The 56,956-nt window shown below is 64.2% G+C and carries 47 protein-coding genes (1 of these 47 cut by a window edge); 30 read left to right on the forward strand and 17 right to left on the reverse strand.

The features are described 5' to 3' along the window. Positions 1-17: 17 nt before the first annotated feature. Both HWE17_RS10365 and HWE17_RS10370 read right to left on the reverse strand, forming a co-directional pair. A complete protein-coding gene (locus tag HWE17_RS10365; RefSeq protein WP_176388723.1) occupies positions 18-1,055 on the reverse strand; it encodes a ParB/Srx family N-terminal domain-containing protein in 1,038 nt (345 codons plus the stop codon). A gap of 89 nt (positions 1,056-1,144) precedes the next feature. After that, a complete protein-coding gene (locus HWE17_RS10370) occupies positions 1,145-1,780 on the reverse strand; it encodes a TetR/AcrR family transcriptional regulator (RefSeq protein ID WP_255206189.1) in 636 nt (211 codons plus the stop codon). Positions 1,781-1,903: 123 nt separating this feature from the next. On the opposite strand from HWE17_RS10370, the gene HWE17_RS10375 reads away from it, so the two are divergent. Beyond that, positions 1,904-3,277, forward strand: coding sequence for an MFS transporter (locus tag HWE17_RS10375; protein WP_176388724.1), 1,374 nt, complete (start codon positions 1,904-1,906; stop codon positions 3,275-3,277). Here the strand turns inward: HWE17_RS10375 and HWE17_RS10380 are convergent. Then, the gene (locus HWE17_RS10380; RefSeq protein WP_176388725.1) at positions 3,274-4,491 is read right to left on the reverse strand and encodes a hypothetical protein; all 1,218 of its coding nucleotides are present in this window, start codon (positions 4,489-4,491) and stop codon (positions 3,274-3,276) included. The two genes, HWE17_RS10375 and HWE17_RS10380, sit on opposite strands and share 4 nt — an antisense overlap. A gap of 236 nt (positions 4,492-4,727) precedes the next feature. Between HWE17_RS10380 and HWE17_RS10385 the strand changes: the two genes are divergently transcribed. Both HWE17_RS10385 and HWE17_RS10390 read left to right on the forward strand, forming a co-directional pair. Beyond that, positions 4,728-5,102, forward strand: a complete 375-nt coding sequence (locus tag HWE17_RS10385) for a type II toxin-antitoxin system RelE/ParE family toxin (RefSeq protein ID WP_081922771.1) — start codon at positions 4,728-4,730, stop codon at positions 5,100-5,102. Next, the gene (locus HWE17_RS10390) at positions 5,071-5,406 is read left to right on the forward strand and encodes a DNA-binding protein (protein WP_035826871.1); all 336 of its coding nucleotides are present in this window, start codon (positions 5,071-5,073) and stop codon (positions 5,404-5,406) included. The genes HWE17_RS10385 and HWE17_RS10390 overlap by 32 nt, the downstream gene beginning before the upstream one ends. Before the next feature lie 15 nt (positions 5,407-5,421). Here the strand turns inward: HWE17_RS10390 and HWE17_RS10395 are convergent, their stop codons facing one another. From HWE17_RS10395 to HWE17_RS10405, 3 genes are read right to left on the reverse strand one after another with little or no spacing between them, the layout of a single operon-like run. Beyond that, positions 5,422-6,444, reverse strand: a complete 1,023-nt coding sequence (locus tag HWE17_RS10395) for a Gfo/Idh/MocA family oxidoreductase (protein ID WP_176388726.1) — start codon at positions 6,442-6,444, stop codon at positions 5,422-5,424. Positions 6,445-6,472: 28 nt separating this feature from the next. Continuing rightward, positions 6,473-7,459 (reverse strand): inositol 2-dehydrogenase, encoded by a 987-nt coding sequence (gene iolG / locus HWE17_RS10400; protein ID WP_176388787.1) that lies wholly within the window; start codon positions 7,457-7,459, stop codon positions 6,473-6,475. Next, positions 7,452-8,318, reverse strand: coding sequence for a MurR/RpiR family transcriptional regulator (locus tag HWE17_RS10405; protein WP_034757651.1), 867 nt, complete (start codon positions 8,316-8,318; stop codon positions 7,452-7,454). Before HWE17_RS10405 ends, iolG begins: the two co-directional genes overlap by 8 nt. A 286-nt stretch (positions 8,319-8,604) precedes the next feature. On the opposite strand from HWE17_RS10405, the gene HWE17_RS10410 reads away from it, so the two are divergent. From HWE17_RS10410 to recD, 15 genes are all read left to right on the forward strand, one after another. Next, positions 8,605-9,627 carry a sugar ABC transporter substrate-binding protein gene (locus HWE17_RS10410; protein ID WP_235211826.1) on the forward strand — a complete coding sequence of 341 codons (1,023 nt, stop codon included), beginning with the start codon at positions 8,605-8,607 and terminating at the stop codon, positions 9,625-9,627. A 173-nt stretch (positions 9,628-9,800) separates the two neighbouring features. After that, complete coding sequence (locus HWE17_RS10415; protein WP_051959538.1) at positions 9,801-10,934, forward strand: ABC transporter permease; 1,134 nt, start codon at positions 9,801-9,803, stop codon at positions 10,932-10,934. 3 nt (positions 10,935-10,937) lie between these two features. After that, positions 10,938-11,723: an ATP-binding cassette domain-containing protein gene (locus HWE17_RS10420; RefSeq protein ID WP_035817902.1), complete on the forward strand. Its 786-nt coding sequence runs from the start codon at positions 10,938-10,940 to the stop codon at positions 11,721-11,723. Between the two features lie 8 nt (positions 11,724-11,731). Next, positions 11,732-13,678 (forward strand): 5-dehydro-2-deoxygluconokinase, encoded by a 1,947-nt coding sequence (iolC, locus tag HWE17_RS10425; RefSeq protein WP_176388727.1) that lies wholly within the window; start codon positions 11,732-11,734, stop codon positions 13,676-13,678. After that, entirely contained in the window at positions 13,675-15,507 is a 1,833-nt protein-coding gene (gene iolD, locus HWE17_RS10430) for a 3D-(3,5/4)-trihydroxycyclohexane-1,2-dione acylhydrolase (decyclizing) (RefSeq protein ID WP_176388728.1), read from the forward strand. Before iolC ends, iolD begins: the two co-directional genes overlap by 4 nt. Beyond that, a complete protein-coding gene (iolE, locus tag HWE17_RS10435; protein WP_176388729.1) occupies positions 15,504-16,424 on the forward strand; it encodes a myo-inosose-2 dehydratase in 921 nt (306 codons plus the stop codon). Before iolD ends, iolE begins: the two co-directional genes overlap by 4 nt. Further along, on the forward strand, positions 16,421-17,221 hold the full coding sequence (gene iolB / locus HWE17_RS10440; RefSeq protein WP_176388730.1) for a 5-deoxy-glucuronate isomerase: 801 nt from the start codon (positions 16,421-16,423) through the stop codon (positions 17,219-17,221). The genes iolE and iolB overlap by 4 nt, the downstream gene beginning before the upstream one ends. A gap of 10 nt (positions 17,222-17,231) precedes the next feature. Beyond that, positions 17,232-18,731, forward strand: coding sequence for a CoA-acylating methylmalonate-semialdehyde dehydrogenase (locus HWE17_RS10445; RefSeq protein WP_035817914.1), 1,500 nt, complete (start codon positions 17,232-17,234; stop codon positions 18,729-18,731). Positions 18,732-18,805: 74 nt separating this feature from the next. After that, the gene (locus HWE17_RS10450; protein WP_035817917.1) at positions 18,806-19,444 is read left to right on the forward strand and encodes an ANTAR domain-containing response regulator; all 639 of its coding nucleotides are present in this window, start codon (positions 18,806-18,808) and stop codon (positions 19,442-19,444) included. A gap of 100 nt (positions 19,445-19,544) precedes the next feature. Further along, positions 19,545-20,735, forward strand: a complete 1,191-nt coding sequence (locus tag HWE17_RS10455) for a CmpA/NrtA family ABC transporter substrate-binding protein (RefSeq protein ID WP_176388731.1) — start codon at positions 19,545-19,547, stop codon at positions 20,733-20,735. A 14-nt stretch (positions 20,736-20,749) separates the two neighbouring features. Next, complete coding sequence (gene cobA / locus HWE17_RS10460) at positions 20,750-21,529, forward strand: uroporphyrinogen-III C-methyltransferase (protein WP_176388732.1); 780 nt, start codon at positions 20,750-20,752, stop codon at positions 21,527-21,529. A 143-nt stretch (positions 21,530-21,672) separates the two neighbouring features. Continuing rightward, on the forward strand, positions 21,673-24,708 hold the full coding sequence (locus HWE17_RS10465; protein WP_176388733.1) for a CHASE domain-containing protein: 3,036 nt from the start codon (positions 21,673-21,675) through the stop codon (positions 24,706-24,708). A 75-nt stretch (positions 24,709-24,783) separates the two neighbouring features. Then, positions 24,784-28,203: an exodeoxyribonuclease V subunit gamma gene (gene recC, locus HWE17_RS10470; protein WP_176388734.1), complete on the forward strand. Its 3,420-nt coding sequence runs from the start codon at positions 24,784-24,786 to the stop codon at positions 28,201-28,203. Next, positions 28,200-31,868 (forward strand): exodeoxyribonuclease V subunit beta, encoded by a 3,669-nt coding sequence (gene recB, locus HWE17_RS10475; RefSeq protein ID WP_176388735.1) that lies wholly within the window; start codon positions 28,200-28,202, stop codon positions 31,866-31,868. Before recC ends, recB begins: the two co-directional genes overlap by 4 nt. Continuing rightward, positions 31,865-33,823 (forward strand): exodeoxyribonuclease V subunit alpha, encoded by a 1,959-nt coding sequence (gene recD, locus HWE17_RS10480; RefSeq protein ID WP_176388736.1) that lies wholly within the window; start codon positions 31,865-31,867, stop codon positions 33,821-33,823. The genes recB and recD overlap by 4 nt, the downstream gene beginning before the upstream one ends. A 1-nt stretch (position 33,824) precedes the next feature. Here the strand turns inward: recD and HWE17_RS10485 are convergent, their stop codons facing one another. After that, positions 33,825-34,487, reverse strand: a complete 663-nt coding sequence (locus HWE17_RS10485) for a thiol:disulfide interchange protein DsbA/DsbL (RefSeq protein ID WP_176388737.1) — start codon at positions 34,485-34,487, stop codon at positions 33,825-33,827. 198 nt (positions 34,488-34,685) lie between these two features. Between HWE17_RS10485 and HWE17_RS10490 the strand changes: the two genes are divergently transcribed. Then, a complete protein-coding gene (locus HWE17_RS10490; RefSeq protein ID WP_176388738.1) occupies positions 34,686-36,605 on the forward strand; it encodes a methyl-accepting chemotaxis protein in 1,920 nt (639 codons plus the stop codon). A gap of 6 nt (positions 36,606-36,611) precedes the next feature. On the opposite strand, the gene HWE17_RS10495 is transcribed toward HWE17_RS10490, so the two are convergent. Next, positions 36,612-37,511: a LysR family transcriptional regulator gene (locus tag HWE17_RS10495; protein WP_176388739.1), complete on the reverse strand. Its 900-nt coding sequence runs from the start codon at positions 37,509-37,511 to the stop codon at positions 36,612-36,614. 109 nt (positions 37,512-37,620) lie between these two features. Here HWE17_RS10495 and HWE17_RS10500 point away from each other — a divergent pair, with 109 nt between their 5' ends. After that, entirely contained in the window at positions 37,621-38,553 is a 933-nt protein-coding gene (locus HWE17_RS10500; protein WP_176388740.1) for a DMT family transporter, read from the forward strand. Here HWE17_RS10500 and HWE17_RS10505 read toward each other — a convergent pair whose 3' ends face one another. Next, positions 38,554-39,432: a serine hydrolase gene (locus HWE17_RS10505; protein ID WP_176388741.1), complete on the reverse strand. Its 879-nt coding sequence runs from the start codon at positions 39,430-39,432 to the stop codon at positions 38,554-38,556. Positions 39,433-39,848: 416 nt separating this feature from the next. On the opposite strand from HWE17_RS10505, the gene HWE17_RS10510 reads away from it, so the two are divergent. Continuing rightward, the gene (locus HWE17_RS10510; protein ID WP_176388742.1) at positions 39,849-41,093 is read left to right on the forward strand and encodes a sensor histidine kinase; all 1,245 of its coding nucleotides are present in this window, start codon (positions 39,849-39,851) and stop codon (positions 41,091-41,093) included. After that, positions 41,090-41,839 (forward strand): LytTR family DNA-binding domain-containing protein, encoded by a 750-nt coding sequence (locus HWE17_RS10515; RefSeq protein WP_176388743.1) that lies wholly within the window; start codon positions 41,090-41,092, stop codon positions 41,837-41,839. Before HWE17_RS10510 ends, HWE17_RS10515 begins: the two co-directional genes overlap by 4 nt. Before the next feature lie 21 nt (positions 41,840-41,860). On the opposite strand, the gene HWE17_RS10520 is transcribed toward HWE17_RS10515, so the two are convergent. Then, on the reverse strand, positions 41,861-42,079 hold the full coding sequence (locus HWE17_RS10520; RefSeq protein WP_034757699.1) for a molybdopterin-binding protein: 219 nt from the start codon (positions 42,077-42,079) through the stop codon (positions 41,861-41,863). Between the two features lie 125 nt (positions 42,080-42,204). Beyond that, positions 42,205-43,377, reverse strand: coding sequence for a hypothetical protein (locus HWE17_RS10525; protein ID WP_176388744.1), 1,173 nt, complete (start codon positions 43,375-43,377; stop codon positions 42,205-42,207). Positions 43,378-43,536: 159 nt separating this feature from the next. On the opposite strand from HWE17_RS10525, the gene HWE17_RS10530 reads away from it, so the two are divergent. Further along, positions 43,537-44,682, forward strand: a complete 1,146-nt coding sequence (locus HWE17_RS10530) for a helix-turn-helix transcriptional regulator (protein ID WP_176388745.1) — start codon at positions 43,537-43,539, stop codon at positions 44,680-44,682. Positions 44,683-44,724: 42 nt separating this feature from the next. Here HWE17_RS10530 and HWE17_RS10535 read toward each other — a convergent pair whose 3' ends face one another. Further along, positions 44,725-45,780, reverse strand: a complete 1,056-nt coding sequence (locus tag HWE17_RS10535) for a sulfate ABC transporter substrate-binding protein (RefSeq protein WP_303624610.1) — start codon at positions 45,778-45,780, stop codon at positions 44,725-44,727. Positions 45,781-46,081: 301 nt separating this feature from the next. On the opposite strand from HWE17_RS10535, the gene HWE17_RS10540 reads away from it, so the two are divergent. Next, positions 46,082-46,612 carry a GNAT family N-acetyltransferase gene (locus tag HWE17_RS10540; protein ID WP_099402317.1) on the forward strand — a complete coding sequence of 177 codons (531 nt, stop codon included), beginning with the start codon at positions 46,082-46,084 and terminating at the stop codon, positions 46,610-46,612. 65 nt (positions 46,613-46,677) lie between these two features. Here HWE17_RS10540 and HWE17_RS10545 read toward each other — a convergent pair whose 3' ends face one another. Then, entirely contained in the window at positions 46,678-47,502 is an 825-nt protein-coding gene (locus HWE17_RS10545) for a class II glutamine amidotransferase (protein WP_176388746.1), read from the reverse strand. 232 nt (positions 47,503-47,734) lie between these two features. Here HWE17_RS10545 and HWE17_RS10550 point away from each other — a divergent pair, with 232 nt between their 5' ends. Next, positions 47,735-48,571, forward strand: a complete 837-nt coding sequence (locus HWE17_RS10550; RefSeq protein ID WP_176388747.1) for an EAL domain-containing protein — start codon at positions 47,735-47,737, stop codon at positions 48,569-48,571. Positions 48,572-48,703: 132 nt separating this feature from the next. Then, positions 48,704-49,420: a DUF882 domain-containing protein gene (locus HWE17_RS10555; protein ID WP_035817975.1), complete on the forward strand. Its 717-nt coding sequence runs from the start codon at positions 48,704-48,706 to the stop codon at positions 49,418-49,420. A gap of 124 nt (positions 49,421-49,544) precedes the next feature. Here HWE17_RS10555 and HWE17_RS10560 read toward each other — a convergent pair whose 3' ends face one another. Then, the gene (locus HWE17_RS10560) at positions 49,545-49,748 is read right to left on the reverse strand and encodes a DUF3460 family protein (protein WP_176388748.1); all 204 of its coding nucleotides are present in this window, start codon (positions 49,746-49,748) and stop codon (positions 49,545-49,547) included. A gap of 101 nt (positions 49,749-49,849) precedes the next feature. Between HWE17_RS10560 and HWE17_RS10565 the strand changes: the two genes are divergently transcribed. Continuing rightward, positions 49,850-50,731 carry a LysR family transcriptional regulator gene (locus tag HWE17_RS10565; RefSeq protein WP_035826890.1) on the forward strand — a complete coding sequence of 294 codons (882 nt, stop codon included), beginning with the start codon at positions 49,850-49,852 and terminating at the stop codon, positions 50,729-50,731. Here the strand turns inward: HWE17_RS10565 and HWE17_RS10570 are convergent. Further along, positions 50,707-51,174: a PACE efflux transporter gene (locus HWE17_RS10570; RefSeq protein WP_176388749.1), complete on the reverse strand. Its 468-nt coding sequence runs from the start codon at positions 51,172-51,174 to the stop codon at positions 50,707-50,709. The genes HWE17_RS10565 and HWE17_RS10570 overlap by 25 nt on opposite strands. Before the next feature lie 182 nt (positions 51,175-51,356). On the opposite strand from HWE17_RS10570, the gene HWE17_RS10575 reads away from it, so the two are divergent. From HWE17_RS10575 to HWE17_RS10585, 3 genes are all read left to right on the forward strand, one after another. Further along, complete coding sequence (locus HWE17_RS10575) at positions 51,357-51,818, forward strand: hypothetical protein (RefSeq protein ID WP_255206190.1); 462 nt, start codon at positions 51,357-51,359, stop codon at positions 51,816-51,818. A gap of 138 nt (positions 51,819-51,956) precedes the next feature. Further along, entirely contained in the window at positions 51,957-52,802 is an 846-nt protein-coding gene (locus tag HWE17_RS10580; RefSeq protein ID WP_176388750.1) for a DUF5672 family protein, read from the forward strand. Between the two features lie 131 nt (positions 52,803-52,933). Further along, positions 52,934-55,108, forward strand: coding sequence for an EAL domain-containing protein (locus HWE17_RS10585; protein ID WP_176388751.1), 2,175 nt, complete (start codon positions 52,934-52,936; stop codon positions 55,106-55,108). On the opposite strand, the gene HWE17_RS10590 is transcribed toward HWE17_RS10585, so the two are convergent. Both HWE17_RS10590 and flgL read right to left on the reverse strand, forming a co-directional pair. Next, complete coding sequence (locus tag HWE17_RS10590) at positions 55,105-56,148, reverse strand: hypothetical protein (RefSeq protein WP_035817985.1); 1,044 nt, start codon at positions 56,146-56,148, stop codon at positions 55,105-55,107. The two genes, HWE17_RS10585 and HWE17_RS10590, sit on opposite strands and share 4 nt — an antisense overlap. Positions 56,149-56,153: 5 nt before the next feature. Further along, positions 56,154-56,956, reverse strand: partial view of a flagellar hook-associated protein FlgL gene (gene flgL, locus HWE17_RS10595; RefSeq protein ID WP_035817988.1) — the 3' portion only. The gene runs 109 nt beyond the window's last position; 803 of the gene's 912 nt are visible here — the last part of the coding sequence; its start codon lies off the right edge, out of view; it ends in the stop codon at positions 56,154-56,156.

A 56,956-nucleotide genomic window follows, 5' to 3' on the forward strand; every position in this document is an offset into this window, starting at 1 on the left:
GTTGTTTGCGCAGGCGCTTATCGTGCCAGCGATTTCTTGTACATGATGGACTGGCGCAGCTTGCCCTTGTCGTCGATCAGTTCATCGAATTCTTCCCGGTTGACTTCCCGCAGCGCGCCCAGGTCCGCCGCGCGCTTGCCGTCGCTGACGATATCGTCCGCTTGCAGCGCCACCATCGCCTGCGCCGCCAGCAGGATGGCGCTGGCATACGCGGCGGGGTCGCGCAGGTCGACCCGCGCAAGGTCCGGCGCCGGTTTGCGGCGCAGCCAGTCGGCCCAGTAAAATTCGAGAAATTCCGTGGCCTGGCCGGGCGGCTTGTAGCCGATCCCGCGCGTGAAGTAGACGAGCGAGCGGTACGGGTCGTCGCCCAGCGCTGCGAGGCCGATGGCCGATGGTAGTTGCTGCGGCGTGATGGCCTGGTTGCGCCCATCTTTCAGCCACACCTTGTTTTCCGCGCGCATGCGGGTCCAGAAGGCCGCTTCGCCCAGCGCGCTGAAATTGTCGCTGACCTTGACCCACACCTTCAATTGATGATTGCGCCCGCCATCGGCATCCCAGAAGGTGGAAAACGTGTGGTGGCCATCGGTCAGGTAGACGATGCCGCGCGGGCCGATGACGACGGTCTTCATGTCATCCGGACGGCTGCCCACGGCCGCCTTGCAGCGGTAGCCGGCCGGTGGCGCGGCCAGGGTGGCACCTGGCACATTGGCCGTTCCGGGCAGGACGTCGTGCTGGCCATTGGCTTCGCACAGGTCAGCGAATTTCTTGGGTTTGGTGATGTCGGCGAGGTGTTTTTCTTCGGCCGCATAGCGTCCCAGCTTGTAATAGACCTGGTCGTAGCCGATGGCCGGCTGGGTCGGATGCAGTTCATCGAGGCGCACCTGCAGAATGCGCGGATGGGCGGCGTTGCCCACGACGGTGGCCATCAGCGCCTGCTGGCGCGCGCTCAAGGCGGGCAGCGTGGCGGCATCGCGCGGCAGTGCCGGCAGCAGGAATGCCGACTGGCAGCCCAACGCCAGCAGCAGGGCAGGGGAGCGGTGGAAAATCCGGAGCATTGCATCCTCGCTAAAAGACACAGTATCGCTGATGCCATGCACCGCAGCTTGATGCCGCGCAGGCTGGCGTCAATTCATGCGGCCCGCCGTCAGCGGCCCAGCATGCGCAGGCAGGCGTCCGCGACATCGGCGGCAAAGGCGCTGCTGTCCTGCAGTTGCGCGGCGATGGCGTCGTCCGTCACGCCATGCACGGCCGAGTAAATCATCAGGGCCGCCAGGCGCGGCTGCGGCAACGGCCATGCGCCCGCTGCCGCGCCGCCAGCGAGGATGGCGTCCAGCTGGGCCAGGATGGCGTTCTTGTCGGGGTTGTCCGCCGGCTCGATGCCGAGGCTGCGCCGGTGGCTCGTGTAGACGATGTCGTGCAGCCGCCAGGTACGCAGATAGGTAGCGACATTGGCCTGTACCCATGCGCGCAGCCGGCCCTCCCAGTCGTGCGGCATGCACAGGTCAACGGCCGCTTCCAGGCTGGCCAGGAAGCGGCTGGTGTAGCGCGCGGCCAGCGCCGCCAGCATTTCCTGCTTGGACGGAAAGTAATGATAGAACGTGCCTTTCGCCACGCCCGCCAGAGTGGTGATATCGCTGACCGTGGTCGCTTCCACGCCCTTGTCCAGGAACAGCTGCTCGGCGGCGGCCATCAATTCATCAAGGCGAATCTCGGCCGGTTTGGTGCGCGGGCGGGCGGACGCTGGGGCGGCATCGGGCATGGCGGGGCGAAGAGTAGTCATGCGCCCAGTATAAATGAAGCGCCGGCGCAGCCCAAGCACACCGGCGCACGCTGCTTTCATTCAATTGACTGACGGTCAGTCGATATGTATGATGAAGGGGAACTCATGAATTGGAGCATCTCCATGCAACGTTATCGCCGCGCGGCCCTGGTGGCCGCCGCTTACCTGGGCACTTTTCTTGCGTCGCTCGACATCAGCATCGTCAACGTGGCCCTGCCGACCTTGCAGACGGCGCTGGCGACGGACATGGCGGGCTTGCAGTGGGTGGTCAATGCGTACGCGCTCTGCCTGTCGGCCTGCATGCTGTCGGCCGGTCCGCTGGGCGACCGGCATGGCCACAAGCGCATCTGGCTGCTGGGCGTGGCATTGTTTACCGCCGGTTCGCTGCTGTGCGCGCTGGCGGCCAGCCTGCCGCTGCTGCTGGCCGGGCGCGCCGTGCAGGGCGTGGCGGGGGCCTTGTTGATTCCAGGCGCGATGCCGATACTCAGCCATGCTTTTCCGGATCCGCGCGAACGGGCGCATGTGATCGGCGGCTGGTCGGCCTTCAGTGCGCTGGCGCTGATTCTGGGGCCGTTGTTGGGCGGCATGCTGCTGGAGGCCACGGGATGGCAAAGCATCTTCCTGATCAATCTGCCGCTGGGTTTGCTGGCCATGCTGCTGGGCGCCTGGGGCATCACGGAGCGCCATTACCGCGAGCAGGCGGCGCTGGACCGGACCGGGCAGGTGTTGAGCATCGCCTGGCTGGGCGCACTCACGTATGGCTTGATCGCGCTGGGTTCAGGTAGTACGCCGGCCTGGCCGCCACTGGTGTTCGCGCTGCTGGCCTTTATCGCCTTCCTTGCCGTCGAGGCGCGCGCGCCGCGCCCTTTGTTGCCGCTACGAATGTTTCGCGAGCGAAGCTTCGCGCTGGTCAACCTGGCCTCGCTGGTGCTGGGCTTTGCCTGCTACAGCAGCCTGTTCTTTTTCTCGCTGTACTTGCAGCAAATCCAGGGCTGGGCGGCGGGAGCCAGCGGCTGGCGCATGTTGCCGCAGTTTGCCGCCATGGGCATCGTTTCCCTGGGCTTTGGCCGTCTCAGCCGCCACGTGCCTTTGCGCCGCCTGATGTTGGGTGGCTATCTGCTGGCGGGTCTGGTGCTGCTGGCGACTGCGACCTTGGCGCCACAGACGCCGTATGCCATCGTCGGTACCCTGTTCGGCTTGCTGGGCGTGGCCATGGGACTGGCCGTGCCGGCCACCGGCTTGCTGGCCATGGCCAGCGTGGGCAGCGAGCGTGGGGCCATGGCGTCGGCCATCATGAATGCCTTGCGCCAGGCAGGCATGACCCTGGGCGTGGCGGTGCTGGGCAGCGTGATGAGCTTGCGTGCCGCCGCCATGCTGGAGCGGTCGGGACAGGTTGCCGCACTCGCCGCCGGCTTCCAGCTGGCCATGCTGCTGGCGGGGCTGGCATGCCTGGCGGTGGCCTTGCCGCTGTACTGGCTGCCAGCCAGGCAGCCCTAGGCGAGCAAGCCGCTGGGCACGCGCGGCGAAGACATCAAATCGCGGAACGCGGCCCAGTGTTCCGCGCGCGTCGCGCCCTGGCGCTCGACATAGGCTTTCGCCATATCCTGGCCCAGGTTGTAGTTGATGACATAGGCGCCCATGGCGTCGTAGAACTGCAGGCGCTGCGCCGATTTCTCAGCCGGGTACAAACGCACGTTGACCAGCCATTCCAGCGCCTCCTCGCGGCTCAGGCTGCCTTCGAGATACTGGCGCGCGATGTCGTTGTCAGCATAGCCGAGCTTGGCCAACAGCGCATTGAGTTGTGCATAGCGGGGCGCCAGCTTTGGCTCGAGGCCGGCCAGCGGGTACAGCACCTGCTGTTCGAAAGCGAGCCGTTCTTCATCTGTAAAGCTCAGTTCGATGCCGTAATTGGCCGTGCCTTCGGCGATCAGCGATTGCGGCGAGTACAGCGGATAGATGCAGTATTCCATCCAGCCCTTGCCGCGCACCAGGTCGCGTTCCAGCAGCACGTTGTAGACGTGGTGGCCCGGATACGCTTCGTGGCAACCGAGGTCGACGGCGCGATCGATGTACACGGGCAAGTCGGTATTGATCTGGATCACGCTCTGGTAGTTGCCCTTATACCAGTTGTAGCCGCTCCATGGCTTGTCGCTGACAAATTCCAATATAAAATCTTCGCCTTCGGGCAGGGCGATGTACTGCAAGGTACGCTCGCGGCCCGCGCGGATGGCCGCATCTATGACGGCGCGCAGCTTGTCGGCGGGAATGACGAGTTGCGCGCGCAAGGCGTTGACCCTGTCGCTCACCGTGCCTTCGCCGGGCAGCAGCGCGTCGATCTGCGCCACCAGTGCTTCATAGTATGCGCGGCTGTGATGGGGCGAGACGGCGTCGTACAGGCGCGCGCTTTCCGTATCGAAATCGAGGCGTGTGCCTTGCAGCATGTCCGCCTTGGCCAGCACGGCTTGCAACTGCTTGCGCAGGTTGACGGCGCGCAGGCAAGTTTCACCGGCCAGCAGGGCCAGCGTCTTGTCTGTCGCGGCCTGGATATCGCTCAAACTCAGTTGCTGTTCTACCGCTTCCTGTTGCCATGCGGGCGGGCCGTAATACGCGTCCACATACGAGGCATCGTGCTGACCCATGGCCAGGACCAGCTTGACGTAGCGTTCGGCCACGTCGGCGTGAAGGGGGGAGTTGCTGTCGTTGTTCGTCATGGCGGCCTGATTGTGCGGTTGGGCAGGCGCTTATTGTATAGCGCAACAGGCTGGAGTGAAGCACGGACGTGAGGCATCATTTCTCTATAACAATTAGGAAAACGCATCTTGATGTAGCTCAGTGAACCCGGCATTCACGGACTGCGTGCGCGGATTTGGTAGCAAGATGGCGTGGTCGTCTTTTTTGTGGTTACGTGATTTTCTCCTTGATCTTTCTTCGTTTATGGACGAATATGATGTATGAGATCCGGCACTACCTGACATCATCGGGCAGGGATTTATATACGGAATGGCTGAAACGCCAGCGCGACAATACGGCCAGGGTGGCCATCGTGCGACGCGTGCTGCGCATGATGCCAGGCAATTTTGGCGACCATAAATTTTGCCACGACGGCGTGTGGGAATTGCGCATCGATGTGGGGCCCGGCTACCGCGTGTATTACGCCATCGCTGACGGGCAGATCATTTTATTATTGTGCGGTGGAGACAAGCGCACGCAGCCGAAAGATATCGAATACGCCTGTGCCTGCTGGCACGACTGGAAGGAGAGAGGACATGAAAGAGGACGTGAAACAGGTCATGAGCAAACCACCAAGAGACCGCTCGCATGACGAAGCGATGGCCGAACTGTACCGCGATGATCCCGATCTCGCCCTTGAACTGATCAACAATATCCTCGTCGATGGCGACCACGGCGAACTGCTGGCCGTGCTGCGCCAGCTGACGCGCGCCTTTGGCGGCGTGCCTGCCGTGGCGCAGGCGGCCAAGCTCAACCCTACCCAGCTGTACCGCACCCTGTCGCCCGATGGCAATCCGTCCCTGAGCACCTTGACGGCCATCCTCGATGCCATGGGCTTGCGGCTGGCCGTCGAACCCAGGCAGCCCGAACGTTCATTTCCCGCACCGGCTGCCTGAGTTCTTGGCACGCGGCTAGAATTCCACCGGGCGCGCTTCGCGCATCGCTTGCGTCATGGCCAGGCCGATGCGCGTCGCTTCCGTTGCATCGTGCAAGGTCAGCGACAAGGTGCGCCGGCCCAGTGCCGCATCCGTAAACTCCTGCGCCTCGATCAAGAAGGCGTCGGCGAAGCGGGCATAGAAGTCCGGCGTGCACTCATTGCGCACGCCATGCGCATCCGAGATTTCCACCCGGTTCAGACGCGGGTTGCTGCCCACGGCCAGACGGCCGCCCGTGCCGAACACTTCCGTCAGGGTTTCGTGGCCGTGCGCCATGGTGCGCGAGGCCATGAAGCTGGCCATGCTGCCATCGGAAAATTCGACCGTCGCCAGGCCGTTGTCGACATCGCCGAACGCCTGCAATCCCGTGTGGATGGCGTTGGTGCCGCTCGCATACACGCGTTTGGGCACGGGATTGCCCAGCAGCCAGCGCGCCAGGTCGATATCGTGCACGCTGCAATCGAGGAAGATGCCGCCGCTGGTGGGGGCGAAACGCATGAAGGCGCCGCTGGGGTCGTTCTGGTCGCAGGTTTGCGAACGGACAAGGTAAGGCTTGCCGATCAGGCCTTGGGCGATCTTTTGTTGCGCGTCATGGTAGCTGGCGTCGAAACGCCGCACGAAGCCGATCATGATGGTCAGCTGCGGGTGGCGCGCCGCTTCCGCTTCCACCTTCAGGCAATCGGCCAGGTCCAGCGACAGCGGTTTTTCGCAAAACACGTGCTTGCCGGCGCGCAGGGCGGCGATGATCTGGTCCGCATGCAGCGAGGTGGGCGTGACGAGGAAGACGGCGTCCAGGCCAGGATGGGCCAGCAGGGTGTCGTAGTCCGCATAGCCGGTGGTGATGCCGAGCGTGCTGGCGGCCCAGTCCAGTTCGGCCGGTACGGGGCTGCAGGCGGCGACTACTTCGGCGTTGGGCACGCGCTGCGCCAGGTTGATGGCGTGGCGCTGGCCCAGCCGGCCCAGGCCGACGATGCCGACTTTTAATGTTGGGGATGACATGGTGTCTCCAGATATTTTTATTATTGGTTTATAAAGTGACCACGCGCTGTTCGCGCCACGACAAGGTGGCCGCTTCGGCCAGTTCCAGTGCCTTCAAGCCATCGTGCACGGTGGTGCGCAGCGGCGTGCCGTGGCTGAGGGCGTCAAAGAAGTGCGCCATTTCCTGCGCATACGCCACGCGATAACGTTCCAGGAAAAAATCTTCCGGCTTGTCCACGCTGACGTTCACTGAGCCATAGGCCGTCACTTCCGTCGGCTTGTGGTTGCCCGCTTGTAGCATGCCGGCACTACCCAGCACTTCGAAGCGCTGGTCGTAGCCGTAGGCGGCGCGGCGCGAGGCATTGATCTGGCACAAACGTCCTTTTGCCGTGCGGATGGTGACGACGGCCGTATCGAGGTCGCCCGCTTCGCCGATGGCTGGATCGACCAGGCAGCTGCCCGTGGCGTGCACGCTGACGGCTTCATCGTCGAGTATCCAGCGGAAGATGTCGAAATCGTGGATCAGCATATCCTTGAAGATGCCGCCCGAGACCTTGATGTAGCTGACCGGTGGCGGACCCGGATCGCGGCTGGTCACAATGAGCAACTCCGGCGTGCCGATTTCGCCCGCTGCGATGCGTGTCTTGACGGCATTGAATGTCGGGTCGTAGCGGCGCTGGAAGCCCAGCATGCACAGCACCTTGGCTTCCTTGACGGCGGCGGCGCAGGCGCGTGCCCGGTCGAGGGTCAGATCGACGGGCTTTTCGCAAAAGATGGCCTTGCCGGCGGCGGCCGAGCGCAGGATCAGGTCCGCGTGCGTGTCCGTGCTGGAGGCGATGACGACGGCCTTGATGGCCGGGTCGGCCAGCGCCGCCTCGACAGTGGCGCTGCTGCCGCCATGCAGGCCAGCCAGCGCCGCGGCCGCTTCCTGGTTGACGTCGACCACGTACTTGAACTGCACGCCGGGTTGGGCAGCCAGGTTGGCCGCGTGGATTTTGCCGATGCGTCCGGCGCCGAACAACGCTACTTCAATCATCATGTTCTCCTGGGGTGTGGATTTCTTCGATGTCGAGCTCTAATTTGTATGCCAGCGCGATGAATAGCGCCTGGCACAGGCAGATGGTGCTGGTCAGCGAGCGGAAGGCGAAGGCGCTGCCCTCGGTGACGGTGAGCAGCGCGTCGGCGGCCCGCGCGAGCGGGGCCAGCTTGCTGTCGGTAATCACCAGGACCTTGGCGCCCTTGTCTTGCGCCGCCTTGATGCACTGCTGGGTTTCCTTGCCGTAAGGCGAGAAACTGATGGCGATCGCCACATCGCGTTCGCGCACACTGCGCATCTGTTCGCGGTGCATGCCGCCCAGTCCGCTGATCAGGTGCACGCGCTTGTCCGTGTGTTCCAGCGCGTAGGCGATGTAAGAGGCGATCGGGAAGGACCGGCGCACGCCGATCACATAGATGTTTTCCGCTTTCAGCAGCAGATTGACGGCCGCTTCCAGCTGGGCGTCGTCGAGGCCTGCGGCCAGGTCGTCGAGGCCGGCGCGGCTGGCGCCGACGAATTCGCGCGTCAGGTCGCCCGCGCTCAGCGCCGCGTCGCGCGTGGAAATGAGCTTGCGGATGCGCTGCTGATAGTCAGGTGTGGCGCCGGCCTGGTCAGTATAAGCCTGGCGGAAGACATCCTGCATTTCACTGAAACCCGTGTAGCCGAAGCGCTGCGCGAAACGCACGATGGCCGACGGCTGCACGTCGCAGGCGGCAGCGATGTCGCTGATGCGCTCGAGCATCAGGCTGGCCCGGTGCTTTTCAATGTATTGGGCGATGACTTTCAGCTGGCGCGACAGGTTGTCGTACTCGGCGGCAATGTGCTGCATCAGCTGTTCGATGGGGGCGGTGGCTGCCATGGTTTTTTTCCTCTGTGTACTTGCTGGGCCGCGATGGTGTATCAATTCCGTGCGGCTGGTTCTGGCGAGAATTATAGGAGTGAATTCAGAAAATAGAAATGATTTTCTATTTAAATTTATTTTGAAAATTTTATTGCATTTGTCTTTTTTGTGGCCTAAGCTGTGCGCAGTGCATCGGTTCGTGTGCCGCAAGGCCAGGCCGGTGACACCCTTCATAAAAGCTCGCAACTATAAAAATTAATCCGTCTAGGAGACATTCATGCATAGCAATAAAAGCAAGGGTTTGATGAAGTGCCTGGCCATCGCCAGCCTGGGCCTGAGCCTGGGTTTGAGCACGGGCGCCAGCCATGCTGCCGGCGAGAAATTCGTCATGGTCAGCCACGCGCCGGACTCCGATTCCTGGTGGAACACCATCAAGAACGCCATCAAGCAAGCCGGTGAAGACTTCAACGTGTCCGTCGACTACCGCAATCCGCCGAATGGCGACCTGGCCGACATGGCGCGCCTGATAGAGCAGTCGGCCGCGCGCAATTACGATGGCTTGATCGCCGATATCGCCGACTTCAGCGTGCTGCAAAAACCGCTGGGCACGGTAGTGGCCAAGAAAATCATGCTCGTGACCATCAATTCGGGCACCATCGCACAAAGCGAACAGTTGAAAGCCATCATGCACGTGGGCCAGCCCGAGTATGACGCGGGCCTGGGCGCCGGCAAGCGCGCCAAGGAAGCGGGCATCAAGTCCTTCGTGTGCGTGAATCACTATGCGATGAATGCCTCGTCGTTCGAACGCTGCCGCGGTTTTGCCGATGCGCTCGGCGTTGACTTCAAATCGTCCACGCTCGATACCAATGGCGTCGACCCTGGCGTGATCGAAAGCAAGGTCAGCGCTTATCTGCGCAGCAATCCGAAGACCCAGGCCGTGCTGGCGCTGGGACCGGATTCGGCGCCAGCCGCCATGCGCGCCGTCGAGAAGCTGGGGCTGAAAGGCAAGATGTACTTCGCCAGCTTCGACTTGTCGGAAGAAATCGCCAAGGGCATCAAGGATGGCAGCATCCAGTTCGCCATCGACCAGCAGCCCTACCTGCAAGGCTACATTCCTGTCGCTGTGATGGCCATCATGAAACAGCAAAAGATCACTGACCTGGCCAAGGTCAAGGAAATCCTGATCGCCAATCCGAAATACCAGGCGCGCCTGGCGGAATACGGCCTGACGCCCATCTATGGCCCGCGCCACATCAGCTCCGGCCCCGGTTTCGTGACCAAGGACAACATCGCCAAGGTCGAAAAATACGCCGGCCAATACCGCTAATCCACACAGTCGCCACCGGGTTTGCCCAGCGCCGCACCGCCTCCCGCGGGCGGCGCATGGGAGGAACACGCCTGGCGCCAGCGATGCTGGCAGGAAAGTAATTGAAATTGGTACAAGTATCACTGAAAGGACTTTGTATGACTGCGCTCAAATCCAGCCTGGCTAGCCCCGGCATGAATCCTCCTCCGCCTCCCGGCGCCGCCAGCAAGCCAGTTGCCGCTGCCGACGAGCGCGTGGGCACGACCAGCTGGGTCAAACGGGTTTTTGGCCGCCCCGAGTTCGCCTCGATTTCCGGCGCGGTGCTCGTATTTGCCTTCTTCGTCATCACGGCCGGCGATTCCGGCATGTTCAACCTCGATGGCGTCGTCAACTGGATGCAAGTGGCGTCCTACCTGGGCATCATCGCCATCGGCGCCTGCCTGTTGATGATCGCCGGTGAATTCGACCTGTCGATCGGTTCCATGATCGGCTTTGCCGGCATGATGATCGCCATTCCGACGATCTATTTCCAATGGCCATTGTGGGCCGCCATCCTGTTCGCCTTCGCCGGTTCCATGGCGCTCGGTTGGCTCAACGGCTACATCGTCATCAAGACGCGCTTGCCATCGTTCATCGTTACCCTGGCATTCCTGTTCATCCTGCGCGGCCTGACATTGGCCCTGTCGATCATGTTCGCCAACCGCACCATCGTCAGCGGCGTGGGCGACCTGGCGGCGCAGGACTGGCTGGCCAGCCTGCTGTTCCACGGCAATGTGGCCACTGGCCTGTTCCAGTGGATGGGCGCGCATGGCTGGATTGCCGTGCTCGACGACGGCTCGCCGCTGGTGAAAGGCATTCCGAAAGTCATCGCCTGGTGGCTGGTGCTGGCCGCCGGTGCCGCTTTTGTTCTGTCGCGTACCCGCTTCGGCAACTGGATGTTCGCCGTGGGCGGCGACGCCAACGCGGCCAAGAATGTGGGCGTGCCGGTGCGCAAGGTGAAAATTTCCCTGTTCGTCTTCACGGCCTTCTGCGCCTGCCTGTTTGCCACCTTGCAAGTATGCGACGTAGGTTCGGCCGCCGCCGACCGCGGCATGCAAAAGGAATTTGAAGCCATCATCGCGGCCGTCATCGGTGGCGCCTTGTTGACGGGCGGCTACGGTTCCGTCGTCGGTGCCTGCTTCGGCGCGCTGATCTTCGGCGTGGTTCAGATCGGCATCACCTACACCAACATCAATTCGGACTGGTTCCGCGTGTTCCTCGGCGTGATGCTGCTGATCGCGGTGCTGTTCAATAACTTTGTACGCTCACGCGTCACGGAAGCGAGATAAATCATGAGCGAGCATATTCTTGCCCTGGAAAATGTCAGCAAGCGTTTCGGCTCCGTGCTGGCCCTGCAAAACATCACCATGCGCTTGCGCGAGGGGGAGGTTCATTGTTTGCTGGGCGACAACGGCGCCGGCAAGTCGACGTTGATCAAGACCCTGGCCGGCGTGCACAAGCCGACCGATGGCCAATACCTGGTCGATGGCAAGCCAGTCGTCTTCAATTCGCCCAGCGAAGCGCTGGACATGGGCGTGGCCACCGTCTACCAGGACCTGGCGCTGGTGCCATTGCTGTCCGTGGCGCGCAATTTCTTCATGGGCCGCGAGCCGATGAAAAAGCTGCTGGGCCTGGTGCCCGTGATGGATATCGATTATGCGGCTGACACGGCGCGCGCCAAGCTGGCAGAAATGGGCATCATGGTGCGCGACCCGCACCAGGCCATCGGCACCATGTCGGGCGGAGAGAAGCAGTGCCTGGCCATCGCCCGCGCCATCCACTTCGGCGCCCGCGTGCTGATCCTCGACGAGCCGACGGCGGCCCTGGGCGTCAAGCAATCGTTCAATGTATTGAAACTGATTTACAAGGCGCGCGAACGGGGCATTTCCGTGATCTTTATCACGCACAATGTGCACCATGCGTATCCGGTCGGCGACTCGTTTACCTTGCTGAACCGGGGCAAGTCGCTGGGCACCTTCACCAAGGAAACGGTGACCAAGGAAGCCTTGCTGGACATGATGGCGGGCGGTGCGGAAATGCAAACGCTGATGAGTGAACTCGACGGTGTCACGATTTAAGGATAGCCATGAATAATTCCACACAATTTGCCCAGGGCCGCGCGCTGGACGTCATCTGCCTGGGTCGCCTGGCGGTGGACCTGTACGCGCAGCAGATCGGCAGCGCCTTGGAAGACGCGACCAGTTTCGCCAAATACCTGGGCGGTTCGTCGGCGAACATCGCCTTCGGCACGGCGCGCCTGGGCCTCAAGTCCGCCATGCTGTCGAAAGTGGGCGACGACCACATGGGCCGTTTCCTCACTGACACCTTGTCGAAGGAGGGTTGCGACGTCAGCCACGTGGGCATCGACCGCGACCGCCTGACGGCTTTAGTCATGCTGGGTATTAAGGATAAAAACACCTTTCCCCTGATTTTCTACCGTGAAAATTGCGCCGACATGGCCATCGAAGCTTCTTCGGTGGATGCGGCCTTCATTGCATCCAGCAAGGCGTTGTTGATCACCGGCACGCATTTCTCCACGTCTGCCATGCACGCCATCAGCACGCAAGCCTTGCAACTGGCCCGCGCGAACAATGTGCGCACCGTGCTCGACATCGATTACCGGCCCGTGCTGTGGGGCTTGTCCGGCAAGGCCGATGGCGAAACGCGCTTCGTTTCGAACGAAGGCGTGACCAAACACTTGCAGGCGATCCTGCCTCATTTTGATTTGATCGTCGGCACGGAAGAGGAATTCATGATCGCCGGCGGCGGCGCCGACATCATGGCCTCCCTGCGCGCCGTGCGGGCCGCCACCCTGGCCACCCTGGTCGTCAAGCGCGGGCCGCTGGGCAGCGCCGTCATCGACAATGTGGTGCCGGCCAGTCTCGACGACGCCTATAATTACCGCGGGGTGCGCGTGGAAGTGCTGAACGTGCTGGGCGCGGGCGACGCTTTTCTGTCCGGCTTCCTGAAAGGCTGGCTGCGCGGCGAGGATTACGAGGCGTGCTGCCGCTATGCGAACGGCTGCGGCGCCCTGGTCGTGTCGCGGCATGGCTGCGCGCCGGCCATGCCGTCGCCCGTCGAGCTCGACTATTTCCTCGCCAATGCGGCGAAACTGACGCAGCCGGACCAGGACGCGACCTTGTCGCGCTTGCACCGCACCACGGTGGCGCGCAAGCAGTGGGACGAGTTGTGCGTGTTTGCCTTTGACCATCGCACGCAATTCTTTGAGCTGGCGCAACAGACTGGCGCGCCCGAGTCGCGTATTTCGGCCCTGAAGCAATTGATGGGGCAAGCCGTGGCGCAGACGGAAACGGCCTTGCAGCTGGCCGGCAAGACGGGCGTGCTGATCGATGGCCGCTATGGCGTCGATGCGCTCAACGATGCGACGGGGCGGGGCTGGTGGATCGGCCGTCCCGTTGAGTTGCCGGGATCGAATCCGCTGCAATTCGACTGGGGCCGTTCCATCGGTTCGCACCTGCTCAGCTGGCCGAAGGAACATGTGATCAAGTGCCTGGTGCAACTGCATCCGGACGACGCCGTGGAAAACCGGCTGGAACAGGAAGCGCAGATCAAGGCCCTGTACGACGCGGCGCAAGTGAGCGGTCACGAACTGTTGCTGGAAGTCATACCGTCGGAAGCCTTGCCGCAGGGCGACGATACCGTCTTGCGCGCCGTCAAGCGCCTGTACAACCTCGGTATTTACCCGGAATGGTGGAAGCTGGAAAGCATGTCAGCCCAGCAATGGCAAGCCATCGATGCCCTGGTGCATGAGCGCGATCCGTATTGCCGTGGCGTCGTCCTGCTGGGCTTGAACGCGCCGATTGCCGCCCTGGCCGCCAGTTTCGAGCAAGCCAGTGCCAGCCGTACTTGCAAGGGTTTCATGGTCGGCCGCACCATCTTCCAGGAACCGAGCCGCCGCTGGCTGGCCGGCGAACTCGACGATGCGGGCTTGATCGCCGCAGTGCGCGCCAACTTCGAGCAGCTCATTAGCTTGTGGCAACGCACGCGCAAGCACCTGGAGTGTGCGGCATGAAGACCACCACGATCAGATTGACCATGGCGCAGGCTCTCGTGCGCTATCTGGCCGCCTTGCGCACGGACGATGGACAGCTGCTGTTCGGCGGCGCTTTTGCCATCTTTGGCCACGGCAACGTGGCGGGGCTGGGCGAGGCGCTGTATCAATACCGCGACAGCTTTCCCACGTATCGGGCGCATAACGAACAGGCGATGGCGCACTCGGCCATCGCCTATGCGAAAGCCCATATGCGCCGGCGCATGATGGCCGTCACCAGTTCCATCGGCCCGGGCGCCACCAACTTGTTGACGGCGGCCGCGCTGGCCCACGTGAACCGCCTGCCGGTATTGCTGCTGCCGGGCGACGTGTTCGTCTCGCGCGCGCCCGATCCCGTGCTGCAGCAGCTGGAAGATGGCACGGATGGCAGCGTGTCCGTCAACGATGCGTTCAAGCCGCTGTCGCGTTATTTCGACCGCATCGTGTATCCGGAGCAGCTACTGACCGCCTTGCCGCGCGCCATTGCCGCCTTGACGGACCCGGCCGCCTGCGGTCCCGTGACTTTATCCTTGCCGCAAGACGTGCAAACGATGGCGTATGACTATCCAGCCGATTTTTTTGAGCCGCGCATCGTGCGTTTCCGCGCCGTGCCGCCCGTCGAGCAGGAACTGGAAGAGGCGGCAGCGTTGTTGAACAACGCGAAACAACCGCTGATCGTGGCCGGCGGCGGCGTGCTGTACGGCCAGGCCAGCGCCGCCTTGCAGGCGTTTGCCGAGCGCCATGGCATTCCCGTGGCGGAAACCCAGGCGGGCAAAAGCTCCTTGCCGTGGGACCACCCTTTGCAGCTGGGCGCCATCGGCGTGACGGGCTCGCCTGCAGCGAACGCGCTGGCGGCGGAGGCGGACGTGGTGCTGGCCATCGGCACGCGCTTGCAGGATTTCACGACGGGTTCCAACTCCCTGTTTGCACAGGCGCAACTGGTGAGCCTGAACGTCAACCATTTTGACGCCCTGAAACGCCGTGGCCTCGGTGTGCAGGCGGACGCGACGCTGGGCTTGCAAGGCCTGTCGCGCCTGCTGGGCAGCTGGAACAGCGCGGGCCAGTGGATGAACCGGGCACAGCAGGCGGGCCACGCGTGGCGCGCGACAGTCGCAAGCATCACCGGCAAGCGTGACGTGGCTGGCTTGCCGTACGACGGCGAAGTCATCGGCGCCGTGCAACGGTCTTCACCAGATTCCACCAGCAACGACATCGTCGTCTGCGCGGCTGGCACCCTGCCGGCAGAACTGCATAAACTCTGGCGCACCAGTACGCCGGGCGGCTACCACATGGAATACGGCTACTCGTGCATGGGTTATGAAATCGCCGGGGGCCTCGGCGTCAAGATGGCGAAACCCGATGCCGAGGTCATCGTCATGGTCGGCGATGGCAGCTATCTGATGATGAATTCGGAAATCGCCACCTCCGTCATGCTGGACAAAAAACTCATCATCGTCGTGCTCGACAATCGGGGCTATGGCTGCATCAACCGCCTGCAGCAGGCGTGTGGTAATCCTTCGTTCAACAATATGTTGCCCGATAGCGCACCTCGTATTGACTTCGCCCTGCATGCCCAATCGCTGGGGGCGCTGTCCGAGCACGTGGCCAATATCGTCGAGCTGGAACAGGCGATGCTGCGCGCCCGGGCAGCCAGCCGCACGTATCTGATCTGCATCAATACGGACGACACGCGCACGACCGAAGAGGGTGGTTGCTGGTGGGAAGTGGCCGTGCCCGAGGTCTCCACGCAAGCCGGCGTGCAAGCCGCGCGCACCCGTTATGAACTTGACCGTCAAGGACAACAAAAATGAACGCACCGACATGGAATGTGAAGATCGGCATCAACCCGATCTCGTGGATGAACGATGACTTGCCCAGCCTGGGCGGCGAAACACCGCTGGAGACAGCGCTGAAAGAGGGCGCCGAGATCGGCTATGTGGGCTTTGAACTGGGCAACAAGTTTCCGAAAGATGCCCCGGCCCTGAACGCCGTGCTGGGCAAATACAATCTTGCCTGTGTTTCCGGCTGGTATTCGGGCCGCCTGGCCCATCGCTCGGTGGAAGAGGAAATCGCCGCCGTGGCATCGCACTTGCGCTTGCTGGCCGACAGCGGCGCCACCGTCATGGTCTACGGCGAAGTGGCCGACGCCATCCAGGGCGAAGCGCGCCCTTTGTATAAGCGCCCCCGTTTCCAGTCGCAGCAGCAATGGCAGGAATACGCCAACAAATTGACGGCCTTTGCCGCCCACCTGCTGGCGCACGGCGTGCGCCTGGCCTATCACCATCACATGGGCGCCTACGTGGAAACGCCGGCCGACGTGGACCAATTGATGGCCTTGACGGGGTCCGAGGTCGGTTTGCTGTTCGACACGGGCCACATCACGTTTGCCGGCGGCGATGCGCTGACGGTGCTCAATAATCATATCGACAGGATTTGCCATGTGCATTGCAAGGACGTGCGCCCGAACGTGGTGAAACTGGCGCGCAATGGCCACTGGAGTTTCTTGCAGGCAGTCATCAATGGCGCCTTTAGCGTACCGGGCGACGGCAGCATCGACTTTCCGGCCATCCTCACGCGTTTATATCTGGACGGCTACGAAGGCTGGCTCGTGGTGGAAGCGGAGCAGGATCCGGCCGTGGCCCCCAGCTACGAATACGCGAAGATGGGCCACGATTATCTGGCCAAGCTCGTCGAGGCCATTCCGCGCCTGGGCCGGGAGGCGGCATGAGCCCGCTATTAGTCAAAGCGGCCAAGGCCGGCGGCAAGATCGTCGAGGTGACGCCCGAGTCGGCCGGCTGGACGCATGTCGGTTTCGCCGCGCACCGGCTGGCCGCCGGCGAGTCCCTGAAGCTGGAGACGGGTAGCCGCGAACTGTGCATCGTCGTGCTGACGGGGACGGTCACCGTGCAGGCGGGCGAACAGAGCTGGGAAGCCATCGGCAATCGCGCCAGCGTTTTTGAAGACATCTCACCCTACGCCGTGTATGTCCCATTGGAAACCAAGGTCAGCATCACGGCGGTGAGCGCTGCGGAAGTGGCGCTGTGCAGCGCACCGGCTACCACTAGCCGCCCGGCGCGCCTGATCGAACCCGCCAGCATGACGCGCTCCGTGCGCGGCAAGGGCGCCAATACCCGCTATGTGTGCGACATCCTGCCGCAGACGGAAGAAGCGGACGGCTTGCTGGTCGTTGAGGTGGTCACGCCGTCCGGCCATTCGTCGAGCTATCCACCGCACAAGCACGACAGTGACAATGTGCCGCTGGAAAGTTCGCTGGAAGAAACGTATTACCACCGCCTCAATCCCGAGCAGGGCTTTGCCTACCAAAGAGTCTACACGGATGACCGTTCCATCGATGAAGCCATGGCCGTGGAAAACCACGACGTGGTGATGGTGCCCAGGGGTTACCACCCCGTGACCGTGCCGTATGGCTACGATGGCTATTACCTGAACGTGATGGCCGGCCCCAAGCGGGTGTGGCATTTCAAGAACGACCCGGCCCATGAGTGGCTGATGCATACCAAATAAAGGAATCCCAATGACAACGCAACAGATCGGCCACTTTATTGGTGGCAACCCCATGGCTTCACGCTCCGAGCGCACGAGCGACGTCTTCAATCCCGCCACGGGCGCCGTGACGGCCAAGGTGGCGCTGGCCACGCCTTCCGAACTGAACGCGGCCGTGGCCGCCGCCCATGCGGCGTTTCCCGCCTGGTCGCAAACCTCGCCGCTGCGCCGCGCCAGGGTCATGTTCAAATTCAAGGAATTGCTGGAAGAGCATGCCGACCAGCTGGCCGCCCTGATCACGGCGGAGCACGGCAAAGTCTTCACGGATGCCAAAGGCGAAGTCACGCGCGGCATCGAAGTAGTGGAATTTGCCTGCGGCATCCCGCAAATGATGAAGGGGGAGTATTCGGAACAGGTGGCCGGCGGCATCGATGCCTGGTCCATCCGTCAGGCGCTGGGCGTCTGCGTCGGCATCACGCCCTTCAACTTTCCCGTGATGGTGCCGATGTGGATGTTCCCGATGGCGATTGCCTGCGGCAATACGTTCGTACTCAAACCGTCGGAACGCGATCCGTCGGCCAGCTTGCTGCTGGCGCAACTGCTGACGGACGCGGGCTTGCCGGACGGCGTCTTCAACGTGGTGCAGGGCGATAAAGAGGCCGTGGACGGCTTGCTGCACCACCCGGACGTGCGCGCCGTCAGCTTTGTCGGTTCCACGCCGATCGCCGAGTATATTTATGCGACGGGCTGCGCGCAGGGCAAGCGCGTGCAAGCGCTCGGTGGCGCGAAAAATCACATGGTCGTCATGCCGGACGCGGACATTCCCCAGACGGTCGACGCCCTGATGGGCGCCGCGTTTGGCTCGGCCGGCGAGCGCTGCATGGCCATATCCGTCGTCGTGGCGGTGGGCAATGTGGCGGATCAACTGGTCGAAGCCTTGGTGCCGCGCATCGCCGCCCTGAAAATCACGCAAGGCATGGATCTGTCGGCCGAGATGGGGCCTGTCGTCACGCAAGTGCACAAGGAGAAGATCGCCGGCTATATCGCCAAGGGTGTGGAAGAGGGCGCCAAGCTGGTGGCCGACGGACGCGGTTTTGTGCTGCCCGGCCACGAAAACGGCTTTTTCCTTGGCGGCAGCCTGTTCGACCATGTGACGCCGGAAATGACGATTTATAAAGAGGAAATCTTCGGCCCCGTGCTGTGCATCGTGCGCGTGCCCGATTTCGCCACGGCGCTGGACCTGGTCAATGCGCATGAATATGGCAACGGCACGGCCATTTACACGCGCGACGGCAATACGGCGCGCGAATACACGCATCGCGTGCAGGTCGGCATGGTCGGCGTTAACGTGCCGATCCCCGTGCCGATGGCCTTCCACAGTTTCGGCGGCTGGAAGCGCAGCCTGTTCGGCGACCACCATGCGCATGGCCCGGAATCGGTGCGTTTCTATACGAAACAAAAGGCCGTCACGCAGCGCTGGCCGGCCTCGACGGCTGCTGGTGCCGAGTTTGCCATGCCGACCCTGAAGTAAAGCACCATGTAAATCCGGCTGGTTCGCTTCTTGCTTACTGCAATGCTTGTGTTTAGCCATTGCAGATCGCTCCCATGACGTCCAGCCGTACCCAGCCTTTGCGCATCGTTGTCGTCAACACCATCGTCGAGCACGGCGTGCACGAGAACGCGGCCCTGGCTGCCCAGGTGCAGCGCGGCAATGCTTTGCGCATCGGCTTGCTGGAATCGGGTTTCGACATCGTCGCCTCGCTGCCTGCCGACCTCTACCTCCCTGAGCGCATTGCGCAGCTGCAGCCTGACCTCATCATCATCGACGCCGAATCGGACGCACGCGACGTGCTCGAGCACATCGTCATCGCCACGCGCGACGAGCGCCGCCCCATCGTCCTGTTTACCGAAGACGGCGCCACGGCCAGCATCGACGCGGCCATGGCGGCCGGCGTATCCGCCTATATCGTGGCCGGCTTGCAGGCCGAGCGCATCCAGCCCGTGCTGAACGTGGCCCTGGCGCGCTTTCGCCAGGAAGAAAAATTGCGCGCCGAATTGCTCGACACGCGGCACAAGCTGCAGGAACGCAAGGTGATCGAACGGGCCAAGGGCTTGTTGATGACGCATCACGGCTTGACGGAAGAGCAGGCTTACCAGCGCTTGCGCAGCATGGCCATGAACAAGAAACTCAAGCTGGCGGACATCGCCCAGCGCATCCTCGACGTGGAAGATTTGCTGGGATGAGCGGGTATGCCAATTTTATGACGTGGTTTTATGACATATCGTGGTGCAGTGCACTGTATTGGTGCAATGCTGCCAGCAAGGTCAGGTAAAGGAATCCAGTATGACAGAGCAAGCGGGTAGCCCGGTGGCAAGCAGCGCCCACGTGATGCGATCGCTGCATCCGGAAAAACAGACGATACGCATCGGCTACCTGCCGCTGACCGATTGCGCCTCGCTGGTGATGGCGGCTAAGCTGGGCCTCGATGAAAAATACGGCATCAAGATCGAACTGAGCCGGGAGATGTCGTGGGCCGGCGTGCGCGACAAATTGAACAGCGGCGAGCTCGACGCTGCCCACGTGTTGTACGGTCTCGTGTATGGCGTGCAGATGGGCATCGGCGGGCAACAGCACGACATGGCCGTGCTGATGAACCTCAATCACAGCGGCCAGGCCGTCACCCTGTCGGCGGCGCTGGCGCGCGAGGGCGCCTACGATGGCGCCTCGCTGGCGCAGCACATGCGCGCCGCGGCGCGGCCATTTGCGTTTGCGCATACTTTCCCGACCGGCAACCACGCGATGCTGCTGCAATACTGGCTGGCCGCGCATGGCATCGATCCGCTGCGCGACGCGCGCGTGATGACGGTGCCGCCGTCGCAGATGGTGGCCGCCTTGCGCGCTGGCCAGATGGATGGCTTTTGCGCCGGCGAACCGTGGGGCTACAAGGCCATCGTCGATGGCGTGGGCGTGACGGCCTCCACCAGCGGCGCCATCTGGCCCGACCATCCGGGCAAGGTGCTGGGCACCAGCGCCGCGTTTGCGCAGCAGCATCCGAACAGCTGCCGCGCCCTGATCGCCGCCGTGCTCGAGGCGGGGCGCTGGATCGACGCCAGCGACAGCAACCGCCTGGCCATGGCGGCCACCCTGGCCGAGCCCGCTTATCTGCATACGCCGCAGGAAACCCTGGCGCCGCGCATCCTCGGCCATTACCAGGATGGCCTGGGCAAGACCTGGGACGAGGCGCACGGTTTGCGGTTTTATGGCGATGGCGCCGTGAATTTCCCGTATTTGTCCGACGGCATGTGGTTCATGACCCAGCACCGGCGCTGGGGCTTGCTGCGCGACGAACCCGATTATCTGGCGGTGGCAAGGCAAGTCAACCGCATCGACCTGTACCGCCAGGCGGCGGAAATGACGGCCACGCCCCTACCCAAGGCGCCCATGCGCAGCTCGACCCTGTGCGACGGCATCGTGTGGGACGGCAGCGCGCCGGAAGCCTACGCGGCATCGTTTGCCATCGGTCACTTTTTTTAATGGGAGATTTCATCATGGCGCAATGTGGTAGCGTGACCCTGGTCGGCGCCGGGCCCGGCGACCCGGACCTGCTGACGATCAAGGCGGTGAAGGCCATCGCGCGGGCCGACGTCGTGCTGATCGACGACCTCGTCAACCCTGCCATCCTCGCGCATGCGGCACCAGGCGTGCGCGTGGTCGAGGTGGGCAAGCGGGGTGGCTGCGCGTCCACGCCGCAAGCGTTCATCGAACGCCTGATGCTGGCCGAAGCGCGCGCCGGCCTGCACGTGGTGCGCCTGAAAGGGGGCGACCCGTATCTGTTCGGGCGCGGCGGCGAAGAGCGCGCCTACCTGCGCAGCCACGGCGTGGCCGTCGACGTGATCCCCGGCATCAGCAGCGGCCTGGCCGCGCCAACGGCCATCGGCGTGCCGCTGACGCACCGCGGCTGGAGCCAGGGCGCCATCTTCGTCACGGGCCACGGCAAGGATGCCGCGTCCGAGCCGAACTGGGCGGCCCTGGCGCACAGCGGCCTGACCCTGGTCATCTACATGGGCGTGGCTCGGGTGACGGCCATCCAGGTCGGCTTGCTGGCCGGCGGCATGGCGCCCGGCACGCCCGTGGCCGTGGTGCAATCGGCCAGCCTGCCGGCCCAGCGCCAGTTGCTCAGCACTTTGCACGCCTTGCCAGATGACTTGCAAACCAGCGGCCTGGGCAGCCCCAGCATCATCGTCGTCGGCGAGGTGGTGCGCTGCGCCGATGCCTGGGATGAGCATGGCGCTGGCGCCCTGCTGGCCGGGGCGCTGCGGGAAGCTTAAGCACCCGGTGTTTTCCAGTGCAACCATCGTGCGCGCTTTTTTTCTTGCGCAAGCGCGTCGGGCAGGAGCTTTGATAGTATCCTCGTACTTGCTGGGCGGCCGGAGCGCAGCCCATTCGAGGAAACCGGAATAAGCGATCGACAATGCACACTTTGAGCAAGGGCGGGGCGGGATCAGGCATCAGGATCTGGGCGGGTGGCCTGTTGCTGGCCCTGGCGGTGGGCGGCGCCCTGTACGCGGGCGCGGCGCGCACGGTCAATGACGACGCCGAACAGCGTTTCGACAATCTCACGCATAGCGCCCAGCATAGCCTGATCACGCGTGTAAAAAGCTATTCCGACCTGCTGCGCGGCCTCGAAGCCCTGTTCCGCACCAGCGAGCACCTGACGCGGCGCCAGTTCCACGATTACGTGGCCGGCCTCGATATCGCGCGCCAGTTCCCCGCCATCGAATCGGTTAACTATGCGGCGGCCGTGCCATCGGCGCAGCGCGCCGCCTTCATCGAGGCCGTGCGCAAAGACACCAGCCTGTCGCCGCGCGGCTATCCCGCCTTCACCATCCGCCCACCCGGCGAGCGGCCGGAACACACGGTGCTCACTTACCTGGAACCCGATTCCCTGCTGGCCGAACGCATGGGCGTCGACATCGGCGCCAACCCGCTGGTGGCGCAATCGCTGGCGCAGGCGCGCGACAGCGGCGAGGTCAGCGCGTCGGGCCAGGTGATCATGATCAAGGGGCCGCCCGCGCACGTGGGCCTGGGCATGCGCCTGCCCGTGTACCGCAACGGCATGCCGCAGGGCAGCGTGGCCGAGCGCCGCGCCGCCTACCAGGGCTCCGTCGGCATCGGTTTCGGCGTGGCGCAGCTGGTGCACAGCGCGCTCGAACGCAGCGCCCTGGAACCGCTGCACCTGACCCTGTACAGCGCGGGCGAACCTCTGCCGGCCCAAGGCGTCCTGCGCATCACGCCGCAGGACCGCCTGCTGTTCAACGATGACGGCGACCTGGCGGCGCCGCCGCAACCGGGCAGCGATGCCGGCTATTTCGACCAGGTGCTGCCCGTGGCGTACCAGGGCGGCCTGTGGAAAGCCCATTTCCGCGTGCGCAAGGCGGAGCTGTACAGCCCCTTCGACCGCTATTTCCCTTGGCTGGCGCTGGCCGTCGGCGTGGCCGGCACCCTGCTCATTTACGGCTATATCTTTACCCTGTACCGTTCGCGCCGCAACGCGGTGGCGCAGCGCACCCTGCTCGATACGGTGCTCGACAGCGTCGACGCCTACGTCTACATGAAGGATGCCGACCTGCGCTACCGCTATGTGAACGCGCGTACGGCGAAGATACTGGGCCGTCCGGCGGAGCAGCTGATCGGCCGCCAGGATGGCGAATTGATGCTCGGCGATGCGGCGGCGTCCGCGCGGCGCACGGAGCGCCAGGTGTTCGACAGCGGCGCCAAGTTCGTCGGCGAGGAGCGCTTCGTCGATGCGCAGGGCCAGGTGCACCATCTGTGGAGCGTGAAGGTGCCGCTCGGCTTGCCCGGTCCCGTCACGGGCCTGATCGGCCTGTCCACCGACGTGACGGAACTGCACCGCCTGAAGGAGCAGGCCGACGCGGCCAGCCAGGCCAAGAGCGACTTCCTGTCGAACATGAGCCATGAAATCCGCACGCCGATGAACAGCATCATCGGCATGGCGCACCTGGCGCTGAAATCGGTGGCCGACGCGCGCCAGCGCGACTACCTGCAAAAAATCTTCCATTCGGGCCAGCATTTGCTGGGCCTGATCAACGACATCCTCGACTTTTCCAAGATCGAGGCGGGCAAGCTGGAACTGGAAGTACTGGACTTCCGTCTCGATACCCTGCTGGCGAACATCGCCAGCCAGCTGGGCGACGCGGCCGCCGTCAAGGGCCTGGCGCTGCAGTTCGATATCGCGCCGGAGCTGTCGCAGCGCTGGCGTGGCGACCCGCTGCGCCTGGAGCAGGTCTTGCTGAACCTGACCAGCAACGCCATCAAGTTTTCCGACAATGGCAGCATCTTCGTGCGCGTGCGCCAGTCCGAGGAGCGGGGCAGCCACAGCATGCTGCGCTTCGAGGTGCAGGACCGCGGCATCGGCATGAATCAGGAAGAGGTGGCGCAGCTGTTCCGCTCCTTCCACCAGGCCGACCCGTCGACCACGCGCAAATATGGCGGCAGCGGCCTGGGACTGGTGATCAGCAAGCAACTGGTCGAGCTCATGGGCGGCAAGGTGGGCGTGTACAGCCAGCCGGGCCTGGGCAGCACCTTCTGGTTCACGGCGCGCCTGGAGAAAAGCGCGCAGGCGGCTGACGAGCGTATCGCCGAAGTCGAGCCGGAAGTACTGGACGTGATACGCGGCGCGTCCATTCTGCTGGTGGAGGACAACGTCTTCAGCCAGCAGGTGGGCTGCGAATTGCTGGAAGACGCCGGCGCCACCGTCTGCGTCGCCTGCAATGGCCGCGAAGCGCTGGAATTGCTGGCGCACCGGCGCTACGACTGCGTGCTGATGGACGTGCAGATGCCGGAGATGGACGGCTTCGAGGCGACGCGCCGCATCCGCGCCGACCCGCAGCTTGCCGGCCTGCTGGTGATCGCCATGACGGCCAATGCGGGCAGCGAAGACCGCGCCCGCTGCCTGGCGGCGGGCATGGATGAATTCCTGACCAAGCCGATCGCCCCGAATCTGCTGTTTCGCCTGCTGGCGAAATGGTTCCGGCTGCGCGGCGGCATCGGTAACATCGGCCGCATGCGCGCAAGCGACAGGCTGGCGGTGGCGCCGACAGCGCCGCCAGCGGACGCCGCGCCGGAATCGCGCGATACGGCCATCCTCGACCTGGGCACCCTGGCGCTCACGTTCAGCAATGACGCCGCGAAGATGCGCAAATACACCCAGCTGTTTCTCGACACGGCGCGCGACGGCATCGCCGAAATGGAGCAGGCCATGGCGCTGGAAGACCTGGGACGCCTGGCCGACCTGGGCCACCGCAGCAAATCGTCGGCGCTGGCCGTGGGCGCGCATGCCTTTGCCGGCCTGTGCACGTCGATCGAAGGCTTGCGCGTGGGCGGCGACCTGCAGCAGGCGCGCACCCTGCTGACGGCCCTGAGGCCGGCGCTGGCGCAGGTGGCGGAACAAATTTCCATGGAATTTGCCGCCAGCGACACTCCCTGACGCAGGCAGCGGCGATAATATGCGTTTGACGCCTGCGGCCACCCGGCCGCAGGCGCGGCAACCCATCGGATCAGCATGCATACTCCCGTCACGCCCGGCCTCCTCATCCTGCATGGCAACCAGCTGGAACAGCTGCGCGCCGCCGTCTTCCAGTGGCTGCGCCAGCATCCGCTGGCACCGCTGGAAACGGATATTTTCCTGGTGCAGTCGAACGGCGTGGCCGAATGGCTGAAGATCGCCCTGGCCGAGGAGATGGGTGTGTGCGCCGCCACGCGCATCGCGCTGCCGGCGCGCCTGCTGTGGGAAAGCTACCGCGGCATGCTGGGGCGCGAGCGCGTTCCGCGCGTGTCGCCGTTCGACAAATCCCCGCTGACGTGGCGCTTGATGCGTCTGTTGCCGTCGCTGCTGGCCGACCCGGTGTTTGAGCCGCTGCGCTACTTCCTTGCCGATGGCGATAGCGAACGCCGGCTGCAGCTGGCCGAGCGCCTGGCCGACCTGTTCGACCAGTACCAGGTCTACCGCGCCGACTGGCTGGCCGACTGGGCCGCGGGGCGTGACCAGTTGCGCACGGCGCGCGGCGAAGCTATCCCATTGAAGGAGGACCAGCGCTGGCAGGCGCAGTTGTGGCGCGCCGTGGCGGCCGACGTCGACGCTTTCGAGCGCGACACGGGGCGCGCCGACATCCACGACGCCTTCCTGGCGGCGATCGCGGCCGGCGATGCGCCTGCCGGCAAGCTGCCGCGCCGGGTGGTGCTGTTTGGCGTGTCGGCCTTGCCGTACCAGACCTTGCAGGCGCTGGCCGCGCTGGCGCGCCACACGCAGGTGGTGCTGGCAGTACCGAATCCGTGCCAGTACTACTGGGGCGACATCATCGACGGGCGCGACTTGCTGCGCGCGCAAAACAAACGCCAGCGGCAGCGCAACGGCACCGACCTGGCCGGGATTCCGCTGGAAGAACTGCATGCGCACAGCCACCCGCTGCTGGCCAGCTGGGGCAGGCAAGGGCGCGATTTCATCCGCATGCTCGACGAATTTGACGAACACGCGCAAGCCGAAGGGCGCGACGACAGCCTGCGCATCGACCTGTTTGGCGAGGAAACGGGCGAGACCTTGCTGCAGCAGGTGCAGGTGGCCATCCGCGAACTGCGTCCGCTGGCCGAACACGAGCAGACACCGCCCGATGCCGGCGACCGCTCGATCGAATTTCACGTGGCGCACAGCGTGCAGCGCGAAGTGGAAGTGCTGCACGACCAGCTGCTGGCCATGTTCGCGCACAGCGCCGGGTCGGGCCTGCGTCCGCGCGACGTGGTGGTGATGGTGCCCGACATCGACACCTTCACGGCCGCCATCCACGCCGTCTTCGGCCAGTACCGGCGCAATGACGAGCGTTTCATCCCGTTCGAGATTGGCGACGTGAAGGACCGCAGCGTCAATCCGCTGCTCGTCGCGCTCGAGTGGCTGCTGCAGCTGCCGCAGCAGCGCTGCCGCCAGAGCGAAGTGCGCGACCTGCTCGACGTGCCGGCCCTGGCCACCCGCTTTGGCCTGCGGCCGGACGACCTGGCCACCCTGGGCGCCTGGATCGAAGGGGCGGGCGTGCGCTGGGGCCTGGACCAGCATCACCGCGCCGGCCTGGGTCTGGGCGCGGCCGGCGAACAGAATGCGTGGATCTTCGGCGTGCGGCGCATGCTGCTCGGCTATGCCAGCGGCAGTGGCGCCAGCTTTGGCGGCATCGAGCCGTATGCGGAAGTGGGTGGCCTCGATGCGGCGCTGGCGGGTTCGCTGGCGCAGCTGGTCGAGGCGCTGCTGCACTGGCGCGGCGTGCTGGCCGGCGCGCGCACGCCGGCCGAATGGGGCGTGCAGGCGCGCGCGCTGCTGGCCGCTTTCTTTGACGCCGACGACGAAGGCGATCGCCTGACCCTGGCGCAGCTGGAAGGCGCCTTGCAGGGCTGGCTGGAAACCTGCGAACACGCGGGTTTTGTCGAGCAGGTGCCGCTGTCCGTGCTGCGTGTGGCGTGGCTGGGCGCGCTGGACGAGCCGACCCTGAACCATCAATTCGTCTCCGGCGGCGTCACCTTCTGTACCCTGATGCCGATGCGCGCCGTGCCATTCCGCGTAGTGTGCCTGCTGGGCATGAACGATGGCGACTTCCCGCGCCGCGCGCAAAAGGCCGATTTCGACTTGCTGACATTGCCCGGCATGGCGCGCCCGGGCGACCGCTCGCGCCGCGACGATGACCGCTACCTGATGCTCGAAGCCTTGCTGGCCGCGCGCGACAAGCTGTACGTGAGCTGGGTGGGGCGCAATGTGCGCGACAATTCCGAGCAGCCGCCGTCCGTCCTCGTGTCGCAGCTGCGCGATTACCTGGCCGCCGGCTGGTCGCTGGACCGGCATCTGGCAAGCCTGACGACCGAGCATGCGTTGCAGCCGTTCAGCCGCCGCTATTTCGAGGCCGACGGTTTGCTGACCTATGCGCGCGAATGGCGCGTGGTCCATACCGATGCCGATGCGCAGGCCGCCGTGCTGCCGTTGGGTCCCTACGAACTCGATCCCGGCACGCGTTTGAAACTGGGCGAGCTGGCCAGCTTTTTGCGCCAGCCCGTCAAATACTTTTTCCGCTGCCGCCTGAGCGTGTATTTCGCCGACGCGGCCATGCTGGGCGAGGATGAAGAGCCGTTCGGCCTGAATGCGCTCGAACGCTATCTGCTGGAAGACACCATGCTGGACGACGGCGGTGCCGTGGAAGCCTTGGATGACGTGCGCGCCAGCCTGCAAGCGCGCGCGGAAAAGCTGGCGCGCGAAGGCGTGCTGCCCATCGGCCTGATCGGCCGGCAGGTGCAGGCGCAGCTGGTCGAGGCGCTGGTGCCCGTGCGTAGCGCGTGGTTGTCCTTGCGCGCCTCGTTCCCGTACGCGGCCGACAAGCGCGCCATCAATCTGCCGTTTGGCGAGCTGCAGATCGACGACTGGCTCGACAAATTGTGCAGCAACGGGCAGGAAACGGCCTGGCTGATGCAGATTTCCTCGAAGGTGACGGACAAGGGCGGCCTGGCGCGTGGCGACAAGCTGATGCTGATGTGGCTGCGCCAGCTGGCCGCCGCCGCCCTCGGCTTTCCCGTCACCGGCTACCTGGTGGCGCGCGACGCCATCGTCAGCATGGCGCCGCTCGATCCGGCCACGTCGCGCGAGGCGCTGGCCACCTTGCTGGCGCTGTGGCGCGAAGGCATGAACCATCCGCTGCCCACGGCCTGCAAGACGGGCCTGGCGCTGGTGCAGCAAGGCGACCCGCGCGCCGTCTACGATGGCGGTTTTGAACTGTCGGGCGAGCGCGACGAACTGTGTTTGGCGCGCCTGTGGCCCGAGTTTTCCGCGCTGGCCGCGGAGGAAGCCTGGGAAGACTGCACGCGCGAGCTGTATGGCCCGCTGGCCGACTGGCTGCAGCAGCACATTACGATAGACCCGATCAGCGCGCCCGATGATGGCGCGGGAGAAGAACAATGACGAGCCATCTGCTCAACCCCCTGGCGTTCCCGCTGCACGGCTCGCGCCTGATCGAGGCATCCGCCGGCACCGGCAAGACCTGGACCATCGCCGCGCTGTACGTGCGGCTAGTACTTGGTCACGGCGTGGGCCACGGCGGCGAAGGCACGGCTTTTACCCGTCCCCTGCTGCCGGCCGATATTTTGGTGATGACGTTTACCCGCGCCGCTACACGCGAATTGTCGAACCGCGTGCGCGAGCGCCTGATCGAGGCCGCTGCTTATTTCCGCCACGAATCCGGCGGCAGCGACCCGTTTCTCGACGCCTTGCTTGAGTCCTATCCAGACGAGAGCGAGCGGCAAAAGGCCGCGTACCGGCTGATGCTGGCTGCCGAGACGATGGATGAAGCGGCCATCTTCACCATCGACGCGTGGTGCCAGCGCATGCTGCGCGAGCATGCGTTCGACAGCGGCAGCCTGCTCGATGAAGAACTGGTCAGCGACGAGCAAGCCCTGTTCGAGGATGCCGCCCACGATTACTGGCGCCAGCAAGTCTATCCCTTGCCGCCGCAGGCGCTCGACGTGCTGCTGGCCTGCTGGCCCGACGTGGGGGCGCTGAAGAAAGGTGCGCGCGAGTTGGCGCGCCGCGCCGACATCATGGGCATGGCGGACGATGAACCGTTGTCGGCATTGATCGCGCGCGAACAGCGGGCGCTGGCCGCGCAGCTGGCCACCCTGAAGGCAGGCTGGGTCGAGCGCGTGGACCAGATGGCCGTGTGGATCAACGACCACCGCGCCGCCAATCCCAAGTGTTTTAACGGCGTCAAGATGAAGCCGGAGAACCTGGCGAAGTGGTTCGACGGCCTGCGCAAGTGGGCGCAGGATCCGCTCTTGCTGCTGCCGGCCATCACGGCCAAGGCGTGGGAGCGATTGACGCCGTTCGGCATCGAGGATGCGTTTGCCAAGAGTTTCACGGCGCAGGTGCCCGAATGCTTCGAGCATACGGAGGCGCTGGGGATCGCCCTGGCGGGTATCACGCCGCTGGCGCACAAGCTGCACCTGCATGCGGCGGCGGCCATCGCGCGGCGTATGGATCAGTTGAAGCGCCAGTCGCGCCAGTTCGGCTTTGCCGACATGCTGCAGCGATTGCACGACGCGCTGGCTGGCGAGAACGGCACTGCACTGCGCCAGCGCATCATCGACCAGTATCCGCTGGCCATGGTCGATGAATTCCAGGATACGGCGCCGGCCCAGTACCGGATTTTCAACCTGTTGTACCGCATCGCCGACAACGATCCGGCCCTGGGCCTGTTCCTGATCGGCGACCCGAAACAGTCGATCTACGGCTTTCGCGGCGCCGACATCCAGAGCTACCTGGCGGCGCGCCGCGCGACCACGGGACGCCACTACCAGCTGGGTACCAATTACCGCTCGACGGCGCCGCTGGTGGCGGCCGTCAACCAGCTGTTCCTGCACGCCGAGCGCGACGAGGTGCCGGCTGGCGCCTTCCGCTACCGTCAAGGGGGCGAGAATCCGCTGCCGTTCGAGGCCGTCGACGCCAAGGGCCGCGCCGAGCACCTGGTGAACGCCAGTGGTCCGCTGCCGGCGCTGCTGGCCGCCTGCGCCAGCGATGAAGGGCTGCGCGGCGACAGCTACCGCGAGTATTTCGCGCAGCACTGCGCCGAACATATCGTCGCCATGCTGGGCGATGCGCAAGCAGGTTTCGATGGCCCCGATGGTTTTACGCGCCTGCAGCCGGCCGATGTCGCCATCCTCGTGCGCGACCGCAAGGAGGCTGCGGCCATCCGCCGCGCGCTGGCCCGCCGCCGGGTTGCCAGTGTCTACCTGTCCGACAAGGATTCCGTCGTCGACAGCGAGGAAGCGCAAGACGTGCTGCGCTGGCTGGCGGCGCTGGCCAACCCGCTCGATGGGGGGCTGGCGCGCGCCGCCTTTGCCACGCGCACCATTGGCCTGTCGCTGGGCGAACTGGCGCGCCTGTCGAGCGATGAGCTGGAATGGGAACGCCGGGTCGAGCAACTGAAGGCCTTGCATTTGATCTGGCAGCGCCAGGGCGTGCTGGCCATGCTGCGCCGCTTCATCCACGAACTGCAGTTGCCCGCCATGCTGCTGCAGCAGACGGGCGGCGAGCGGCGCTTGACGAATCTGCTGCATCTGGCCGAATTGCTGCAATCGGCCAGCCGCCAGCTCGATGGCGAGCAGGCGCTGATACGCTGGCTGGCCGAGCAGATCGCCGGCGAAGGCGAGGGCGGCGACGAGCGCGTGCTGCGCCTGGAAAGCGATGCGGAGCTGGTGAAGGTCATCACCGTGCACAAATCCAAGGGACTCGAATATCCGCTCGTGTATCTGCCGTTTTCCGTCACGGCGCGCAAGGTGGACAAGCGCAACCGCAGCTTCTTCGACTATGCGGATGAAAAAGGCGAACGCCGGCTTGACTTGTCCTTGTCCGACGAAGCCATGGCGGCCGTCGAAGAAGCACGTATCGAGGAAGACTTGCGCCTGCTGTACGTGGCGCTGACGCGCGCGCGCCACTTCCTGTGGCTGGGCGTGGCCGCCCAGGCGGCGCGCAAGGCGGGCGAGAACACCTTGCACGAATCGGCGCTCGGCTACCTGCTGACGGGCGGCGACAAGCTGCCGTTCGATCAGCTGCTGCTGCGCTGGCAGCAGGTGGCGGGCAGCTGCGACGCCATCTATGTCAGCACCTTGGCACAGCCCGACGCCTGCACGGTGCTGGACCGCGTCGAGCGGCGGCCCGCGTTGCGGCCCGCGCCCGTGTTCGCGGGCGAGTTCGAGCGCGACTGGTCGGTGGGCAGCTTCACGTCGCTGACGCGCCAGATCGGCGCCGTGACGGCCGCGCACGTGCCGCAGCGGGCGCTGGAAGAAACCTTGCTGGAAGATGGCACGGCGGTGGCCGTGGCCTCGCCGCTGCACATGGGCGACACGCCGTGGCACCGTTTTCCACGCGGTTCCGTGCCCGGCAATTTCCTGCACGAGCAGCTCGAATGGATGGGCGGCGAAGGTTTTGACTGCGTCCACGACGACAATTTCAATACGCGCCTGGCCGCGCGCTGTGAGCGGGCGGGCTGGGGCCACCGCCAGGACGACGCCATCGCCTGGCTGCGCGAGATCGCCATCACGCCGCTGCCGCTGCTCGATGCCTCGCTGTCGCAGCTTAATAGCACGCTGTCCGAGATGGAGTTCTGGTTCCCCAGCGAGCATTTGTCCACGGCGGCGCTCGACCAGCTGTGCACGCGCTTGCTGCTCGATGGCGCGCCGCGCCCCGCGCTGCCGCGGCGCCAGCTGCACGGCATGCTCAAAGGCTTTGCCGACCTGGTCATCGAACAGGATGGCCGCTACTGGGTGCTCGACTACAAGTCGAATGCGCTGGGTGCCAACGACGCGGCCTACCACACGGCCGCGCTGGCGGCCGGCATGGCGCAGCACCGCTACGATATCCAGGGCGCCATCTACATGCTGGCCCTGCACCGGCTGCTGAAAAGCCGCATGGGCGACGCGTATGACCCGGCCGAGCACCTGGGCGGCGCCATCTTCCTGTTCCTGCGCGGCATAGCGAATGCGGACACGCATGGCTGCTACTGGCTGGCGCCGCAGCTGGAACTGCTGGACGGCCTCGATCAATTATTGTCAGAAGAAGTGGAAATAGCATGAACCATGACGTGGCCCTGGACGCCCTGTTTACCCATGTAGACGGCGTCGCCGAAGCGGGCCATCTGCGCCGCCTGAGCGCCGCCTTTGCCCGCTTCATCGCCAGCCTGGACGAGCAGGCGCCAAATGCGCCCGCCGTGGCCGTGGCGTGCGTCGTGCTATCCGAGCTGGAAGGGCGGGGCCATAGCTGTTTGATGCTCGCTGACCTGTCTGGCGAACCGTCGCAGTTGCTGGGCTGGAGCGAGGAGCTGTGGCATGGCGTGCTGGCCGTTTCCGGCCCGCTGCCGGACAGCGTCGATGGCTGGCGCGCGCTGCTGGCCGGTGCACCGCAGGTGTGGCAGGTGGATGCCCGCGACATGCGCCAGCCGCTGGTGCTCGATGGCGACCGCCTGTATTTGCGCCGCTACTGGCGCGATGAAAGCCTGGTGGGCGGGAAAATCGCCGTGCGCGCACAGGATTTGACCAATCCGCCGCTGGCGCAGGTGCGGCAATGGCTCGACATTCTGTTCGACCAGCCGACGCACGACGGTGGCCTGGACTGGCAAAAAGTGGCGTGCGCCATCGCCCTGCGCGGCAAGGTGGCCATCATCACGGGCGGGCCGGGGACGGGCAAGACGTACACGGTAGCCAGTTTGCTGACCTTGCTGTTTGCCGTCTCGCCGCAGCCGGAGCAGCTGCGCATCGCGCTGGCCGCGCCCACGGGCAAGGCGGCCGCGCGCTTAAAACAGTCGATCGACAAGGCCTTGAGCGGCCTGGCGAAAAAGGTCGGGGTAGCCTTGCCCCTGCTGGAACTGGCGCGGCGCATGGGCGCGGCCCGTACCCTGCATAGCTTGCTGGGTGCGCGGCCCGATACGCGCGCCTTTGCCCACCACGCTGGCAATCCGCTCGACGTCGACGTGCTGATCGTCGATGAAGCGTCGATGGTGCACCTGGAGATGATGGCGTCCGTGCTTGACGCCTTGCCGTCCACGGCGATATTGATCCTGCTCGGCGACAAGGACCAACTGGCGTCCGTGGAAGCGGGCGCCGTGCTGGGTGACTTGTGCCACGACGCGCAGGCGGGCGGCTATACGGACGCCACCATCGCGTATGCGCAGGCGGCCAGCGGCGTGGCCATTCCGCCCGCCTTTGCGGGAGCGGCCGGCGCGCTGGCGCAGCAGACGGTGATGCTGCGTCACAGCCACCGTTTCAGCGGCCCGATCGGCGAACTGGCGCTGGCCGTGAACGGCGGCAGGCCCGACCTGGCCAGGGCCTGCTTCGCCAGCGACAGCGGCGGCCAGCTGGCGTGGACGGTGCCGGCGCAGCAGGAAGACGTGCTGCGCCTGGCCTTGCGCGGGCGGCTTGACGCGCCGGGCGGGTATCAGCCGTATCTGCAACTGGTGAATGCCGGCGAAGCCGCGTACGCGCAGCATGACGACTGGGTGCGCGCCGTGCTGCACGCGTTTGAAGCATTCCGCATCCTGTGCGCCGTGCGCGAGGGCGAGTGGGGCGTGGCCGGCCTGAACACGGCCATCGAGCTGCGGCTGGAAAAGGAAGGCTTGATACGCCGCAGCGAATGGTATGTGGGCCGTCCCGTGATGGTCACGCGCAACGACTATGGCACGGGCGTGTTCAATGGCGACATCGGCCTGACCCTGCGCGATCCGGCGCGGCCGGGCTCCCTGCGCGTGTACTTCCTGGAAGGCGAGAACGTGCGCAGTGTGCTGGCCACGCGTTTGCGCCATGTGGAAACGGCGTTTGCCATGACCGTGCACAAATCGCAGGGCTCGGAATTCCGTCACACGGTGCTGGTACTGCCGCAGGAAGGCGGCGCCATGCTGGCGCGCGAACTGGTCTACACGGGCATCACGCGCGCGCGCAACTTCTTTACCCTCGTCTCGCCCACGCAGGCCGTGCTGTTCGACGCGATTCTGCGCCGCACGCAGCGCGCCAGCGGGCTGCGCGGCCTGATCGGCTGAGTTACTTCGCCAGCTTCGCCTTGGCCACCAGCGCCTGCACCACTTGCAGGGTCGCCTGATCGACGCCCTGGCGCGGCAAGCCCGGGTTGGCGCCGGCCACCATCGACGGATTGGTTAAGTAGCGCCCGCCCACGATCAGGGTGGGCGTGCTGTCGACCTGGTAGCCGGCGGCAAGGCGCGGCAGGTTCTTCAGCCTGGTTTGCACGCCAAACGACTGGTAGGCGCCTTCGAAGGCAGCCTTGTCCAGGCCATTTTTCAGCGCCCAGTCGAGGTTATCCTTGTCGCTGGCCAGGCGCTTGCGTTCCACATGCCAGGTATGCATGACTTGCGCGTGCAGCACCTCTTCTTTCTTCAGCGCCTCCAGGGTCAGGAACAGATGCGCTTCCGGATCATTTGCCGGCGTGTGCGGCAAATGGATGCGGCGGAACGACACCGTGGCGGCATTGTCCTTGACCCAGCGCGCCAGGCTCGGCTCCAGCGCGTTGCAGGCAGGGCAGTGGTACATGAAAAATTCGATCACTTCCACTTTGCCCGGCGCCGTTTGCACGGGCTGCGGCGTGGCCAGCACCAGGTAGTCGGCGCCCTGCACGGGTGCTTGCGGCGAGGCGAAGGCGCTGGCGGCGGCGAAGCTGGCGCAGGCAAGGATGAGGTGGTGCAAACGCATGGCGGCTCCTTTGAAAAGATTGACTATGAGGCAATCGTTGTAGAGCGTCAACGGTTGATGGTGTTGCTTTGATGTAATAAACGTTTATTATTCCAAATATTGAATGATAATGTTCCGATTTTTGCGTGAGAATGCTGGCGAGTGTGCGTGGCAAGGCTGCTGCTTCACACCATAAAAATCACTACAAGGGAGTACACCATGTTTTCATCGTTGCGTACGCGTCTGGTGCTCATTTGCGTGGCCATCGTCGTATTGTCCATGCTGGCCCTGTCGGTCGCCAATTACGTCACCACGCGCAGCAGCATGCTGGCGTCGTCGGACCAGCAGATGCAGCAGCTGCTGCAAAGCCAGTCGGCCGTGCTGGCGCAATGGGTCGATGGCAAGAAAAAGGTCATGGCGTCCGTCGTCATGTCGGCCGAGACGCCCGATCCGCTGCGCGCCTTCCAGATCGCGGAAAAGGCCGGCGATTTCGCGGAAGTGTTCATTGGCTACGCGGACAAGCGCTCCGTGTTTACCCATCCGGGGCGCCCGGCCGATTTCGATCCCACGGCGCGCGCCTGGTACACGGACACCGTCAAGGCGGGCGTGCCGATGCTCACGCCGCCGTACGTGGACGCGGCCAGCCACAAACTCGTGGTGTCGTTCACGGCGCCCGTCGGGCCGAAAGAGGCATTGGTCGGCGTGGCGGGCGCGGACGTGCTGCTCGATACGGTGATCGCCAACGTGGTGGCGATCAAGCCCACGCCGCACAGCTTTGCCTTCCTCGTCGACCAGAGCGGCACCATCATCGCCCATGCGAACAAGGACCTGAGCCTGCAGCCGGTGGCGAAACTCGATGCGGCGCTGTCGGCCGCGCAGGTCAACCGCCTGGAAAGCGCGCGCACCAGCGAGGCCGTGCGACTGAATGAGCGCGACGGCAAGCTGTACGTCACGCGCGTGGCGGGCACCGACTGGCTGCTGGCCGTGGTGCTGGACCAGCAGGAAGCGATGCAAGCCTTGCAAACGATGCTGACGACGGCCACCGTCACGGCCGCGCTGTTGACAGGGCTGGCGGCGCTGCTGCTGTCGCTGCTGGTGTTCAGGATGCTCAAGCGCCTGGAACTGGTGCGCGACGCGCTCGACGACATCGCCTCGGGCGAAGGCGACCTGACTCTCCGCCTCGACGCTTCCGGCGTGGATGAACTGGCGCAGATCGCCGGCGCCTTCAACCGCTTCATCGACAAGATCGCCGCCGTGCTCGTGAAAATCCGCACGGCCAGCGAATCGGTGAAAGTATCGTCGTCGGAAATCGCCGCCGGCAACCAGGACCTGTCGTCGCGCACGGAACAGCAAGCCAGCTCGCTGGAAGAGACGGCCGCCTCGATGGAGGAGCTGACCAGCACCGTGAAACAGAATGCCGACAATGCGCGCCAGGCGAATCAGATGGCGCAATCGGCATCCGGCGTGGCCAGCAAGGGCGGGCAAGTGGTGGCGCAGGTGGTCGATACCATGGCCTCGATCAACGACTCGTCGAAGAAGATCGTCGACATCATCAGCGTCATCGACGGCATCGCCTTCCAGACGAATATCCTCGCCCTCAATGCGGCCGTGGAAGCGGCGCGCGCGGGCGAGCAGGGACGCGGCTTTGCCGTGGTGGCAACGGAGGTGCGCAGCCTGGCGCAACGCTCCGCTGGCGCAGCGAAGGAAATCAAGCTGCTGATCGACGATTCGGTGGGCAAGGTGGACTCGGGTGCGCGCCTCGTCGACGAGGCCGGCGCGACGATGCAGGAAATCGTCGACAGCGTGCGCCGCGTCACCGACATCATGGGCGAGATCACGGCCGCCAGCGCCGAGCAAAGCTCGGGCATCGAGCAGGTGAACCAGGCGATTGCGCAGATGGACCAGGTGACGCAGCAGAACGCGGCCCTGGTGGAAGAGGCGGCGGCTGCTGCGGAAAGCCTGCAAGACCAGGCCAGCACCCTGGCGCAGGTTGTGGGCGTGTTCAAGCTCGACGAGGGGCAGGCGCCGGCGCCTGTCAAACCGGTGCTGCGCGCACCTGCCGCGCCGCGCCTCGCCAGCAGTCCTGCAAGGACGGCTACCGTCAAGCCGGAGCGCGGTGAGGAGTGGGAGACGTTTTAAGCGCGGCTAGGCGCGCCGGGGCGCCAGGGTCGGCGCCATCTGTTTCGCCACCTCGAAAAATGCATTGGTGGCTGGCGTGTTCTGGCGCCGGTCGCGCACGGCCAGGCCCACCTTGCGGCTGACGGGCGGGTTTAACGGCAGCGCGACCAAGTCCGGATACTGCTCGCGCAGGCGCTGCGGCAGGGCCAGTTCGGCGACGATGGACAGGCCGTCGCCGCGGCTGACCATGTCGAGGATGGTGATCACCTGGCTGATGCGGTAAGGCACGTTCGGCTGCAGTCCCGCGTTGGCGAACAGCGGTTCGATCAGGCAGGCGCAGCCCGCCTCGGACATGATGAACGGCCCTTCGCACAGCTGCGCCAGGGTGATGGACGTTTCGCTGGCCAGCGGATGGCTGCGCGGCACCAGCGCCATCATCTGGTCTTCCACCAGCGGCGCCGTATCGAACCGCTCGTCGGGCAGCACGACGAAGCCGACATCGACCCTGCGTTCGCGTATCCACTGCACCACTTCATGGTCGGCGCCCTCGTCGATGCGCAGGTCGATGCCCGGATAGCGCAGGCGAAATTGCGCCGTGATGGCCGGCAGCAGATTCAGCGACGACGTCGGGCCGAAGGAGCCGATGCGCAGGGTGCCCTGGCGCTGGCCCAGCACGTCGGCCGCCTCCTGGCGCATGGCTTCCGACAAGCCGAGGATTTCGCGCGCACGCACGAGCAGCTGGCGGCCCACGTCGGTCAGTTCGGCCGAGGCCTGGTGGCGCACGATCAGGTCCACGCCCATCTCCTTTTCCAGCGCTTTTAAGGCATGCGAGACGGCCGACTGGCTGATGCCCAGCTGCGCGGCGGCGGCGGAAAAGCCGTGCAGTTCGGCCACCAGGGTAAAAATTTCCAGTTGCGTGAAGGTCATGCTGTGGCTTTCCTGTGCTATGAGTATTTACTCATTATTTCATGAGTTGATATTAGTATTAATATATATCTGCAGCGTCCGCTGCACAAGCGATATCATAGGACTTTCCATGCGCACTACCGCCATCCCTTCCGCCGCCTTGCCTTCCGTGCAATCGCCGCTCGTCTATCTCAAACTGATTTTCGTCGCCCTGTTCTGGGGCGGCACCTTTATCGCGGGCCGCGTGCTGGCGCAGCAGATGCCACCGATGACGGCCGCCAGCGGACGTTTCGGCGTGGCCGTGCTCTTGCTGCTGGTGCTGGCGTGGAAGCTGGAAGGCGGCTTGCCGCGCCTGGACCGCAAGCAGCTGATGACGACGGCCGCGCTGGGCCTGACGGGCATCTTTCTGTACAACCTGTGCTTCCTGGCGGCCCTGTCGCGCATGCCGGCCGGGCGCACGGCCCTGTTCGTGGCCCTGAACCCCATCGTCACGGCGCTGGCCTCGGCCTTCCTGTTCCGCGAACGGCTCGGATCGTTCAAATGGCTGGGCATCATGCTGGCGTTTTGCGGCACGGCCATCGTCATCACGCGCGGCGACCTGGCCGGCGTGCTGCACGGGAATGGCGGCGGCATCGGCATGGGCGAGGTGTTCATGTTCTGCGGCATCTCCAGCTGGGCCGCCTACACCCTGATCGGCCGGGTGGCGCTGAAGGGCTTGAGCCCGATTGCCGCCACCACGTATGCATCGATGTGGGGCCTGGCCTTTTTGCTCGTGGGCGCGGCCGTGGAATTCCCCACCGTGCCATGGCACAGCTTTGGCTGGCAAGTGTGGGCCGCCATCGGCTACCTGGGCGTGTTCGGCACGGTGATCGGCTTTGTCTGGTATTACGAGGGCGTGAAGGCGCTGGGCCCGTCGCGCACGGCCGTGTTCAACAACCTCGTGCCCGTGTTCGGCATCGTGCTGGCGGCAGTGCTGCTGGGCGAACCCGTGCTGGTTTCGATGCTGGTGGGCGGTGCGGTGACGATTGCCGGCGTCATCATGACCAACCGGCAAGCGAAATAGTTATTTGGCGCGGCGGCGCTTCGATGGTTTCGCCGGCGCCTTCTTGTGCCGGCTGACGGAGGCGCGCATCACTTTCGGCTCTTCGATGCCGTTCTCGGCCGCCAGCATGCGGCGGATGTTGACGGCGTCCATGGCGCGCACGGAATTGGCGCGCGCGTTGAGCAGGATCATGGTGGCGAACTTGCCGGCCGACTTGATGCGCATGATCAGGCAGCGGCCCGCTTCATTCGTGTAGCCCGTCTTCGACAGGCCGATATCCCAGCCCTTGGCGCCCACCAGGCGGTTCGTGTTGTGGTATTCCACGTCGCGGCCCTTGATCTGGATGATGTCCTTCGAGTCCGTCGTGATGCGGCTGATTTCCGGGTAGCGCGAGGCGGCCACGGCCATCTTGACGAGGTCGGCCGCCGTCGACTGGTTGTTCGGCGACAAGCCCGTCGGCTCTTCGATCACGGTCTGGCGCATGCCCAGGGCCTTGATCTTGGCGTTGACGGCCACGGCAAACGCCGTCGGGCCGCCGGGGAAGGTGCGCGCCAGCGAGGCGGCGGCGCGGTTGTCGGACGACATCAGCGCCAGTTGCAGCACGTCGTGGCGGCTCAGGGTAGCGCCCACGGGCACGCGCGAGGTGCTGTGTTTCAAGGTGTCGACATCCTCGCGGTCGATGCTGATCTCTTCCTGCATATTCGCCTTGGAATCGAGCACGACCATGGCCGTCATGAGTTTGGTCAGCGAGGCGATGGGGACCACCACGTTGGAATTTTTTTCAAGCAAGACTTTGCCTGTGCCGTCTTCGACCACCAGTATCGACTGGGAACCGAAGGGCACGGCGATGGCCGCTGTCGAAAGCGTCATCAGCACCGCGGCGAACATTTTTTTGAGCATGGGATTGTATGTGGGAAAGCAGTTTTGGGGCGCCATCGTGGGCGCTGCGCGCAAATCCGGAAACGGGCCGCGCGGGGACGCGGCGTGTATCTCGGAGGCAATATTTGCCAAGCTTAAACAATACCATTAAAGATCAAGCGATGTCTACGGTACAAGCCCGCGACAAGCGGCGTTGCGGCCAATTTGGCAAATAAAAGAGGCTAATCTTGCCGTAGTGAAAATTGTTGCGCGATTATTGATTTCGTCTTGGAAACTTCGTATTATTTCAGCAATATTGGCAGCGCGAGTTTGGCAGGCGCCGTGCGCTTCGTCGTTGATGCCTGCCGCTTCGTGCTTCGTCGCCCCGCGCTATGCCCTGTACCAAGGGCGCCGTAGACTGCGTTCATGCCTGATTGAGACGACAAGGAGAACGCAGCATGTGGAAAAAATTTGCCGGATGGTATCGCTGTTACGACGATGAAACCCTCAGGGTGCTTGCGCATCCGGACACGGCGGCCCAGGTCCCGCAGGGCTGGCGGCGCTGGGTGGCGTTGCGGCTCGTGACTTTGACGCCGATCGAGCGCCAGCAATTCCACGCCTTCATGCTCAAGTACCGGGGCGCCGGCTTTTACCTGGCGGCGGCCAGGCTGGTGCTGTTGTTCAGTATCGTCGGCGTCGTGCTGCATCTGCTGCTGCCCGACAAGGTGGGCTGGACCAAGGCCGTGGTGCTCAGCAATGTGCTTGGCCTGGCGATGGCCTGGGGCGTGCTGGGGGTCTGGTTCAATTACCGCAAGCTGGCGCAAAAGAAGTTCAAGACGCTGCTGCTGCTACTGCTGGTGCCGGCCCTGGGCGGTGTGGCGATCGGTGTGCTGCGCGCCATGCTGGAAGGTCATGGTTCCATCGGCGAGGCCATTGAGCGCGGCGCGCGTGTGGGCGGCTGGGCCGCGCTCACTGCCGGGCTGGTCTACATGGTGCCGATGACCATCGTCGTTCTGTGGCGCAACCGCCAGTACGAAGCGCTGGCCCTGCAGCTGCAGCAGGATGCCGAGCGCGACCGTCTGGCGCGCGAACTGAGCGAATCGCAGCTGCGTTTGCTGCGCGCGCAGATCGAACCGCATTTCCTGTTCAACACCCTGGGCGCCGTGCAGCAGCTGGCCGAGCAGGGCGCCAGCGGGGCGGCGCAGGCGGCCGCGCTGACGGCCAACCTGATCGCCTTCTTGCGCGCCAGCCTGGCCGAGATGCGCGCCGACCAGGTGCCCCTGCAAACGGAATTTGACGTGGTGCAAGCGTATCTGCAAGTGATGCAGGTACGCATGGGCGCGCGCCTGTCCTTCCGCCTCGGCTTGCCGCCCGGCCTGGCGCAGATACAGGTGCCCAGCATGATCTTGCTGACCCTGGTGGAAAACGCCATCAAGCATGGCATCGAGCCATCGCTGCGGGGGGGCGAGATCGTCGTCTCGGCCCTGCTGGATGCGGACGGCGCCATGCGCTTGCGCGTGCAGGACACCGGTGTGGGCCTGGGTGCCGCGAGTGCGCCCGGAGGCGGCCTGGGCCTGGAGAATGTGCGCCGCCGTCTGCAGCTGGCCGCGGCCGCTGCCAGCCTGCACGTGCAAAACGGCGAGGAGGAGGGCGTGCTCGCAGAGATCGTATTGCCGATGACTACCAAGGAACTTGCCGCATGAATACCACCATCCTGATCGCCGAAGACGAACCGCTGATGCGCGAACGCCTGCAGACGATGCTGGCGCTGGCCTGGCCCGAGGCGCGCATCGTGCGGGTGGTGGAAAACGGCAACGATGCCTGGGACGGTTTTCTCGAGCATGAGCCGGACGTGGTCTTCCTCGACATCCGCATGCCTGGCCTGTCGGGCCTGGAAGTGGCCGAGCGCATCGGCACCCGGGCGCACGTGGTGTTTGTCACCGCATATGACCAGTATGCCGTCGATGCCTTCGACGCGGGCGCCGTCGATTACCTGTTGAAACCCGTGCAGGCCGAACGCTTGCAGCGCGCGCTGGCCCGGCTGCGCGACAAGCTCGGCGCCCAGCCGGCCGACATGGCCAATTTATTGCAATCGCTGCGCGCTGCCTTGCCGGCGCCGCCGCGCGAAAAACTGAAATGGATCAGGGCCAGCGTGGGCAAGCAGATCCGTTTGATCGACATCAACGACGTGCTGTTCTTCCAGGCCGACACCAAGTACACGCGCGTGGTGCTGGCCGGCTCGGAAGCGCTGGTGCGCACGCCGCTCAAGGATTTATTGGGCGGCCTTGATCCGGAACAGTTCTGGCAAATCCACCGTGGCACCATGGTCAACGTGAAAGCCATCGAAGCGGCCGAACGCATCGACGCCGAGCGCATGCAGGTGCTGCTGCGCGGCAGCACGGAAAAACTGCCCGTCAGCCGCACGTTTACGTATTTGTTCCGCGATTAGCGTGCAAGGCAAACCGCGCGCTTACTGGATCTTGGCGATCGACACTTCCGTCGATTTCACCAGCGCGATGACTTCGCTGCCCACTTTCAAGTCCAGGTCCTTGATCGAGCGCGAGGTGATGACCGAGGTGACGATGCCGTGCGGCGTTTCCACGTCCACTTCCGAGACCACGGGCCCGAAGATGATTTCCTTGATCTTGCCTCTGAACTGGTTGCGTACATTCACTTCCGAGATAGCCATGATATTTCCTTTGAGCCCGTAATACGCCATGCGGCGCGACAAGGCCAGAGTACGGCGCGTGCGGAGTTTTGACCACGAATCGATGCGCATATCGATATGCGAAAGTGTTCCGATGCACGCTGTTTTCATTCCGTCATCATCAGTGTTTTTTGATCCGGGTTCTCCAGGTTTTTTTTGATGGCCGCCTCGAATACCTTTGCGCACAGCGCCGTCGTGGCCTGAAATGGCGCGTCGCTGCGCTCCTGCCGCCGTTCTCGTATGGCACTCATGAAATTGATGCAGTTGTCGATCATGTGACCTTTCTCCAGCACGGCTTTCACGATCTCGACGCTGGCCCTGGCCAGATGGCGCGCCGTGGCGGGCGACACATTGCTGTGGCCTCGGCCGCCGCTGAACTGTGCCTTTCCCGCTGCCGATGCGCTGCTGTCGGCCAACGCCGCGTCGAGCTTTTTCTCCAGGGTATCTCTTTCGCTTGCGGCCTTGTCGACGGCCTGCTGGGCGGCGGCCAGACGCGCATCGAGCTGGCTCAATTTCAGCTGTGCGGAACTTGCCGCATCCTGCAAGGTCTTAATTTCGGCCGCTGTTTTTTTGGGATCTGCCTTGGCTGCGTCCCGCAGAGCTTGTTGTGCCTGCTCGTTTGCGCTGGCTTGGGCAATGCGCGCATCGCGCACATCGTCGAGGTCGCCTTCGCGCTCGGCGAGGCGTTCTTCCGCCTTGTCAAGCTGCGCCTGGGTTGCCAGGACGCCAGCCGATGCGGTGGACTGGCCTTGTCCCGTCAATGCCGGCTGGCGCGCCACGACCGCACCCGTTAGCTGTTCGATGGCGAGCACGCCCATTGTCAGGTCTTGCGAGCGTTCCATCAGCAGCATGGTGTCGGCAGGGTTGATCGACTTGTTTTGCGCGTATTCGCAGATACGGAACAGGTGTTCGCGCATCAGGGTGATCGATTGCGAATGCAAGCCGACGCTGGCGGCATTGGCGCTCAGGGCGGTTGAAATGGAGGCGGCGTTCTGGCCGCTGTTAACGCCGGCGCCGGCGGACGAAATATAGGCTTGCAGGGCATCCGGTGTTGGCTCCGCACAGGTATGTCCTTTGGCATTGGAATACACGAGGCGCTGGGGGGCGTCGAGATGGATGGCCTTGCCATTGCCCGGCAGTTCCGTCGTGCGGTTGATGGTGTGCAGGTTGGCGCAGCCGGACAGCGCCAGCAGGAGGGAGGCGCTCGCGGCCATGCGCAAGGGTTTGCTGCCTGCGTGGATCAAGTGGAGAGTGCGGCGACCGGTATCGATTGAAGGCATGATGCTGCTCCTTGATGAGGACGAAGTTGCGGAAAACACTGGCGATGGCATGCGCATGGCGGCAGCCGTCGATGCCATGGTGCGTGCCGGAGCGTTGCCGCGCATCCTTCAAGTGAAGGATGCGCACTGGTTTGCCGGTTTTTTTACAGGTAGGGAACGATGGACAAGGACGGCGCGGATGCCGTTATCGCCGCTTTTTACCGGGCGGCATTGGAGCCATTGCAGTGGAGCGTGGCCATGCGCGCGTTCGCCCGGCTGGCGGGCGGCGACGTCGCCTGCTGTTTCCTGAAGGCGGAAACGGGCGCGGTGCCGTCGCGCGGCTATGTGACCGGGCTGGATCAGGGCGCCTGGGAGGACGGCTACCGGCGCTACTACCACGCGCTCGACCCAGGCTATGCGGTGCTCACGCGGGCGCCGCCCGGGCGCATGCATCTGATGCAGGATTATTTCAGCGAGCAGGCCGTGGCGCGCAGCGAGTATTTCCAGGATTTCTATTTGCGCGCGGGCGTGCGCTATTCCTGCAGCGGCGTCGTGCGCGACAGCGGCGCGCTCACCATCCTGTCCGCGCACCGCGCCGCCGGCCAGGGGCCGTATGACGGGAACACGCGGGGCCAGCTGCAGCGCGTGCTCGACCATCTGCCGAATGTGTTTCGCCTGCGCGATACGGCGCAGCAAGCCCAGGCGCATGGCGCGCTGGCCTGGGAGGCGCTCGATGCCTTGCCGCGCGCCATCTTGCTGGCCGATGCTTGCCTGCGGCTGGTTTTCATGAATGTGGCGGCGCAGCGGCTGCTGGCCGCCACGTCGCCGCTCGCCTCCGTGATCACCATGCACGGCGGTAAGGTGGCTGTGCGCATGAGTCCCTTGCAACAGCAATTGGCGCAGCGCGTGCGCCAGGCCTGCGTGGGACTGGCGTGCCAGCGTCCAGCTCCCTTGTATGCCAGCGATGAAGAAGGCCGTCCGGTGCTGGAAATCGGCATCCTGCCGCTGCCCTTGCGCATAGGCGAGGCGGACGGGGCTGGCGCCAGCCTGGCCATGCTGTCCTTGCGGCCGCTGTTCAGGGCAGGGCTGCGGCATTGGCCCGGCACGGCCGAGCGGCCATGCGGTTTGACGGGTGCGGAGTGGTCGCTGGCGCTGGCCCTGGCCGATGGCATGGAGCCTGCCGAGTACGCCTTGCGCCACGGCGTGCGCATCAGTACCGTGCGCAGCCAGATCCAGGCCATCCTGGCCAAGACAGGCACGCACCGCAGCAGCGAGATCGCCAGCCTGTTCAGTGCGCTTGAGTGGCAAGCTGGCGCGCCGCCATAAAAAAACCGGGACATGTCCCGGTTTTGAGCTGATGCGGCGAATTTACTTCTGATAAATCTTATCGAACTCGCCACCATCGTCAAAGTGTTTCTTTTGCGCCTGTTTCCAGCCGCCAAAGACGTCATCGATGCTAAACAGGGTGATCGGCTTGAAGCTGGCCGCGTATTTCTTGGCTACTGTTGCCGAACGGGGGCGCAGGTAGTGCTTGGCGACCAGTTCCTGGCCTGCTTCCGAGTACAGGTATTGCAGGTAGGCCGTGGCTTCCTTGCGCACGCCCCGGCGGTCGACGACCTTGTCGACGACGGCCACCGGCGACTCGGCCAGGATCGAGATGCTTGGATACACCACTTCAAAGTTGTCGCCGAACTCGGCGCGCACCAGTTGCACTTCATTTTCAAACGTCACCAGCACGTCGCCGATTTCACGTTGCGTGAAGGTGGTGGTGGCGCCGCGGCCGCCGCCATCGAGCACGGGCACGTTCTTGAACAGCTTGGTGACGAGCTCGCGCGCCTGCGCTTCGCTGCCGCCTTTTTTCACGGCATAGCCCCAGGCCGCCAGGTAGGTGTAGCGGCCGTTGCCCGAGGTTTTCGGGTTTGGCACGATGACCTTGATGCCGGGCTTGGCCAGGTCGTCCCAATCCTTGATGTGTTTCGGGTTGCCTTTGCGCACCAGGTACACCATGGTCGAGTAGAACGGCGCCGCATTGTTCGGGAATTTCTTGGCCCAGTCGGCCACCACGAGGCCGCGGTCGACGAGGATGTCGATGTCATTGGCCTGGTTCATCGTCACGACGGACGCTTCCAGGCCATCGGCGACGGAGCGCGCCTGCTTGCTGGAACCGCCGTGCGATTGCTTGATGGTAATCGTTTCGCCCGTTTTGGCTTTCCAATCAGCAATAAATGCTGGATTTACATCCTTGAATAGTTCGCGCATCACGTCGTAGGACGCGTTCAGCAAGACCACCGGTTCGGCGGCGCTGGCGGCCATCGGCAAGCTCATGGCGGCAGCGGAAGCGGCCAGGGCGCTGGCCAGGAACCAGCGGCGCGAGCGTTGGGTGAGCGCTGCTGCGGCAGTCGATACGGCGTTGGAATGGGTCATGTTGAACTCTTGTTGTGAGAATAGATAGACATAGTCTAAAATTCCGGCCGGAAAAGAAACGAATTTTTCGTAATATGCTTAGATTCGATTCCCGTTTGCGCTAAAAAACAGATATCGATTTCTGGAAACATTCGTGGGCAAGATGCGCATCAGCACTTAGTCTGCAGGCATCGCGCCATAGGCAAAACCGGCCCGTGGCGTGCGGCAAAAAACCCGAAAGCGCCGCTTGGTGTATAGTCGAATCGCACGATACAGGGGTAGAACCGTCTGCATCGGCAACTGGAATATTTTGTGAGCGTACATGAGTCTTGAAATTCGTATTGCAACATCGACCGACGCTTTCGAGGCGTGCAACGTATTACGACGCTCCATCGTCGAATGCTGCAGCCTCGATCATCGGGACGATCCGGCCATCCTGGAAGCTTGGCTGGGCAATAAAACACCGCAGATGGTGGCGTGCTGGTTCGCGTCGCCCACCAATTTTTCGCTGGTCGCAGTCGAGGCGGGCGCCGTGGTCGGCGTCGGCTTGCTGACGCGCGCCGGCAAGCTGGCCCTGTGCTACCTGTTGCCCGAGGCGCAAGGCCGCGGCGCGGGCAAGGCGTTGGTCGAGCAACTGGAGGCGCAGGCGCGCGAGTGGGGCATCAAGGCCCTGCAACTGCACAGCACGGCCAGCAGCCAGGCCTTTTTCGTCAAGCAGGGGTATGTCGAGGCGGGCAATGTGCGGTCGCCATATGGCGTGGAAACGATTTTTTGCTGGAAACAGATTGATCCCGCGGGTATCGCCAGCGGTGACCCCAAGCGCAAACGCTTTTGCAACTGCAATTCGGCCTGACGGCTTTTTTGCACTTCAGCCCGCCCATCCGGCGGCGGGCCCTTTCCTCCATTTGAATATTCCCTTCAGTAACTGATCTGGATATACACGCCTGGTTGCATGCCTTGCGGCGCGGCATGGTTTGCCGGCATCAAAGTGCCGCCGGCAAACAGTTTCAGTTCTCCGGGTGCGAACGCCAGCCAATCCTCGTTTTGCGTCAGCGGATGCGTGGCGATGACGGCGATGCGGTCGTCCAGGTGGTTGTGCTGGCGAAAGTCGATGCTGCGCTCGCAGTCGATCAGTTGCGCCACGGAAAACGGGTATTCGCGTATCACGTAGTGCAAATGCGTGGAACAGTGGGCAAACAGCAGCTCGCCGTCCGACAGGATGAAATTGAAGGTGCCGTGCGCAGCGATTTCCGTGGCGACCTCGGCGATGGCGGCGCGCAAGGCGGCGCGCGCAGGTTCACCGAGGGGAAACTGCGTGCGCAAGGTGGCCAGCAGGTGGCAAAACGCCTGTTCGCTGTCCGTGTCGCCGCTGGCGCGGTAGTGCGCATTGGCGGGCGCGCGCCACGTTTTCAAGTCGCCATTGTGGGCGAACGACCAGGTCTTGCCCCACAGTTCGCGGGCGAACGGGTGAGTGTTTTCCGGGGCGATGCGGCCTTGGGTGGCCTTGCGGATGTGCGCGACGATGTTTTTCGCCTTCACGGGATGCCGCTGCACCGCGGCCGCCAGCGGCGAATCGATGGCAGCCAGGTGATCCGTCAGCAGGGTGCAGCCGCTACTGGAATGATAGGCGATGCCCCAGCCGTCGCGGTGCTCGTCCGTGCGTCCGCCCCGTTCGGCAAAGCCGGCAAAGGAAAATCCCAGCGCCGCGGGCTTGCTGCTGTTCATTGCGAGTAACTGGCACATGGCGGCCCTTCCTGATGGTATCGGTACAAGAACACAGTAAAGGCCGGGGCAGGTGGCTGGAAGGAATGTTTCCGTCTATCGTTATGCGCTGGCCGTCGCATTTCTTATGTGCTGGGCGCATATCAAATGGCGAAACCATTCGTTCTCCTTTGCCTGGCGCTGCCTTACTCTGCACACTTTGGCGCCGTCTTCCCCGTGAAGGCAGCTGGCGCAGCCCGATGAAGGAGCATGTATGCCATTTCCCGTCCTGAAAAATTACCTGGCCCGCCTGTCGCACCAAACCCAGGCCGGCACCAGCGTCTGGCTCGACGGGGAGGGCAGGGCGCTGGGGCGCTTTTTCAATTGCACCATGACCAGCGCTTTCCAGCCACTGCGCGAACTGGACAGCGGCAAGCTGGTGGCATTCGAAGGGCTGGCGCGTAGCGTGTCGAAGGCAGACGAGGGCTTGTCGCTGTGGCGCTTGCTCGATCATGCGGCCAGCGACGATGAATCGGTGGAGCTGGACCGGCTGTGCCGCATGCTGCACGCGATCAATTTCTTCCGCCAGAGCGAAGCGGAGGAAGCCGACCTGTATCTGAACGTGCATGACCGTCTGCTGAGCGCCGTCAGCAGCAATCACGGCCACGCCTTCCAGCGCATCCTCGACGCGCTGGGCTTGCCCATCGAGCGCATCGTGCTGCAATTGCCGACGGTCACGCCTAACCAGGGGTGGCTGCTTAACTACGTGGCCGACAATTACCGGCGCAACGGTTTCCGCCTGGCCATCAACGTGGCCAGCGTGCAGGAGGCCACGGGCATGCTGGAGCGTTTGCACCCGCATGCGTTCAAGCTTGACGCGGGCAACCTCAGCGACGAGCAGGCCGTCGCCAGCTTCGTCACCGTGTGCCATGCGGCGAAAATCCGCGTCATTTTTAAACGCCTCGACACGCCGGCCGCGCTGGCCGCGCTGCAGCGCATCGCCGCCATCACGGGCTTGCCCATCGTCGCCCAGGGTTATCTGCTCGACAAGCCATTGACGGCGCTGGCGCAGGCGAAAGGCGCCGGCGTCGCCATCGCAGCTGCCGCCTGAGGCAAAATGCCTTGAAATGAGGGCGACACGATAGGCATTGAGGGTTTTTCTTCGCGGCACAATACGCTATAGTATTCCCATCGTTATATTGGACTGACTATGGCATCGCGCAGAAATTTTCTACACCACGGTATGGGCCTGGCCGCGCTGGGCCTGGTTGCCACCCCGCTCATCGGCTGCGCCTCGCGCACGGCCGCTCCCGCCTCGGCTTCGGCCAGCGCCAAGCCGCGCGCGCCGCGTACGGCCGTGCCGCCGCAGCCGACGCAACTGGCCAGCATCGACCGCTCGGTCACCTCGCAATCGCGCTCGGTCATCACCGAGATGGAACCGCCACCCGACATTTTTGATGCGCAAGCGCTGGACCTGGAATTCTGGCTCAAGCCCCGCACCCTGGAAGTGGTGCGCCCGGCCAGCAATGAAAAAGCGAAATTGCTGTACTGGAAAGATGGCGAAGTCATCGATTCGGCCTACCAGGAACTGTGCCACTTGCTGCGCGACGTGAACGGCAAGAAGACGGCGCCCATCGACCCGAAACTGCTGGAAACTCTATGGGGCACGCAAGCGTTCGTGGCCCGCTACGGTATCGAGCAGCCGCTGGAGATTTTGTCGGGCTACCGCACGGCCGAGTCGAACAGCCGCCTGCGCGAAGCGGGCGTACCGGCCGCGCGCCAGTCGCTGCACATTTCCGGCCGCGCCGCCGATATCCGCGTGGCGAACCTGAATGCGGAAGTGCTCGGTTCGCTCGTGCGCAGCTTCAAGCAGGGCGGCGTGGGCTTCTATTACCGCAACGGCCCGCGCGGTGGCTGGATCCATGCCGATACGGGATTGCAGCGCGTCTGGAAAGGCTAAACACCTGACCAAACCTCGCTTGGCGCGCTTTGCGGCTTGCGATGCTCGCTGTGCTATAGCACAGCTGCGCTTCTTGGCCACAAATCACTGCCGCTCGCGACGGTTTTGCCAGGCGTTTGTTTGATCAGTCATAGTGATACGGCGGGTCCGGCACGCTGTCGGCGTGGATCAGTTCCAGTTCATGCAGGTTGGCGGGCCGCTCCCACCAGATGCGCCAGCCGCGGCGCTGGTTTTCCAGCACTTCCGGGTGCGTCTGCAGATAGCCGTCGATAAAGCGGGTAAAGTCGGAAACGTAGCCGCTGCGGCGGTAAGTCAATCGATGGCGCATGTGTGCTCCCGAGTGTTGCTGTCGTTCCCCGTTTGACCTCCCGCGCGTCCGAAAGTGCCGCACTTTCCACCGCAGTTTCCACCGCAGTTTCCACATTCCTCATGAAACTCTCCAGCCATAACATCGAACTGTTCCTGGCCGTCGTCGACGGCGGCTCGTTCTCGGCCGCCGCGCGCGCCTTGCGGCGGGCGCCGTCGGCCGTCAGCATGGCGATGGCCAATATCGAGGCGGAACTGGGCATCACCCTGTTCGACCGGGGCGCGCGCGAAGCCGTGCCGACGCCGGCCGCCATGGCCCTGATACCGCATGCGCGCCTGATCGCCGAGCAGTTGAAACAGTTGCACCTGCACGTGCAGGAATTGTCGCAGGGACTGGAAAGCCGCATTTCGCTAGGCATCGCGGCCGAGCTCGACCATACGCCCTTCCTGGCCGCCGTGCGCGCGCTGTCGCAGCGCCATCCGCTGCTTGACATCGAAGTGCTGACGGCACCGCAGGATGATGTGCTCGACATGCTGCACCGGGGGCGCATCAGCGCCTGCATGGCGTTTGCTGGCGGACGCATCAATCACGAGGAACAGTTCCAGCTGGTGGGCAGTGATGCCTTGCTGGCGATTATCTCGACCCAGCATCCGCCCAGCGCGGCGGGCCAGCCCTTGTATATCGAGGAATTGGTGAATCTGCGCCAGATCATCGTTGCCAGCCGCGAACTCGACCTGGCCGATGCGCGCCCCGTGGTGGGGCTGTCCTATTGGCGCACGGACAGCTTGCCGATGGCGCTGGCCATGGTGGAAGCGGGCTTAGGATGGGGCAACTTTGCCGCCTCGGCCATCCAGCACTCTCTGGCGGCGGGGCGGGTACGCTGCGTGGCGTTCAAGAATACGGGCAATGGCCTGGTTGTGCCCATCCATCTGGTGTGGATGAAGGACCGGCCGCTGGGCATGGCGGCGCGGTCCTTTCTTCAGTTGCTCAGCGAAGCTGCATGAACGTCGGGCGCCTCTACCTTTGGCTGCTGCGCCGACAGGGGCACGCCGAATAAACCATCGAAGAAGTAGTTGAAGATGAAGCTGTAGCACGGGATGATCAGCATCAGGGCAAAGTCCAGCACGAAGGCTTGCCACAGGCTGATGTCGAGCCACCAGGCGATCAGCGGGATCAGATAGATGACCAAGGTGATCTGGAAGCCGATCGCATGCAGGATGCGGCGCCAGACCGTGCGCGTGCGCGACACTTGCCGGATTTCCCAGTATTCGAAGGCCGTGTTGTAGAGCAGGTTCCAGATCACGGCGATGGTGGTGATCATGATGGCCAGCGGCCCCGTGCTGGTGGGCGACTCGCCCGAAAGCAGGGTCAGCCAGAGCGTGGAAATGGCCATGCCGATGATTTCAAAGGCGGTGACGTAGACGATTTTGCGTTTGATGCCTTGCATGTAAAGCCTGTAAAGAAGAGATGGCGCGTATTTTAAGTCAGGTATGTTGATCTTTAAAGTCGATAGATGTCAGTTTTTCTGATGGATTCGCCATGGGAATACCATGCGCGCCGTGAACGGTGGATAATGGCGGCTGGCAGGCAACCGGTCCCGCCGCATCACCGCAGAAAAGGTCAACCAGCATGCAAGGCGCAGCAGACAGCAACATCCCCGACGTTCCCGACATTCCCGACACGCCGGCCAGTGCGGACGAACGTCCCCGTTTCCGCCCCCGTCCGTGGGAGCACCTGGAAACGCCGTACGACGTGGAAGTGTGGATCGAAGAACATAACCGCAGCATGCAGGACAATATCCGCGCCACGGAAACGGGCGTGGGCATCTGCTTCACCCTGGCCGAAGGGGGCGATATCTATATGCAGACAAGCGCCGACGGCGCCGTCGTGCTCGACGTGACGCCGGACGCGGCCTGGGTCGCTCCCCTGATCAGCGCGGCCACGGGCTGCGAGACGCCGGACTCGTCGCTGTGGATCTTGCCTGACGATAAATTGATCCAGCTGATCGTGGGCTTATCAAGCCTGGTGGCCAGCACCTTGCTGGTGGTGGGCCATGATTTCGGCTTGCGCCGCCGCCGCATGGGCCGCTGAGCCGGCCGCACGCCGATGGGGCCGGGAGGCCATGCCCCTTGTCCCGCTCCCGTTTGCGCTGTATCATGCGGGCGTTGCAAAATATGCCATGCCCGCGCCTGGCACGCCTTCCACCTGCACTCCGATGAAAAGCCTGTAATGCATAATGATAAACTGGACCTTCGCAACATCAGCCTGGTGTGCGTGGAAACGCGTTATCCCGAGCTGGCCAGCTTTGCCATCGAGCGCTGCCTGGCCGGCGCCGATTTCAAGGAATGCCTGCTGTTCACTTCCCGCCTGCATGATTTGCCCCCGCATATACGCCAGGTACTGATCGCCCCCATCGAGAGCGTGGAAGCGTATTCGGCATTCATGGTACATGAGCTGGGCGCCCATTTCAGCGGCACGCATGTGCTCGTCATGCAGTGGGACAGTTTCATCGTCGATGCGCGCCAATGGCAGGACGCTTTCCTGGACTGCGATTATATCGGCGCACCGTGGTCGCATCGCCCGGTGGCCGTCGGCAATGGCGGCTTTTCGCTGCGTTCGCGGCGGCTATATGACGTCTTGCCGCAGCTGGCCATCACGCAACCCCATCCAGAGGATTATGCAATCTGCGAACTGCATGGCGACCGGCTGCGCCAGGAGTTTGGCGTGCGTTTCGCCGATGCCGGCCTGGCCTCCAGCTTTGCCTTCGAAGGCATTATGCCGGCCGGTCCCACGTTCGGTTTCCATGGTTTTTTCAACTTTGGCGAAGTGCTGGACGACACGGAACTGACCGACTACCTGCGCAAGTGCGACGATGCCACGCTGCATGCGCCAGTCGCGCGCGGGCTGATCAAGCAGTTGTATCGCTCCGGCCGCTACCGGATGGCGCTACGGGTATTGCGGCGGCGCCTCAACGGCGGCGCGTCGTTATTCGGCGATGCTTGCCTGCTTGCCTTGCGGACAGGCATGCACGCGCTCAAGCATGGCCGCTCGCGCCCGGCTTCGCCGCGCGCCTAGCCGTCCTGACGGCCGCCACGCTTGTGCCGGAAGTGTCATGCTGGCATGCATCGCTCGACACTGCGCGTTGCGCATGCTAGTCTCGGGACAGCGTCCGCCTGATTGCCTGGGCGGTGGTGCAAAGGATAGCCATGGACAATACGCCGCATGCGGTCTCAGCTCCTGATTCCTCCCTGCATGGCCACGACCCCGTGCCGTGGCCAGCCATGTCTTTGCTTGACGATGGCGTCTTCAGCCCGGAACGGGTGAAGGCCGAACGCGAGCAAGCCTATTTCAACGATTTATACCTGCTCGCGCCCGTCGCCTATTTCGTGCTGGGCATCGATGGCGCGATCGTGCAGGTCAACCTGGTGGCGGCTGAATTGTTCGGCCTGGTGCGCGAGCGCCTTGGCCACGTGCTGTTCCGATCCTATGTGCATGAGGCATTCCGCCACGATTTCGAGCAGTTCGTGCAGCGCGTGCTCAATAGCAGCGAGCCCGAGCGCATCCAGCTGCAGGTACGGCTGCGTCCGCCGTGTCCCGGCGCGCGCGAGGCCGGCTTGCCCGTCAGCCTGCTGGGCAGCGCCGATCCGAACGGTCAGGCGCTGCGGCTGGTGCTGGAACAGGCCGAGGGCAAGCTGGCCGCGCTCGAACGCAGCGAAGAGCGCTTCCGGCGCATCGTGCACAGCGCCGAGGAGGGTATCTGGGAAATCGATGCGCAGGCGCTGACCAGCTTTGTCAATCCGAAGATGGCGCAGATGCTCGGTTGCCGGATCGAGGATATGCTGGGCCAGCCGCTGGCCGCCTTCATGGATGACGAGGGGCGCGCCATCCTGGAGCGCAATATTGCGCGGCGCCAGGATGGCATCGTCGAGCGCCACGAATTCAAGTTCCAGCGGCGTGACGGCAGCACCTTGTGGGCCACCCTGGCCACCAATCCCATCTTCGACTCCTGCGGCACCTATTTGGGCGCGCTGGCGCTGGTCAGCGACATCACGGCGCAGCGCACGGCGTCCGAGCGCATCTGGCGGCAAGCCAATTTCGATCCCTTGACGGGATTGCCGAACCGCCACATGTTCCTCGACCGCTTGCAACATGAGGCGCGGCACGCCAAACGGGAGGGCGCTTGCCTGGCCCTGCTGTTCATCGACCTCGACCATTTCAAGCAGGTGAATGACCGCCTCGGCCACGAGAAGGGCGACATGCTGCTGCGCCAGGCGGCGCTGCGCATCAGCGCACATGTTCGCGCCACCGATACGGTCGCGCGCCTGGGCGGCGACGAGTTCACCGTCATCCTGGCCGGCGTGGGGCAGCTGGGCGGCATCGAACGCGTGCTGCAGGAATTGACGACGGCGCTGGCCCTGCCGTTCGCGCTCGATGGCGACACGGCGCAAGTGTCGGCCAGCGTGGGCGTGGCGCTGTATCCGGCCGATGCCGAGGCGCCGGACACCTTGCTGCGGCATGCAGACCAGGCCATGTATGCGGCCAAGAGCGCGGGGCGCAACGGCTACAGCTATTTCACGCCGGCCTTGCAGCAGGCGGCCGATCTGCGCCGCGCCACGGTGCGCGAGATGCGCCTGGCGCTGGCGCAGGACCAGTTCGAAGTGCATTACCAGCCCATCATCCGCCTGTGTGATGGCACCATCGAGCGGGCCGAGGCGCTGTTACGCTGGCGCCATCCGCTGCGCGGCTTGCTGCTGCCCGCCGATTTCATTGGTTTTGCCGAGGCCAACGGCCTGATCATCGATATCGGTGAGTGGGTGTTTCGCCAGGTCGTACGCCAGGCGCGCCAGTGGCAGGACGAGCATGGCGCCATGTTCCAGGTATGTATCAACAAGTCGGCCGTGGAATTTCGCTGCGACGCCGCGCTGTACCAGGATTGGGGCAACGCCCTGGCGCGGGCGGGTCTGGCGCCGGGCGCCATCGTCATCGAAACAACGGAAGCCGTGCTGCTCGACGAGGCGCGCCAGGTGACGGATCGCCTGCGCCAGTTGCGCGCCATGGGCCTGGCGCTGGCGCTCGACGACTTTGGCGCAGGTAACATCTCGCTGGCCTGCCTGAAAAGGGGCGATCTCGAAGTGCTCAAGCTCGACTGCTCGCTGGTGCGGGATCTGGGGCCGGGAGACGCTGCGCTGGCCGTATGCGCGGCCATCATCAGTCTGGCGCAGGGGCTGGGCCTGACAGTGGTGGCGGAAGGCGTGGAAACGGCCACGCAGCGTGACTTGCTGCGGGCCGCCGGTTGCGATTATGCGCAGGGTTATGTATTTTCAGGCGCGGTGCCTGTCGAGCAGCTGAGCGCAATGCTGGCCGCGGGCCGGCGTTTTTAATCCAGGCCCAGCAGCGCGACGACTCGCTCGCGGCTGATGCCGACCAGCGCCGAGCTGATCGCCAGCAGCGATTCATAGCCGGGCTGGCTGGCCTTTTCCGTGAAGTTTTCCGCCAGGGTATCCATGCTGACGTGCACTTGTACCGGTTGCGCGCGGGCCACCCGTCCCGTCGCTTGCGCCATGGCCAGGCTGACGGAGCTGCGCGCCGCCTGCAACCGCGCCAGCGCCTGCACCACTTGCTGCAAGGTGGCGCGCAGGGCTTCCGTGTCGCCCGTATGCCATTCTTCCGGGGCGATGGCGGCTGGTTCCGCATCCGTGCGCACGCGGCTCATCTGGCCGGTCGGGTAGCGGATGCCGCTGCCGCGCACGGACAGGCTGTCGCGCACGTTGGTCCAGGCCGCTTCCGATGTGCTGAATACCAGTTCGCCATTTTCGCCCAGCTTGACGCCGATGCCGGACGGCATCAGTGCGCGGTCGAAGCGCGAGACGATTTCATTCTGGCTCAGGCCAGGTTCGATATTCACCGAGCGCAAGGCCTGGTTCGCGCCGCCGACGGAAAAGGCCAGCACTTCCTGCGGGCCTTCCTGCAGGCTGGCCATGGTCAGGCCGCGGATGCTGAAGTTCTGCTGCGCCGCCTGCGGGCTGGTATAGCTGAGCTGTGCGTCGAGCGAGCCGCCCGAGGCGCTGGCGCGCTGGCGCCAGGTATTGCTGAACTGGCGTACCCTGGCCTCGACTTGTCCTTCGCGGCCCTGGCGCGCGGCCAGCTTGGCCGCCAGTTCGCTTTTCAGCGCCTGCAACTGGCTGCTGCTGCGTTCCAGATAGTCGAGGGTTTGTTGCGCGTTAGAAATTTCTCCCTGCAACTGGTGATCCCAGTTGCTCAGGCCACGCTGCAGGTTCGCCGTTGAACTCCTCGCTGCAGGCGCCTCGCTGCGCGCGCTGGCGCTGCCTTTGACCGCGGCGGACGCGTCATCGACGACGCGCGCGGTGCCGGCGCCTTTGGCATTGACGCCGGAAGAGGAGGAGGTCTGAACGATTTGCATGATGGTCAGAGAAGATCAAACAGGGAAATGGTGCCAACCTTGGCGTAGGCTTTATAGGTTGCCTGCAGGGCCGTCTGGTAGCCGGTCAGTTCAATGGCCGCCGCGCCCATGTCGGTCTTTTTCAGATCGGACAAGGCCATGTTGTTCGACAGCGATACATTAGCCAGGTTGCCGGAGAGCGTGGTGAGGATGTTTTGCGCGCCGCCAAAGATGGCGATCTTGCCGGAAAGTAAATCCATGCCGTCATCGGTGCCATCGAGCGCCGCGCCCACCACGCTGCGCACGGCTGGGTCGTTCGGGCTGACGCCAGGCACGCCCAGCGTGGTGATAGCCTGGTCGATCTTGTTCAGCCACACTTGCAGTTTGTCCACGTCGACGTTGGCCGCCTGCGTCACGCCATTGCCCACCACCACGGTCTGCGTGGCGGTGTTGCCGTTGTAAGTGTAGCGCAAGCCGGGGGCCGCGGCGGGATTGAAAGCGATGGCCGGCTTGTCGGTATCCGTGCCGGAAAACATGTAGCGGCCTTCCTGGTCCTTCAGGTTGGCCGTGTACAGCACGCTGTCGCGCATGGCGATCAGCGATTGCGTCATCGCATTCAGGTCGTCCGGCGCATTGCTGCCGTCGGCGGCCCACACCAGCAGGTCGCGCACCTGGCCCATGTCGGTGACCATGCTCGACAGGTAGTTTTCATTTTTCAGCAGGCGCACTTTCACCGTGGCGATATTGTCCTGGTATTGCGCGACCATGGCTTGCTCGCGCGTCAGGCGCGAAATGCGCACGTTGCCTATCGGATCGTCCGATGGCAGCT

Source organism: Janthinobacterium sp. BJB401 (genome assembly GCF_013372745.1).
Lineage (GTDB): Bacteria > Pseudomonadota > Gammaproteobacteria > Burkholderiales > Burkholderiaceae_D > Janthinobacterium > Janthinobacterium rivuli.

Excerpts from the sequence above, each read along its gene's own strand:
- HWE17_RS10365 (WP_176388723.1), bottom strand. The coding sequence starts at position 1,055 with ATGCTCCGGATTTTCCACCGCTCCCCTGCCCTGCTGCTGGCGTTGGGC.
- HWE17_RS10370 (WP_255206189.1), bottom strand. The coding sequence starts at position 1,780 with ATGACTACTCTTCGCCCCGCCATGCCCGATGCCGCCCCAGCGTCCGCC.
- HWE17_RS10375 (WP_176388724.1), top strand. The coding sequence starts at position 1,904 with ATGCAACGTTATCGCCGCGCGGCCCTGGTGGCCGCCGCTTACCTGGGC.
- HWE17_RS10380 (WP_176388725.1), bottom strand. The coding sequence starts at position 4,491 with ATGACGAACAACGACAGCAACTCCCCCCTTCACGCCGACGTGGCCGAA.
- HWE17_RS10385 (WP_081922771.1), top strand. The coding sequence starts at position 4,728 with ATGTATGAGATCCGGCACTACCTGACATCATCGGGCAGGGATTTATAT.
- HWE17_RS10390 (WP_035826871.1), top strand. The coding sequence starts at position 5,071 with ATGAGCAAACCACCAAGAGACCGCTCGCATGACGAAGCGATGGCCGAA.
- HWE17_RS10395 (WP_176388726.1), bottom strand. The coding sequence starts at position 6,444 with ATGTCATCCCCAACATTAAAAGTCGGCATCGTCGGCCTGGGCCGGCTG.
- iolG (WP_176388787.1), bottom strand. The coding sequence starts at position 7,459 with ATGATTGAAGTAGCGTTGTTCGGCGCCGGACGCATCGGCAAAATCCAC.
- HWE17_RS10405 (WP_034757651.1), bottom strand. The coding sequence starts at position 8,318 with ATGGCAGCCACCGCCCCCATCGAACAGCTGATGCAGCACATTGCCGCC.
- HWE17_RS10410 (WP_235211826.1), top strand. The coding sequence starts at position 8,605 with ATGAAGTGCCTGGCCATCGCCAGCCTGGGCCTGAGCCTGGGTTTGAGC.
- HWE17_RS10415 (WP_051959538.1), top strand. The coding sequence starts at position 9,801 with ATGAATCCTCCTCCGCCTCCCGGCGCCGCCAGCAAGCCAGTTGCCGCT.
- HWE17_RS10420 (WP_035817902.1), top strand. The coding sequence starts at position 10,938 with ATGAGCGAGCATATTCTTGCCCTGGAAAATGTCAGCAAGCGTTTCGGC.
- iolC (WP_176388727.1), top strand. The coding sequence starts at position 11,732 with ATGAATAATTCCACACAATTTGCCCAGGGCCGCGCGCTGGACGTCATC.
- iolD (WP_176388728.1), top strand. The coding sequence starts at position 13,675 with ATGAAGACCACCACGATCAGATTGACCATGGCGCAGGCTCTCGTGCGC.
- iolE (WP_176388729.1), top strand. The coding sequence starts at position 15,504 with ATGAACGCACCGACATGGAATGTGAAGATCGGCATCAACCCGATCTCG.
- iolB (WP_176388730.1), top strand. The coding sequence starts at position 16,421 with ATGAGCCCGCTATTAGTCAAAGCGGCCAAGGCCGGCGGCAAGATCGTC.
- HWE17_RS10445 (WP_035817914.1), top strand. The coding sequence starts at position 17,232 with ATGACAACGCAACAGATCGGCCACTTTATTGGTGGCAACCCCATGGCT.
- HWE17_RS10450 (WP_035817917.1), top strand. The coding sequence starts at position 18,806 with ATGACGTCCAGCCGTACCCAGCCTTTGCGCATCGTTGTCGTCAACACC.
- HWE17_RS10455 (WP_176388731.1), top strand. The coding sequence starts at position 19,545 with ATGACAGAGCAAGCGGGTAGCCCGGTGGCAAGCAGCGCCCACGTGATG.
- cobA (WP_176388732.1), top strand. The coding sequence starts at position 20,750 with ATGGCGCAATGTGGTAGCGTGACCCTGGTCGGCGCCGGGCCCGGCGAC.
- HWE17_RS10465 (WP_176388733.1), top strand. The coding sequence starts at position 21,673 with ATGCACACTTTGAGCAAGGGCGGGGCGGGATCAGGCATCAGGATCTGG.
- recC (WP_176388734.1), top strand. The coding sequence starts at position 24,784 with ATGCATACTCCCGTCACGCCCGGCCTCCTCATCCTGCATGGCAACCAG.
- recB (WP_176388735.1), top strand. The coding sequence starts at position 28,200 with ATGACGAGCCATCTGCTCAACCCCCTGGCGTTCCCGCTGCACGGCTCG.
- recD (WP_176388736.1), top strand. The coding sequence starts at position 31,865 with ATGAACCATGACGTGGCCCTGGACGCCCTGTTTACCCATGTAGACGGC.
- HWE17_RS10485 (WP_176388737.1), bottom strand. The coding sequence starts at position 34,487 with ATGCGTTTGCACCACCTCATCCTTGCCTGCGCCAGCTTCGCCGCCGCC.
- HWE17_RS10490 (WP_176388738.1), top strand. The coding sequence starts at position 34,686 with ATGTTTTCATCGTTGCGTACGCGTCTGGTGCTCATTTGCGTGGCCATC.
- HWE17_RS10495 (WP_176388739.1), bottom strand. The coding sequence starts at position 37,511 with ATGACCTTCACGCAACTGGAAATTTTTACCCTGGTGGCCGAACTGCAC.
- HWE17_RS10500 (WP_176388740.1), top strand. The coding sequence starts at position 37,621 with ATGCGCACTACCGCCATCCCTTCCGCCGCCTTGCCTTCCGTGCAATCG.
- HWE17_RS10505 (WP_176388741.1), bottom strand. The coding sequence starts at position 39,432 with ATGCTCAAAAAAATGTTCGCCGCGGTGCTGATGACGCTTTCGACAGCG.
- HWE17_RS10510 (WP_176388742.1), top strand. The coding sequence starts at position 39,849 with ATGTGGAAAAAATTTGCCGGATGGTATCGCTGTTACGACGATGAAACC.
- HWE17_RS10515 (WP_176388743.1), top strand. The coding sequence starts at position 41,090 with ATGAATACCACCATCCTGATCGCCGAAGACGAACCGCTGATGCGCGAA.
- HWE17_RS10520 (WP_034757699.1), bottom strand. The coding sequence starts at position 42,079 with ATGGCTATCTCGGAAGTGAATGTACGCAACCAGTTCAGAGGCAAGATC.
- HWE17_RS10525 (WP_176388744.1), bottom strand. The coding sequence starts at position 43,377 with ATGCCTTCAATCGATACCGGTCGCCGCACTCTCCACTTGATCCACGCA.
- HWE17_RS10530 (WP_176388745.1), top strand. The coding sequence starts at position 43,537 with ATGGACAAGGACGGCGCGGATGCCGTTATCGCCGCTTTTTACCGGGCG.
- HWE17_RS10535 (WP_303624610.1), bottom strand. The coding sequence starts at position 45,780 with ATGACCCATTCCAACGCCGTATCGACTGCCGCAGCAGCGCTCACCCAA.
- HWE17_RS10540 (WP_099402317.1), top strand. The coding sequence starts at position 46,082 with ATGAGTCTTGAAATTCGTATTGCAACATCGACCGACGCTTTCGAGGCG.
- HWE17_RS10545 (WP_176388746.1), bottom strand. The coding sequence starts at position 47,502 with ATGTGCCAGTTACTCGCAATGAACAGCAGCAAGCCCGCGGCGCTGGGA.
- HWE17_RS10550 (WP_176388747.1), top strand. The coding sequence starts at position 47,735 with ATGCCATTTCCCGTCCTGAAAAATTACCTGGCCCGCCTGTCGCACCAA.
- HWE17_RS10555 (WP_035817975.1), top strand. The coding sequence starts at position 48,704 with ATGGGCCTGGCCGCGCTGGGCCTGGTTGCCACCCCGCTCATCGGCTGC.
- HWE17_RS10560 (WP_176388748.1), bottom strand. The coding sequence starts at position 49,748 with ATGCGCCATCGATTGACTTACCGCCGCAGCGGCTACGTTTCCGACTTT.
- HWE17_RS10565 (WP_035826890.1), top strand. The coding sequence starts at position 49,850 with ATGAAACTCTCCAGCCATAACATCGAACTGTTCCTGGCCGTCGTCGAC.
- HWE17_RS10570 (WP_176388749.1), bottom strand. The coding sequence starts at position 51,174 with ATGCAAGGCATCAAACGCAAAATCGTCTACGTCACCGCCTTTGAAATC.
- HWE17_RS10575 (WP_255206190.1), top strand. The coding sequence starts at position 51,357 with ATGCAAGGCGCAGCAGACAGCAACATCCCCGACGTTCCCGACATTCCC.
- HWE17_RS10580 (WP_176388750.1), top strand. The coding sequence starts at position 51,957 with ATGCATAATGATAAACTGGACCTTCGCAACATCAGCCTGGTGTGCGTG.
- HWE17_RS10585 (WP_176388751.1), top strand. The coding sequence starts at position 52,934 with ATGGACAATACGCCGCATGCGGTCTCAGCTCCTGATTCCTCCCTGCAT.
- HWE17_RS10590 (WP_035817985.1), bottom strand. The coding sequence starts at position 56,148 with ATGCAAATCGTTCAGACCTCCTCCTCTTCCGGCGTCAATGCCAAAGGC.